This is a genomic window from Streptomyces iakyrus (genome assembly GCF_000717055.1).
Lineage (GTDB): Bacteria > Actinomycetota > Actinomycetes > Streptomycetales > Streptomycetaceae > Streptomyces > Streptomyces iakyrus.
In genome coordinates, this window is the sequence record NZ_JNXI01000030.1 from 114893 (window position 1) to 156538 (window position 41646).

Here is a 41646-nt window from a genome sequence, read left to right on the forward strand (position 1 = left end):
TAAGAGTCCGGAGAATCGCCGGTTTGGCTAACCGGCGTTCGTCGGCTATGTTGCGCCGCCCGCGTCGGGCTGAGCGCTCAGCGCGAACGGCCTGGCGGGCGCGGGGCAGGGGCCTTCGCCACACCGGCCGGGCGGCTGGCGGCGGCTGCCGGGCGGACCGGCGGGAGAGGGCCGGCCTCGCCGGTGAGCCGGTCGTCGCACCACTGCACTGCCTCGTCGACCGTGTCGAAGCCGCCCTCGCGCACGGTGTGCGTCCAGGTGTCGGTGTCGACCTCTTCGACCACAACGCGGAACGGCGACGGGGCGCGTTCGTCCAGGACGCGCAGGGCCACGACGACGACCATGTCGTCCGGGTCGTCGCTGGTGTAGGAGTAGCCCATGGCGTAGTGGTCACCGTCGCCGGCGAGGCGTCGCTCCAGTGCTCGCGTGACCTCGTCAGCCGGCGGCGGGCCCAGCTCGGGGTCGAGGCCGATGGCATCGTGCGGGCAGCCGCGGTGAATGAGCCAGGACTGCGCCATCGCGGGCAGCGGCAGCGGGGCCTCCTCGAAGCTGAACGTCCGCTTCTCGTGGTCCCGTTGCAGATGCACGGCGAGCACCTGGGGCATGCCGGGGTGCCCCCACGTCGCGGTGCGGTCGAACAGGACGTAGTAGCTGTGCGGACCGTCGTGATGTTCGGCGAGGGGGACGAGCATGTCCTCGTGGACGCCGACCTTGCGGCAGAAGTCGAGGTACCTCTCCTCGTCGGCGTCGAGGTCGTCCAGATCGAAGTCGACTTGAGGGATGGACTTCCGGGCCGGCGCCGGTTCGGTGGGAGACAACAAGTGGCCTTTCGGTGGAGTTCAGCGCCGCTGCGCCGGAGTGGACGGCGATGTGCCGGGGCGAGCTGGGACCTTCGGCGTCTGCGTCGTGGGGGCCCGGCGGGCGGTGAACAGCGCGGCTCTTCCGGCGTCGGTGAGCGCGACCGGCTGGCCAGCGTGTACGGGGTGGCCGGTGTCCTGGGCGACCAGGCCGGCGTCCTCCAGCCGCCGTAGCTTGGTGTGGGGCATGCGGGTGCCGGAGGCGGCTGCGACGGACATCCGGCCGGTCAGCAGGTGTTCGTAGAGCTTGGCGCCGCCGGCGATGGCGAGCAGCGCCGCCGGGTCGTCAGTCGAGAGCTGCTGCGCGTCGGGCGCGACGGACGCTGCTGCGGCTTCGATGGGCTCCAGGGCGGCGAGCACATCCCGGGCAGCGGCGTCCCGCGCGTCGGCAGCCTCTTCCAACTGGTCCACGGTGCGGTCGATACGCCTGAACAGAGCGCCGTCGATGTCGAACTCGCGATACGCGCGAACAGAGCGCCGTCGATGTCGAACTCGCCGCTGGACAGGCGGTTGAGGAGGCCAGATGGAAGATGACGCCAGTCTGGGTCTTGGCCAGCTTCCGGTGCCGGCCCACCAGTTGGGCGTGCTGCTCGTCGAGGACGCCGCGGTCGCGGTAGGCCCACGGGGTGTCGATGTCGTGCCCGGTGGCGGCTTCGGGGCGATGGTCGAGAGGGGAGACCGCACGCCGGGAGGGTGTCGGCGCGGGTTCAGGGGGCACAGGCGACGCTCCGTGCGTTCAGCGGGTGGGATGGTGCGCGGGGTTCGGTGCGGGACGGGGCAGACCCGGTGGCGGAGTGGGCGGCGGACCGGGCCGGGGCACGGGCGCGCGGGCGGCCAGTTGCGGGGAACGGGAGCGTGCCGCGTGGGTGCGGGCGCTCAGCGGCCGGCGAGTCATGCCCAGACGGCGGCCGACCTCGTCGTAGACGTCGTTGCCCGCGCGCGGCCGGATCGCGACGACGTGGATCTCCTTGTGGTGGGCGGACTCCGCGGGAGCCGGCCGGACGGCGTAGACGACGCGCCAGTCCTTGCGGGAGTCCACGAACAGCTTTCGACAGCCCTCCAGGTCACCGTCGAGGCGCAGCCCGAAGCGCTGCGCGTTCACGACTTCCTGCAGGTAGGCAAGGGTGAGGTCGCGTATGTCGCTGGGGGCCTGGAGAAGATCGGTCAGCGCGCGCGGATCGAAGCTCAGTCCGAAGGCGGGCTGTCCCTGTCCCGCGGTCATGACGCCAGCTCGTCCTGGTCAGCGGCTTCCGCCGTGGCCGCCGTCTCCGTCCGTACGGACGGCGGCGGACCGGGCAGGAGACGGTGTGCGGGCCGGTCGGGAGAGGTCATGCAGGCCGACAGCGGGCCGCCGGGTGCGCGGATCGCCGCGACGGCGTGGGTGAGGAAGTCTCGGTGCCACACGAACAGGCCGGAGAGCCCGGCTTCGGGGTCCTTGTGCTGCTGGTAGGCGAGCCACAAGGCATGGAGCCAGGCCACGACATCGTCGTGCTCCTGCCACTGGAGGCACCAGGGCGCCGCGGTGGTGACCTCCGCCCCGTAGACCGGGAGGAAGAAGTCGTCGACCCAGTCGGACAGGGCGTCGAGTTCGTCCTCGCGTTCCTCTCCGTCCAGTTCCAGGATCGGGCGGGGCTCCGGTGGAGCGGCGGCCGGCGGGCCGCCGAGTCCCGGCATGCCGAACGCTGCGAACGGTGATCCACTCGGCGACGGGGCGGACGCGAGGTGGTCGAGCTGCTGAGCCTGTTGCGCCGACTGCTCCATGAGCCGCCGCACGCTCGCCTCGATTCCCTCCAGCTGTGGATCCGGAATACGAATCGGCTCCAACTCTCCATCAGTGGCAGGCTTTGCGGATTCGGGCATTGAGAAGTTCGGCCTCCTACGAGACGCGGAATGAGGGAAGTGCGGGGGCGCCCTCGCGCGGCGCCGCCATCGGATTGCACGTTCCTCCGGCGGTATTTCGCCAACGGCTGCGGTGGGAGCTGGTCGCCTTGGCGACGGGCAAGGACGCGGCTCAGCCGGTGAGAACCACGTCGTTCTGCGCGAGGGTTGCGCGGATCGTCTCGGTGAGCCGGTCGGCCGCGATCGACGCGTAGTGCTCGGTCTTCTCCACGCCGATGAAGTCCCGGCCTTCCAACAGGGCGGCCACGCCCGTGGAGCCGGAGCCGGCGCAGAAGTCGAGGACCGTGCCGCCCTCGGGGCTGATCTTGACCAGCTCGCGCATCACCTCGACCGGCTTCTGCGTGATGTGCTGGCGCTTCGCGCCAGAGGGCTGCGAAGCCGAGTACATGCCAGGCAGATAGACGGGGTTGCGGGAGCCGTCGATCGGCCCCTTGCTGGCCCAGACGATGAACTCGCAGTTCTGGGTGAACCGGCCCTTCTGGGGCCTGGCTTGCGGCTTGTGCCAGGCCAGGACACCGCGCCACAGCCATCCGGCCGCCTGGATCGCATCCGTCGTCGTCGGGAGCTGGCGCCAGTCGGTGAACAACAGGGCCGTTCCGCCGGTCTTGGTGAGGCGGTGGGCCTCGGTCATGATCTGCGTCAGCCAGAACGAGTAGGACCTCTGGTCCATGTTCTCGCCGGTGAAGTCGGCGAGGTCGTTCTTGGCGTCGGCCGAGGTGTACTTCTGCTTCGCGGAGCGCGTGGTGCGCTCCTTCGCGGTCCGGCCTCCGCTGTTGTACGGCGGGTCGGTGATGACGGAGTCGACGCAGCCGTCCGGAAGGCCGGAGAGAACGGCCAAAGCGTCGCCCTGGTGAAGGGAAAAAGGCAAAGAGGAACCCCGATTCGGGTTGCGGAAACGCGGAGGGAAATAGCCGCCTCGCTCAGGAGTCCTCGCGGGCCGGAAGTGGGCATGCAGAAGCCCAGGGCCGCAGACCGAGGAGGGCGAGGGGAGTCCAAAAACTGTAGAGGCGAAACCGCCGACGACCAAGAAGTGCCCTGTCGAGGTATCGGATTCCGGCACCTCACGCCGACTTTTTGGTCAACCGCCGATCCGCGCCTACTGTTTTTGAACCGCCCGGCGCACACCGCCGCTGGCCACTCCCCTGCCACACTTCACGGAGGTACCCCTTGCCCCGGTGCACCTAGCTCACGGTCCGGCCACGCGGAGCGAGCGGCAACTCGCCCCGCACCGGCCCGTCCCGATCGCCCACCCCGGCTGCCGCGCCCTTCCGAGACGCCTCGCGCACGCGGTACGCCGGACACCTCACCCCCCAAGGACCCGTTCATGACCTCTCGCTACCCACCCATGCCCGAAACCGCTGACCGGCGAGCGGTCCGCTCGGCTTGAAGGGGCTCGCCGCCGGCATCGGCGTCGTCTTCCTCTCCCCGATCCTGATCGCCGGCACCGGCATGATGCTGGCCTCCTCGGCCGACGCCGTGCAGAGCAGCGGCTCCTTCAGCAGCTGCCTGAGCGACATCGACAGCGACAAGGTCGCCGAACAGGTCACCAAGATCCTCGACGGCGCCTCCGGCAAGGACGTGCACGTCGAGGGCCTGGACCTGCCCGCCGAGCAGGTCCCCAACGCCCAGACGATCGTGGCCGCCGGCCTCTCCCTCGACGTCCCCAAGAAGGGACAGATCATCGCGCTCGCCACGGCGATGCAGGAGAGCCGACTGCGCAACCTCGCCTACGGCGACCGCGACTCCCTCGGCCTCTTCCAGCAGCGCCCTTCCCAGGGCTGGGGCAGCGCCGAGCAGATCCGCGACCCCACCTACGCGAGCGAGCAGTTCTACAAGCACTTGCTCAAAGTGAGCGGGTGGCAGCAGATGACCGTCACACAGGCCGCCCAAGCCGTGCAGAAGTCCGGCCTGCCAGACGCGTACGCGCAGTGGGAAGAGCTCGCCGCCGCGCTGCAGGCCGCCATCGCCAAGACCTTCCCCGGCGGCGGTGACGCGGACGGCAAGGGCACAGACCAGGACAAGAAGCCGTCGACCAGTACGACCGGCTGCGCGCCGGGCGAGGACGGTTCCGGCTTCGGCCGCATCCCCGAGGGGAGCGTCCCGAAGGGCTACTCGATCCCCAAGGACGCCCATCCGAGGGCCCGTAAGGCCATCACGTGGGCGATGCAGCAGCTCGGCACGCTCTACCAGTGGGGCGGCTCCTGTACGAACTCGCACGGCCCCGACCCCATGGGCCGCTGCGACTGCTCCAGCCTGATGCAGCAGGCGTACGCGCATGCCGGCGTCACGCTCACCCGCACCACGTACACGCAGGTCAACGAGGGCAAGGCGGTCTCGCCCTCCCAACTTGAGCCCGGGGACCTGATATTTAGCCGCGGCACCGCCGCACGGCCCGAGCATGTCGGCATGTACATGGGCGAGGGCCTCGTGATCGAGGCGCCGCGCACCACCAAGCCGGTCCGGATCACACCGATCAAGGACTGGACGGTCCTCGCCGCCCGCCGCGTCATCTGATCCCGTCAGCCCGCAGGCCCGCGAGCCGCCGTCACCAGGACCTCGCCGGTGGTCTGCCCGATTAGCTGGGCTCGGTGGCCAATTCCCCATCTCTCTCGATCGCTTCGCCCGACGGCCGCCCTGCAGGACGAGCCGACGGCCCACTCCCTATCCCCAACACCCCGGAGCATCCACGTGACAATCCACTCCCGCGTCCGGCGCGCCCTCGCGGCCAGCTCGATCGGCCTCGCAGTTGCGGCCGGCGGCCTAGCCAGCGCCTCCACAGCCCAGGCGTACGACACCGGCCACACGACGATCTCGTGCAAGGCGGTCAAGGTCCGCAAGGATCCTTCGAAGAAGTCCGCCGTCGTGGGCATTGCCTACCGGCACGACAAGGTCGCCTATGACCAGTTCGCGTACAAGCGCGCAGAGAAGACCTGGTACACCCGCGGCGCGGTGACCCGGAAGTCCGACGGCAAGAAGATCCGCGGATACATGATCTACAACTGCGCCAACCCGTACGAGTCGAACCCGGCGCCGAAGCCGTCGATCCCGAAGTAGCACGCCCCGACAGCCCTCCCTGGCCCCGAGCCGAAAGAGCGGTCTCGAAGCCGCACCCCGGCCCGAGGAGTGGCCTCTCCCCGCCTCTGCCCGAGGTCGGTGCGGGCTGGGCACCGCCGCGGCCACTTCTGCGCTCCGAGCGCACCCCCTCCGCTTCCCCCTTTCCCGCTGGCCCTCGCCTGGCCCGCGTATGCAAGGAGCCCTGCCACACCTATGTCCGTCCCTCTCGCAGACCGCGTCATCCAGCTTGCCTACGACCCAGGAATCTCACCCCAAGGCGGCGGACTGCCCGGGCTGAGTGTGCTGAAGAACGTCGTCAACAGCATCAACATGTTCGGGATCATCGCCGTCGTCGGTGCCCTCGCCGTCTCGCTCGGCGTATGGGCCTGGGGTCACCACACCGGTGGTCACCAGGCCGAGGCCAACGGTAAGAAGGGGGCGGTCGTGGCCGCCGGCGCTGCCCTCGGGTTGGGCGCCGCGAACGGAATCGTGGCCTTCTTCTCCGGCCTGGGGTCGCAGGTCCATTGATGCGGAAACGATCCCCCTCCTTTTCGCTGTCCTCGTACGGCTCGGGCTGGTCGGCCAACCGGCGCATCGCGACCGTCACCTGCATAGTCGCCGTCCTGCTCGCCATCGCCGGGATCGTCGCCCTGCTGACCGGCGGTGGGAACAGCCACCAGGCCCCGGACGAGGCCCGGCCTGCCCCGGCTGACAGCCCGTCCTCCACCGAGGCCGCCCCGAAGCCGTCCTCCGGATCCGGGTCAGTTCCCAAGCCCCCGCAGATCGCCGAACCGGTCGCCTACGCCAAGGCGGCGGCCCGGATGCTGTGGTACTACGACACCCGCGACACCAGCCGCGACCAGCAGCTCGCCGGCATGCGCGCCTGGATGACCACGGAGCCCAAGTACGCCGACTGGGCCTCGGTCTCCGGCCAGGTTCCCGATCCAGTGCTGTGGTCGCGGATGGCCGACCAGGACCAGCGCGCGACCGCCAGCGTCACCGAGGGCCACTACCCGTCCGCCTTCAAGGCGGCCCTGGCCGACGACCCGTCCGCGATCACCGAGGCGTACATCTACGTCGTCACCGTCAACGGCAAGCAGACGCTCAGCTGGAAGAAGGGCGGCGGAGGGGCTGAGGAACGGGCCGTGACCCTCGCCGTCCAGTGCCGCCCGAATCACGACTGCGCCCTGGCCGCCATCGCACCGAGCGTCACGCAGTGACCCGCGCCTGACACAAGAATGGAGGAGTAACTTCCCGTGGGTTTCTGTGATTTCCCCCTGGCAGACAAGCTGTGCGCCGTCGGTGACGCGGTCGACTTCGCCTCGGACCCCGCCAAGGCCATGGGCGACTGGATGGCGAAGTCCGCCGGTGAACTGGCAGCCGCCGCAGCCGACCTGGCGGCCGAGGCAGTCAACACCACCACCAAGGTCGACCTGAACGCCGGGTGGTTCCGGGACAACTACGAGATGTTGCTGCCGCTGGGCCTGGTTCTGCTGGTCGCGACGTTCTGCGCGCAGCTGGTCCGAGCCGCCGTCAGGCGCGACGGACAAGCTCTGACACAAGCGTTCACCGGCACCATGTCGGGCGTCCTGTTCGCCTTCTGCGCCATCTCCCTGACCACGATCGCCGTCGAAGTGGTCGACGCTCTGTCCGCCGGCCTGTTCAAGACAGCGAACCTGAACATCGAGTCGGCTGTGCGTCGCATCGTGAAGGTCGGCCAGATCCCGGGCCTGTCCGCACTGGGCTGGCTCGTGGCGGCAGTCGCCGGTCTCGGCGCCGCCATCGGCGCGTTCCTCTACTGGTGCGTGATGATGGTCCGCAAGGTCGGCATCCTCGTCATGGTCACCCTGGCCGTCTTCGCCTCCGCCGGCGGTGGCTGGGAGGTCGCGCGCCGCTGGCGCAGGGGCTGGATCGAAGCCACCGCCACCCTCGTCGTCTCCAAGCTGCTGATGACCGTGATCTTCGTGCTCGGTATCGCCGCCATGGGCAAGACTGAGGCCGGCGATGGTATCGCCGCTTTGGCCGACGTGATGTCCGGCATCGTGATCATGATTCTGGTGTTGCTGTGCCCGTACGCCGTCTTCAAGTTCGTGCACTGGGCAGCCGAAGGCACCGACGGCGAGTCCATCCACCGGGCCGGTGGCGCTGGGGCCCAGATGGCCAAGGCTCACGCCGAGAAGGCCGCCCGTAAGACCGCCGCCGCTGCGGCCACCGCCGGAACCGGTGGCGCTGCCGCCGGAGCAGGCGCCGCAGCGCTGGGCAGTGAGGCTGCTGCTGGAGGCGGTTTCCCTGGCGACATCGCCGCCGACCCGACCGGCGGAGGCGGAGGGGGCAAGGAGGGATCGCAGAGTGGCGGAACGGGTGCCTCGCCCGGCGGCGACGCGGTCAAGTCAGGCTTGGAGAAGGCCGTCCAGCCCGCGCCGACGAGCGTGTCCGACGACACCAGCGGCCAGGTGGGCGGCAGCCCGGGGCCTGGCGGATCCGGTGCGAGTGCCGCGTCTGGGCAGAGCGGCGGATGGCAGTCCACTCCGCCGACGACGACACCGCCGCCGCAGGGGGCACCGCCGTCCTCCGGCACGCAGAATGCCCCGTCCAGCGGGGCGAGCGGACCCCCGCCGCCTCCGACCGGCCTCTGATTCCCTGACCGATCCCTGGGGGTGGGATGTGCACGCGCCCTCCCGCCCCCGGGTTCCACCCGCGCCTCCAGGACCCGCCCCTTGACTGATCTTTCCGTCGCCCCGGTCACGGTGAAGTTCCCGCACCGGAGCCGCCGCGGCATCCTCCTCGGCCTGTCCCTGCCCCAACTCGTCCTCGTCTCCTGCATGCTGGCCCTGCTGCTGATGACGGTGATCTCCACCGGGCTGCTCGGCGCCGTCGCCCTGGCACCGCTGTGGGCGGCATCCGGGGCACTCGTCGCGATCCGTCGGCACGGCCGCTCCCTGATCGACTGGGCGCCGATCGTCACCCGGTATGCGCACCGTCGCCGCACCGGCCAGACCCTCTGGCTAGCTCGGCCCGTCAGCCGGCCCCGGCAGGACGGCGTCCTCCATCTGCCCGGCACCGCCGCTTCCCTCAAGGTGGTCACCCCCGGCGACTCCGCCAACGGCGCCGCAGCCGTCCACGACCCGCACCAGCAGACCCTGACCGCCATCGCCCGCGTCACCAGCCGCGCCTTCGCCCTGCTCGACCCCGCCACCCAGAACCACAACGTGAGCAGTTGGGGACGCGCGCTCGCGGGCATCGCCCGCACCGGGCACGTCGCCACTGTGCAGGTGCTGGAACGCACCGTCCCCGACTCGGGCGACACCCTCACCCGCCACTGGGTCCACAACGGGCAGCCCCAGACCCCCGTCGCCGGACAGATCTACTCGGAGCTGGTCTCCTCTGCCGGCCCTGCCGCCGCCCCGCACGAGACCTACCTCGCCATCTCCCTCGACCTCAAGGCCGCCCGGCGCCTGATCAACCAGGCCGGCGGAGGGCTGCCCGGGGCGTTCACCGTCATGGGGCAGACCACCGCGTCCATCGCGCAGGCCGCCCGCAACGCAGGTCTCCAGGTCACCGGCTGGCTGAGCGCGCGGGAAATCGCCGCCGTCATTCGCACCGCCTACGACCCGAAGGCCCTCGCCGCGCTCCAGCAGTGGTCCGAGACCGGCCGCGCCGAAGCCGACCCCGCAGCCGCCGGTCCCGTCGTGCAGTTCGAGGAGTACGACCGCCTCGCCACCGACAGCGCACGGCACGCGACGTACTGGGTGGAGAACTGGCCAAGGACCGAGATGGGGGCAGGGTTCCTGCACGGGCTGATGTTCACGGCCGGTGTGCGCCGCAGCCTCTCCCTTATATATGTGCCGCAGGGGCTCGAGTCCGCACTGCGGGACGTCCAGCGCAAGAAGGCCGCGATCATCGCCGACGCCAACGAGCGCGCCCGCCGCGGGCAGGTCGATTCCGAAGAGGACTCCGTCGAGTACGCCGACGTCAAAACCCGCGAACGCCAGCTCATCGCCGGGCACGCGGACGTCGCACTGACCGGCCTGGTCACCGTCACCGCCGAGACCGACGCCCTCCTGGACGCCGCCTGCGCACAGATCGAGACCCACGCCGTCACCTCCGGCGTCGACCTTCGTCGGCTCAACTACCAGCAGCCCGACGCCTTCGCCCTCTCCGCGCTCCCGCTCGCCCGCACCGCCCTGTGAACCAGCCGCGCCCGTGCGCACCCTGACCCACCGCACTCCGGATCACCCGCGACGGGACGCCCCTCACCACCCTGCCTAACGGCAGGAAGGACCACCACCTTTGACCTCTCCTACGCGCCCCGACGACGCGCACCCCTACCTCCGCGCCGCGAGCGCCGGCATCCGCCACCACACACGGACCCTAGCGCCGTCGGACGCGGACCCGCCCAAGCCCGGAGATCGTCTGCACCTTGACGTGCTGCACGCCCACCTCACCACTCTGCTCCAGCTTCTGGACCGGCTCGCCGACCACACCCGGCCCCCGCACCCGGCCGCCGGACGTCACCTGGCCACCGCCCACACCAGGCTCTGGCAGGCCACCACCGAAGTCCACGCCGCCTTCCACCTGCTGCCCGGCACACCCCAGGCCGACGCCGAGACAAGCGCCTGCCATCCAGAGCGGCTCCCCGAGGGCCCGCCCGTGCTGACGATCTGCCAACGCCACCTCACCGCCGGACACGTAGTCCGCCGCAAAACCACCCCCACCGACCTCCGCCCGCACACCACGGCCTGTGTGCGATGAGTACCACCCGCAGAATCGAGGGCCCCCGATGAGCCACCGGCCCGCCCGTCGCGCCCGCCGCGCGTCCGCCAGCCCGCTGTTCACCCCCCACGGCACCGACCGCGCCAGCCGCAAGGCCGCCCGCCGCCAGCTCGCCGAGGCCACCGCCAAAGCTCGCGCCGAAGCCAGCGCCCACCAGAGCGAAAGCACGCCCGCCGAGCACCAGCTGCCCGCCCCGCTCTACCCACCGAGCGGACGCCCCGGGCCCGCCTCCTCTCGTGGGAACCGGCTGAAGCTGCCCGCCCACAGCATGACCACCGCGGTCGCGGCCGGCGCCTATCCCTTCCTCGCCGAAGGCGGACTCGGTGCCGAGGGCATCTACATCGGCCGCGACGTCCACGCCGAAGCATCATTCGTCTTCGACCCGTTCGCTCTGTACGGCAAAGTCGAGGGATTCACCAACCCCAACCTTTTGCTCGCCGGCGTGATCGGCCAGGGCAAGAGCGCCCTCGCCAAGTCCTTCGCGCTGCGATCGGTCGCCTTCGGATACCGCGTCTACGTCCCGTGCGACCCGAAGGGCGAGTGGACTCCGGTGGCGGAAGCCCTCGGCGGCCGGTCCGTCGCCCTCGGTCCCGGACTGCCGGGTCGCCTGAACCCCTTGGACGCGGCCCCGCGCCCGGAGAGCGTGGCCGAGGCCGACTGGGTCAGCGAGATCCGCAAGCGGCGCCTGCTCCTGCTCGGCTCCCTTGCCCGCACCATCCTGGGCCGGGACCTGATGCCCATGGAGCACACCGCCCTGGACGTCGCCCTCGACGCCGTCGTCACCCGCGCCGCCGACACGCACCGCACCCCGCTCCTCGGCGACGTCGCCGCCGCCCTCAACAACCCCCACGAGCTCGACGAGGCCGCCGGGATGATGTCGGGCCAACTCGGCGACGCAGCGCGAGACCTGGCCCACGCCATGCGGCGCCTGGTCCACGGCGACCTGGCCGGCATGTTCGACGCCCCCTCCACCGTCGCATTCGATCCGAACGCGCCGATGCTCACCATCGACCTGTCCCGCCTGGGCGGCTCCGGGGACGACACCGCCCTCGTCCTGGCGATGACCTGCGCGAGCGCCTGGATGGAATCCGCCCTCTCCGATCCCAGCGGCGGCCGGCGCTGGATCGTGTACGACGAGGCATGGCGCCTGATGCGGCACGTCGGCCTGCTCCAGCGGATGCAGGCCCAGTGGAAGCTCTCCCGCGGCCTCGGCATCGCCAACCTCATGGTGATCCACCGGCTGTCCGACCTGCTCACAGCTGGCGACGCCGGATCACAGGGCCGCGCCCTGGCCGAGGGACTCCTCGCCGACTGCAGCACCCGGATCATCTACCGCCAGGAGACCGACCAGCTCCACGCCGCGGCCTCCCTGCTCGGCCTGACCTCCGTCGAGATGGACGCCATCGCGCACCTCAACCGAGGGCGCGGTCTGTGGAAGGTCGCCGGACGATCCTTCATCGTGCAGCACCTCCTGCACAGCCACGAACTGGCGCTCTTCGACACCGACGCCCGTATGCACTGAGGACCAAGAGGCCCGTGAGGCCCGACTTCCAACGCGACTTGATACCGAGCGACGAGGTGCTTCAGCTTATCGGCGCGCTCAATGCGATGAAGGACGAACTGCTCAACGCTGCCCAGCAGTGGGAGCTGCTGGACGAGAACGGACACGTACCGGTCACGCCTTCCTGCACCGTGCTGCTCCAGCACGCCACCGACGCACAGGACCTCTCCCGCGATGTCCTCCGGCTCACTGCTGACTTCGCCCGGAGCCCCCACCACACCACCCGCGCCGGCGGCACCGTTCTGAAGCATCTCGGCACGGCGGCAACCACGTCGAGCCACGCAGCCCCGCACTTCACCAAGTCCGCGGAGTGTGCCCTGGCCCTGCCCCGGTCTCCCAACCCGACCACCCGGCACCACCTCGCGAATCGCATGGTCATCGACCACGCCTCAGCCCGCGCCTTCCTGCGGCGCACCTCGGAACCCCTTCGTGACGCGGCCAAGGAACTCGCCGACCACCTCAGCTTCCAACGCTTCCTCGCGACGCTCACCCGTCAGGAAGGCCCGCCAGCGCCTCCGCCACCCAAGCCGAGCGGTTGCCACCGCTGACCGCGCCTGCCCCCAAGCCCGACCCACCCACATCCCAAGGAATGCCCTGAACCGCCCCGCTCATTTCAGCGACGCCGACCGGGCCGAATACCAGCCGTGCCAGGCCGAGCACGACGACCTCATGGCGCAAGTCGCCGATCGTGAAGCCCAGCTGGAACACGACCTGATCGCCGCCTACGACGAGTAGGAACTCGACTCCAGTCCGGTTCCGAAGCCAGAAGCCGACCTCGCTCGCCGAACGCCTCCGTCACACCGACCGGCGGCCCGCAGGAGAATCCGTGGCCGCTGACGAGGCGAACGCTACGGATGCCCGCGCGGCTCCGATCGCGCCACTTCCCGACCATCGCGACGTGAACATGCCGTGCTGGCAGGAGCTGTGGCGCCGCCACGCGCACATCACCACGCCGCTGCGAGCGCGCGGACTGCCATGCGACATCGAGTTCGGCCTCAGCGCCTACATCGTGCGCGTCTCGCTCCCCGACGACAGCTACCTGATCATCAGTCCGCCGCAGGAACCGTCCTCCGACCACCCGCCCGGAGACCCCGAGGGCTGGATGGCGACCCGCGAGCACCCCGACGACCAGACGCTGTTCGAGGTCCTCTACGACTCCGCCCCCTCCGACAACCCAGGCACTCGCCGGCGGCCCGAAGCCCGCCACGGCGGCAGCGCCCAACCCCTGATCGAGGCGATCGACCTCCGCCTCGCCCAGCTCGGACTGCTACCGCACCCCGCTCTGCCCCACGAAAGCCCCCACGTGCACCCGGCCCAACCGACGCCCCCGCCCCCGCCCCGGGATGCCCCCGGCACACCAGACCGTCGCCCCGCCTACGACTACGGCGACGCGTTGCGCGATCTGACCGACCGGCTCAACGCAGCCGAGTCGCACGCGGATGCCGCTGCCCTTTTGCATCAGATCCTGGAACCCACCGACGGCCTGCTGGCACAGCTCGGCGAGTTCTTCGAAGCAGCCGGCGAGAAAGCCAAGGAAGCCGAGGAGGACGACGGCTTCGACCTGTCCTACGACCTCGCCGACGCCGCTGCCGAGATCCGCAGCCTCGGAGAGGTCCTGCACGTGGCCGAGGACCGGATGCGGGCCCTCACCCCGCTCGCACCCGCACCGCGGCTGCCCTCCACGCCGACTCGTGCACCGTCCCTTCCGCCGCGAGCCCTCCCGTCAGCTCCGCCGCGGCACACGCGCTGACGCCGCACCGCCGCCTCCCTCCCCTTCCCACCGCCTGCGGGGACAGCGGTCGCGCACTTCGCGTCCACGGCGTGGTCCAGCAGCTCACGGCCAAGAGCATCGGTGTGAACCTCCGCCACTCGGCGCCCACGACCAGCACGGCCCTTCCGCCGGCATCGCCGAAGACAGCACCCACGACCAGTCGTGCCCGCTCATCCCCATCCGCCCAGCAGACCCTTGGAGCCCCCTATCCGCACCGCTCGCCGTACCCTGCCGCTGTTCGTCGGCGCCGCCTGCCTCGCCCTGGCCCTCACCGGCTGCGCCGGCGAAGACGGCCCCGCCCATGCCCGGCAGACGCCCCGCGCCAGCACCGCCCCGAAGCCCGTGCCCGCTCTCAGCGCCGCCCAGGCCCGCGACGTCATCACCCGCTATTCGAAGATCAACAACGAGGCCAACACCGACCGCGACCGGCGCCTGCTCGACACGGTCGAGGACGGCCCGCTGTACGCGATGTCCGTCTCGGACTACACCGAGACCGAAGGGCTCCCCGCGGCAGACCGCAAGCCGTACAAGCCGTGGTCCTACGACTCCGCGGACGCCAAGCTGTACATCCCGCGCCTGGGAGCCGGACAGAACCGCTGGTTCGCCGCCGCGCTCTCGGACCAGAAGGGCAAGGCCCCCTCGCGGTTGGCCGTGTTCGCCGAACGTCCCCAGCACAAGCGCTGGGAGATGGTCTCCGTCGTCGACCTCGACAGCCTGGACCTGCCGGACATCGCCCTCGACCACGACGGATACGCAACGGCCGTCACCACCGACGGCAACAAGCACCTCTCTGCCGACGCCAAGCTGCTGCGCACCGCGATCCTCGACAACTTCGCCACCGGAGGCAAGAACACGGGGACGAAGGTCTTGGCCCCGACCAAGGCGAGCAAGCGGCAGATCGAAGTCCACGACAAGACCGGCTCCCGCTTCGGGGCCCAGGGCACCACCGTCTTCGCCGGCGCCGCGAACCGCTACACATACGCCTACGCCCTCAAGACCACCGACGGCGGCGCGCTGATCCTCTTCTCCCACACGCACACCCAGACCGACGCCGTGGCGCATTCCGGCCTGCAGATCAACCCCGGCAAGGACGACCGGGCTTGGCTCCACGACGTGCCCCGCACCTCTATCCGCTACACGTTCGTGTGCAACGACGCCGCCACCGTCCCCGCGAAGGCCGAGCCCTCCCGCCTGATCGGCTACACCTGCGCGCGTACCGACGCCTCCGGACCGCCGGTCCCGTCCTGGTCCGACCGCGCGTAGACGCACCCGCGCGCCACCGTGACGGCCGCCGAACCTCCCCGCACCCCGCTCGCTCCGGAGAATCCCCTGTCCACACGCTCCTTCATCGCCCGCCCCACCCGCGGTACGGGATACACGGGCATCCGCGTCCAGCTCGACGGCGTACGCAGCCACCACCTCCCTTTGCTCCTGGCCGCCTACCAGTACAAGTTCGGACGCGACATCGAGGCCATGTCCCGGCACCTCATCGACGACGTCGCCGTCGGCTGGGACGAACTCGGCACCGATCTCCTCGACGACGCCCCGCCCGCACTCGTGACCGCGCTGACCGGCGGCGAGCACTGGCCCAGCCGAACCCTCGACCACCTGATCACCCCGGACGGCTCACCCCCGGTACGCATGTCGGTCACCGACACGACCGCCGACGAGCAGGACATGCATTGGGGGTACGTCCTGCACAAGGAGGGCGTCGAGGTGATCAGCCTCCTGCACGAGGACATCGGCCCGATCGTGAGCTGGTCCACCGACCCGCGCACTGCCTTCAACGACCACCCGGCGGCCTGGTCCTCCCTCGACTCCCCGCCCGCCATCCGGGCATCGCGCGGCAGGAAGCCCCAGAGCGCTCCTGCCGCAGCCCCACCGAAGGCTGGCACCCCGCGCCCCGCCGCCCGACGCTAGTTCCCCCTCGTCTTCCCGGAGCCTTCACTGCCCGTACACCACGCCCCTGATCACCGTCGTCATCGCAAGCCGCCTGCGCGAAGACCGGCTGGACTACCTGACCGCGATGCACGCCAGCCTCACCCGGCAGTCCGTACCGTGGGAGGCCGTGATCGCGCTCGACGGTGCTTCGCCCGACCGTCTGCCGGCCCAGCTCGCGCAGGACCCGCGCGTTCACACGCTGGCGCTGCCCCGTCCGGTCGGCGCCGCCTGCGCCAGGAACCTGGCCCTCGCTCACGTACGCACCCCGTACACCAACTGGGCCGACGACGATGACCTGTTCCCCGACGATGCGATGGCCGTACGGCTGAACGCCCTGGAGTCGACGAGAGTCGGCTGGTGCGCCGGCTGGAGCGAGGACCAGCACCCCGACGGCTCGACCACCCTGTGGCGCTGCCCCACCCCGCCCGGCCGGCACGAGGCCGGCGACGTGTGGACCTATTGGAAGTCGCCGACGGACACCATCCCCATCGGGCCGACCACGATCCTCGCCCGCACCGACCTCGTGCGCGCCGCGCCGATGGGCGGCCTTGTCCAGGGCGAGGACTACTGCGCGGCCCTCGGCGTAACCGCACTCGCCCCCGGGGTCCTGCTGCCAGTACCCGTGTACAGGTACCGCAAGTGGGACGGGCAGATGACGGCCCAGGCCGGATACGACCGGATGGAGGCGGCTGCCCGGGAGCACGCCTGGGCGTACGGCCGCAGCCTGCGCGCCGTCCTGCGCGGTGGTGAGGACCCGGTCCGTGGCTGAGGCGCAGATCGTCCTGTCGCACAGCCGGGAGTCCGGGATCGTCGCGATCGCCTCGGGCGAGCAGTACCGGTGGGCGCACACCGCCCTCGCGGACAGCGGCTTCCAGCGGGACGACGACGGCGTCTGGCACCTGCCCGCGGACGGCACCCAGACCACCGTGGTCGACCTGGTCACGTGCGCGAAGCGACACCGCACCAGCGTGCACACGAGCAGCCGCCGGTTCATCGGCGACGCCGCCCGCGACCTCGCGCGCCTCCTGCCCGGCCAGTGGCACGCCTCGGTCGAGATCTACTCGCACCCCGCCTGGCAGGAAGACCTGGTCCCCTGGATCTGGGACAGCGGCGAACTCGGCCGCGCCGTCCATAGCGAGCGGATCCCCTACGCCGCACTCCTCACCGACATGGTGCAGGGGACCACGCTGCTGTTCATCGAACGTCCCGGCCGTGAACTCGACTACCTAGTGGGGGCCTTCTCGCCCGAGGGACTCGAAGGGGGCTACGGCGACCCCCACGCGCCGCGCAGCATCGTCCTGCCGCCGTTCCCCGGACGGGCTGCCCAGGCCCTCACCGACCGGTACCTCCCCGCCTACGAGCAGGCCGTTTACGCCCGCAAGACGGCGGCCATCGCAGCCTTGCTTGCAGACATCCGCTCCGAGCACGACACCTGGCAGGCCATGAACGCCTCCGGTCGCTATAGCGACGCCACCCCGCTGAGCGCCGCCGCCCTCGGCGCCGCGACGGAGTTGTTCCTCGACCACGCCTGGCGTCGTTTCCTGACCGTCGTCGACCACGCCCCGGCGCTGCTCGACCGGTGTCGGCCCGCGAGCAGCCCGTGGCCCGACGACGCCGCAGCCCTGTCCCGCCTGGCCGACGCCGTGGTCGATGCCGAAGCCCTGGTCGACGAGATCGTCCACGGCGGTTCCGTGCCGGAGCGGGCGCCGAGCACGCGCGTGGCCAGCCATCGAGACGTGGCTCGCCGACGGCGAAACGTTCTTTCGTCAGGCCCGCATCAGCGCGCCCCATCGTCGCCCGGCCCTGCCCGTCACCGCGCCAGCCCGCCCCCTCACCGCAGCCCGGCCCGCGCACCGCGGCCCGTGACCCTTCCGCCCCACGCCCCGAGGAGAGCCCCGCCCCCTTGCGACCCGGCACCCACTTCGCCTTCGGCGACCACGAGGAACACGGCTTCGTGGCCTCCTTCACCGCCGCCCTGCCTGCGCACCTCGCCCACTGGTACCTGGAGCGCGAGCAGTTCGAGCCCGTTCCCGGAGAACCCGGCCTGTACTGGCTCAGCGAGCCCGAGCGCGACGGAGTCCGCCGCACCCGCCAAGCCGTCCACGACCTGCGCCGCCACGGCTACACCGTGCAGGCCGACATCCGCCTCGACCCGTCCCTCTCGGCCGGCCCGCCGCGCCCTGTCCGGCCCAACGGACTCCAGGAGCGCCGCAGCCGGCTCACCCAGGCCGCCGCCGGCCGGACGACGCAGCGCTCCGCACCGCCCACCACCTCCCCGCCAGCGGCCCGGCCGATCCCGCCGAAGCCCACGTACGCTCCGACCGTCCGTTTGACGGCCGCGACCGGCGGGCGGTCACGATGACACCCGCGAGCAGCCCGGCCCCCGACGGCCCCTTGCCGACAGCTCCCGAACTGGCAAACTGGGCACGCGACTTCCGCTTGCGGATGGCGGTCATCGACAGCGAGACCGAGGCCGCGCTCGACATGACACGCGACCGCTACGGCCGTACCGTCCACGCGGGCGCAGGCGCAGCCGCACGAGCCCACCGTGACAAGGCGGCGGTGGAGGCGTACGCCACCCACCTCGCCCCGCACGCCGAGGCTCTCCTCGATGCCGCCCGACTCGTACTCGACGAGCTGCCACCCTCCCGGCACCTGACCGGGTGGCGGGCCGTCCTGGACGGCCTGGCTGCCTCCGCCGCCGAACTCCGCCGAGCCCTCGACCGGCCGGCTGCGCCCGGCTCCCCCGCCGAACGCACTCAGCACGCGGCCTTGTGGCCACACCTCACCGCTTGGGCGGACCACAGCTGCATCGCCAGCAACCTCGCCGACCAGCGCGCCGGCCAGAACCACAAGGCTCCGCTGACCGACGAAGAGCAGCAGATGTGGACCGAGAGGGCCCAGGCCGCGCAGCGGCGCGGCGAGCTGGAGCTGACCGAGTCGTGGTATGCCGCCGACGGACAGCCGATCACCCTCGCTTACCTGGTCGAGGACAACGACTCGACGGTGGTCGCGCTGCGCGGCGACCCGGGCGTACCGGGCTGGCAGGTGATCGGGCACTACGCCCACGAGCATGAGGCGGGCAAGTCCCTGCCCGCTCCGGTCCCGCCCGGCATCCTGCGCGCGGACGTCTCCCGGTTCAACCGCCCGGCACCGGCCCCGGAGATGTCTCTGCAGGAACTCATCCGCGACGTCGTCGAAGGCCACAGTGCCGGTGACGCCTCGAATGCTCTCCTCGGAGCCGTCCAGCGCGGCTACGCCGCCGGCCCGATGGTCCGCCTGCAGGAACTTGTGGAGACGAGCAGCCAGTTCGCCAGCGCCCTGGAGACCGTGCAGGGCCGCCAGATCGCCGCCCGCCTCTCAGCGTTGGGACGGCAGATCGAGTTCCTCACCCGTGAAGTCGAAGAGGCGGCCGAAGACCTCGGCGCGACCGTCGCCGTCCTGCCCCCGCACCGCACCCCCGTGCTACGTGCCCGCCCGCGCCCGGCCGTGGACACCACCCCGCCCACGCCGCCACCCCGCGCCAGCACGACCGCCCGCCACCGCTAGACCCCGAGAAAGCACCCGTTGTCCCCGACCGCACCCCCGGCCCAGGCACCGCGCATCACCTACGGCACGGTGCTGGGCAGCCCGTACGTCGCCCGCCTCCTCGGCGGCACCCTCACCGGCCGACTCCCCAACGGCATGGCACCCGTCGCCATCCTCCTGTGGGCCACCACGAGCGGCAGCAGCATCGCCTTCGGCGGACTGCTCAGCGCCCTGTACGGGCTGTCCTCCTCGGTGGTGCAACCCGTCAAGGGACGCCTCATGGACCGCCACGGCCAGACGGCGGTGCATCTTCCGGCCGCCGTGCTCAACTCGGCTCTCCTGGTGACCCTTCCGCTGACGGGACCGTACGGCGGACCGGGCCTCGCCACGACCCTCGTCGTCGCCGCCGGCCTGACCACCCCGCCCCTGGAGGCCGGGCTGCGGGCCCTGTGGCCCAGCGTGCTGCCCGACGCCCGCCTTCGACACGCCGCGCTCGCCCTCGACACCGGTACACAGGGCCTCCTGTACATCGTCGGCCCCCTGCTCGTCGCCGCCCTCGCCTCCGCGTACAACCCCAGCGTCGCGCTCACCGTCACCGCCGTCCTCGGCCTGGCCGGCACCACCGTGGTCGCCCTCGCTCCGCCATCGCGGCGCTGGCGATCGACGCCGTCAGTCGGCACCCTGCACTGTCCCGTTAGACGGCTGACCAGCCCCGGTCTGCTGCTCCTGCTCGTCTCGCTCACCGGCATCGGGTTCGCGATCGGGGCCATGAACGTGTGGTCGATCGCCATAGCCGAGCACCACGAACAGGACATGCTCTCGGGCATCATCCCCGCCGCGTTCTCCACCGGCAGCTTCCTGGGCGGCCTCGTCTACGGGCGCCGCACCTGGAGTCGGGCAACCACCGACCAACTGATCATCGCCAGCGCCGCGTTCCTCGCCGGATGGCTCCCGCTCGCAACCCAGCCCGCGCCGTTTGCGGCCACCGCCGCGGTCGCCGTGCCTGGTGCGTTCCTGACCGTCGTGGTCGCCTGCGCCTACGTGACCACCGATGCTCTCGCTCCTGCGGGCCGGACCAGCGAGGCGTATGCGTGGCTGATCCTCTCGATCGGCGTCGGGCAGTCCGCCGGTACCGCCCTGGCCGGACGCCTCACCGAGCAGACGCTCGCCAGCGCGGCGCTCCCCGCCGTCGGCGCGGCCTTCGCCCTCGCCATCCTTCTCGCCGCGCGCCGACAGCTCCGCCCCGCCGGGCACCGGCCGCCCGGCCGACACCGCCGCCCACTCCGAGGCCGGCACAAGACGTCCTGATCAGGGCACGCCCCCACCTTCCAACCCCTTTGAGGAGATCGAATTATGGCCGTGCGTACGCACTGGACCGTGGAGCACGCCTGCTCCCACAGCGTGGATCATGACCTGTCCAATCGTCCTGCCGACAAGCGGGCGGGCTTTGCCCGTTGGCTCGCGTCGAAGGACTGCACCGACTGCTGGAAGGCGGCGCGCGACGCCGACTCCGAGTCCAAGGAGGAGTGGCTCGCGACCAAGCGGGCCGAGGAGCAGGAGGCAGCCGTCGCGTGGGCGAAGCAGTTCTACATGCCGCAGTTGGAGGGCCCGGAGAAGGCCCTGGGCTGGGGCGAGCGCTCCCGCCACCAGCTGATGACGGCCGCGCACACCGCGCTCGTCGTCGAGGGCACTTGGGACGAGGCGGACTGGGCGGAGCTGGAGGAGAAGGCCCGCTCCATCACCCGTGCCGGATGGTGGATCGACCAGCGGGACGCCGAAGGCACTGACCTGCTCGAACTTCTCGACGCGGCCAGTGAGGCGGACCGCGGGACGGAGAACCCGTTCCGCTGACGGCGGGGCAACATAGCCGGGAAACGCCGGTTAGCCAAACCGGCGTTCCTCCGGACTATTGATGCTCCCACCCCGCCAGCCATCGCGTGGAAGGAACTCATGTCCCAGCCCCCGTCCGCCTCGGCGTTCGCACCGACGCCCGACCCGCTCACCCCCGACCGGGACATCACCCACGCCCATTTCCAGGCCGGTGACGCCGTCGTCGTCCTGAAGGGGGTGGCCGGCGGAGAACTGTGGGGCGACGCGATGCGCGTCGTGGCCCCTTCCTGGCACACCCCGACCGACGAGGACGGGTGGCGGCTGCGGGATGCGACCGGCGGCACCCAGTCCTACGTCACCGCCCACCCTCGCTACCTCGTGCACCTCTCACGCCGCTGCCCTGACTGCCTGATCTATCTACGGGCCATGGAGGACTCCCTCCTCGCACGGTTCGCCGACCGCGACGAGCTGATCGACTGCGGCTGGTACACCACCACCGCCCTGGGCCAGCTCGTGCACATCGCCGACATCCGGGGCGGCCGGTGATCCCCCGCCTGCACGAGCGGACCCACCGGCCCCACGACCCGCTCGAAGAGGCGCTGGGGCGGCCGGTCTCACCGAACGAGGGCCTGACGGAGCACACGATCGTCGCCCACTGGCCCGGCCTGGATTACTTCACTCTGGACCACGAGCAGAGGATCTGGACGTCCGTCCAGTGGGCCGAGCACCTCGAAGGCCCCTACCTGGAGCATCCGTTCGCCGCCAGCCCCGACGACGACCGGCGGGCGATCCTCCACCTCGACATCCGCCTTCACCCGGACGACCGGGAACTGACAGGACCGGAGTGGGCCGAGGTCGCTCAACGGCTCGCACGAGCCGTCGGCATCGAGATCCCCGGCAAGGAACATGGCTGCCGGTGGATCGCCGTCCAAGCCCAGCCCGGCCGCCTCGACCTGATCGCCAACCTGATCCACCTCGACGGTGCGTGGCACGCTCTTCCCGCGGACAATCTGCGGCGCCTGGCACAGGAGGCGCGTCGCATCGAACAGGACCTCCACTTGGTCCCTGTCCGATCCGACCCCCCTTCGCGGCCTGCCGTCCGCGCGGCGCTCACGGCGTCGGCCCAGCTCGCGACCATCCTCACGCAGCTCGCCAACGAACAGGCCGGCCCTCTGGCCGCGGTACGCGGACTCGTCGAGCACACCTCGCACCGGATCGCCCGCCAGCCGGGAGCAGCCAGCACCGATACGGCACACCGCCTGGAGCTGATCGCCCGCCGCCTCTACGCCATCCAGCAGGACCTGGACACCACCGCAGACCGCCTGGTCCATCCCCGCGCCGTCCCGGCCCCGGACGCCGTCCGGCACAACGCCCACCGATCGCCGTAGGAGAAACGTCTCCTTGCCCCGCACCGACCGCTTCCTGGACATCCGCCGCGACCCGCACTCCGACGAACTCCTTGCCCGCGGCGGCGACTCCGAGGCACACAGCATCCTCCAGCGCGCGGGCTTCGTCGCCGTCGTCCGCGTCCATGAGACGTACCACCGCGCCCCGACCGGCCTAGCGGAGGACGACGAGTACCGTCTCGCCACCGACGCCGTGGCCCGCCTGCGGGCGGCCGGCTACCACGTCGACTGCGACGCGGACTTCGACACCGACTCGCGTCCGGCCAGCTACCTGCCGCTGGGATCCTCCGTTGCCCACGTCGCCGAGCGCCTTCGCGAGGCCGCCACTACGGGCGAGGCGGCCGATGCGCTGACTGAGCTGACCGCCGCCCACGACGGCGTCCTCGCCGCGCTGGAGGAAGTCCTCACCGCCACCGCCGACTTCCACGACGGGCTCGGCAAGGCGGCCGACCCCTACATCGCGCGGCGGCTTCGCTACCTCGCCGACGAGCACCTTCGCGTCATCCGTACCGACCTCTCCGAGACCCGCAACCAGCTCGCCGACCGGCATGCCCCGCACCCCGGCCGCAGCATCTGCACCGGGGAAGTCCCGTCAACCGAGCAAGAGCGCTCTGCCGTGTGCGCCTGCCCGCCACCGCCGCGCACCCTACCGGCCCCGCCGCCCCCGATGGCCGCCGGACTGCGCCGCTGACTCCCACCTCGCCCAAGGACACCATGCACGACCACCACACCTCCGAGCGCCTCGCCTCCTACGCCGACGTTCTCGCCGGCGAACTCCCCGACAGTTGGACCAGCTCCCACCTGCCGGCCGACGCCAAGGACGACCTCGCCGAACTCGCCGACCGAATCTGGGACCTGGATCTGGTCGCCGCCTCTCTTGCCGAGCACCCCCTGCTGCAGCAGGCAGCCGTCCTGAGCCGACAGGACGGTGCGCAGCTCGTCCTTCTGGACCGGAACGACGAGCGCGACGGCTTCCTCATCGCCGCCGTCGCCCCCCGCGCCCTGCCCGACGAGGCGTTCCGCGGCGTTCCCGAGCCCAACGGCATCGCCCTGGCCGATGACCCGTTCCTGAGCGCCGAGCAGGTCGCCGGCGACCTGCTCCCCCGCTACGACGCCGCCCTCGCCCAGGTCCGGCACAACGCCCTGGGCGGCATCCTGCTCTCCCAGCCGGACCGGGTCGTCCTGACCTGGCAACCGGACGGCAGCGTCGCCGCCGCCCCGGTCGACGACCGCGCCGGCGCGATCCTCCTCGCCCACGGCTTCGTCCAGGACCCGCAGAGTGGTATCTACCGCCTGGGTGGTGACGACACCCAGGCCCAGGCCCGCGCCCTGCGGGAGATCGGTGGGCGCCTCGACGCGCTCGGCATCGGCACCGCTCTGCAGCATCCCGCAGGCCGGACCGCACCCACCGCCGCCCCCGCTTCCGTGCCGCCGGTCCCTACCAGCACCCATACGCCAGCCACCAGGGCTCGATGAAGCAGTCGGAGCCCGACTTCTGGGTGCTGGAGTACGTCACCATCACCAAGGACCCCCGCACCGACCTGGTCGTGGCCATCGGCGGCACCGACAAGGCCGCGGACATCCTCCAGCGAACCGGCGGCTTCCTCTCCGCTCCCGGACCGCGCGGGGACTATCACCGGCTTCCGCACGGCCTGCCCGTCGAGCAGCAGCGCCGGAAGGCGACCGCAGCCTCGCACGCCCTGCTCGCCGCCGGTCACAGCGTCCACCTCGACCCCACGCTGAACATGCTGGTCGCACCGGACGGTGAACGTGAGGCCGCCCTGCGCTACCTGGCGGGGCTCGCTGAGCGAGCCGCAGCCGCCACAACCAGCAGCGAGGTGGCCGAGGTCCTGACCGAGGTCGCTGCCCCCGTCCACGGGCTGCTGCCCCTCGCCAGAGAGGTCGTCGTCCGCGCCTGGATCGCCGCCAGCGACTTCCAAGGGGCCGCGCCCGCCGGGGAACCCGATCCCGTCGCACGGCTCGGAAGCACGGCCACCTCCATGAGCGAGGCCGCGCGCGCCATCCTCCACGCCCGCAACCACGTCGCACGCCCTGCGCAGCGGCCGGCCACTACCTCACCACCGCCGGGCCACGCCCAGCCCGCGAAATCCCGCCGCCGCTGACTTCGGAGAACCACATGGCCAACCTGGCCGACGAATACGGCACGGACGTCGAGATCTACATGAAGGCCCTGACGACCACCATCCACGCCGACACCCCGACCGGCGCCCCCGCCCAGCTCCACGACCTGCTGGAACACCTCGGCCTGGAACGCCACGAGTACCCCGCCGACACGCCCATCTACATCTGGCACACCGTGCCCGAACACCTCGACGCCGGCGAGCAGAAGCGGCTGGCAACCCGCGCCATCCCCGTCCTGCTCCTGGCCGGGTACGAAGTCAACTGCACGCCCGAAGTCTTCGACGAATCCGCCTACCGGCAGGCCGTGCAGGACCTGCGCACCCGAGCGGGCCGCCCTGCCGTGCGGCAACAGGCACCGATCGGCTCCCCCTCGCCTGCAGCTCCAGCCCGCCGCACCCCGTAAGGCGCCTGGGCGGTCCCGGGCACCGCGCCGGGACCGCCCGCCTTTCACCACCCGAGACCCGGAGATACCCGTAGCAATCCGCCCACCCCCACCGATCAGCAACCGGCTTAAGCCCCGACTCGCCACGGCCCTCTTCCGCCGCTATCTGCGCGCCTGTATTCCGACCGGCCCCGACCACACCTCCCCGCTGGCTGGCGGCCGCCCGGAGGCCGCCCTCGCCGAGACACAGCGCGTCGGGCACCGCCACCACCACTGACCGTCCACCGCCCTGGAGGAGCATGTCCCACCCCACCCCCTACCCCGTGAGACTGGCCGACGAGATCACCCGCCAGCTCGGACAGCTCGCCGACCACCTATCTCACCTGCCCCCGCCCCAGGCCGCTCAGGTCATCGCCCGCGTGCTCGACCCGGACACCGGAGTCCTCGGCGGCGTCACCCACCTCGTCGCCACCGGCAGCGTGTTCGCCAAGGACCAGGCAGAGCGAGGCGCGCTCCCCGCGGAGGTGTGGCTCGCCCTGGGCCGTGCCTCGAACGAACTCGGCGACATCACCCTCGACCTGGACGAACACAAAGACGCTCTTCAGCGCGTCGGCGCCCAGCCCGCCGCTACGGCGGCGAAGCCCCCGGCACCCGCACCGCTCGTCGTCCGGCGCCGCCGGTGAAGAAGAAGCAGTGGCAGGGCTGGGGACCCGACGAGCAGGCCGAGCAGCACTACCTCGTCCAGCCGCGCGCCCTGGCCGGCGGCGGCGACGTCCGGCACGTCTCGGAGTTCCTGCGCGCCTCCGGCTGGAGGGACAAGTCCAAGACGGGCGGCCCCCTGCGTATGGAGAGCCCGGACCGCACCGTCCGCATCGCCTACGACCCCTACGTCCTCCCCGGCGGATGGACCATCCACGGCCACGCAGACGGAGCGAACGGCGAGTGGTCTGCCCACCTGGGCCGGCAGACGCCGGCGGAGATCGTCGCCGGCCTGACCGACGCCCTCACCCGCCCCCGCTCCGCCCACGCCCCCAACGTCTGGGCCCCTCTGCAGGAGCAGAACTGGCACACGCGCTTCGAGGGCCAGGACTACATGGCGACGAGCCCCGACGGCACCGCGTGGATGCAGTACCGGCAAAGCCCCGACGGGGCGGCGATGTGGTGGACCGGAGCGCGGGACAAGCAGGGCAACGGCTGGACGGCCAACTTCACGCCGAACACGCCGATGCACCTGGTGCAAGCCTTCTCCGCCGAACTCGCCAGCCCGGACCCCGTGATGCGCCCGCGCGGACGCGTGCCGCACAGCGCGCAGATCCGTACCTGGTCGGTGTCCGTGAAGCCCTCCCAGCTCAGTGCGTGGCAGCAGGCCCGCATCACGGCCGCCCGCGCCGCCACCTGGGCCCGCTACAGCGCCCGAAGCACCAGGCCGCGCACCAGCGCCCATCCCTACACCCCGGCCGGCGGCGCACGCACCCGCCGTTGACCGCAATAGCCCCGCCCCGAGGAGCCCGATGCCCGCACTCACCCCGGACACCATCCGCACCCTGACCGAAACGCTCGCGGACCTCACCGACTACCTGCGCGAGAACCCCGACCCCGCAGAAGCCCTCGCCCTCGTCGAGCCCCTCCTCGACGAGTACACGGGCCTGCCCGTCCAGTTCGCCGACACGCTGCGCGCCCTCGCCCGCGCCGTTCAGAAGAGCCCTGACGCGCCGCGCACGGCGCAGGGCGACCTGCTGATCACCGAGCTGCGTACGGCCGCGTGGGAACTGGCCGACCAGCACACCCTCCACTACGTGCTGGACGATCTCCGTGACCTGTACGACAGTTCGCCGACGAGCGAGCAGGGGTGCTGCTGGTGCCGCTGAGCGAACGGCAGCTCGCCGCCTTCGCCGACAAGCACGCCGTGCAGATCCCGTACGACACCAGCCCCCGCCACCTCGCCGGCCCCGGAGACGCCCGCCACGTCACCCACGGCCTGGCCGCCGCCGGATGGAACGCCGTCTCCGACCCCCTGAGCGCCGAGATCATCCTGGCAAGCCCTGGCCTTCGCCACCGGCTCCAGTTCGACCCGCAGTCCCGCACCTCGGCGTGGTGGCGGCTACGGGCGGAGCCCGTCGGCACCGAGCCCGGCTGGTACGCCGAGTTCGGCGAACTCGTGCCCGCCGAGGTCCTCGCCGCCTTCACCGACGCCCTCACCACCCCGCCGCCGCAGCAGCCGGACCCGTGGCAGCGGGTGACCTCGGCAGGATGGCGCCACGAGCCAGACGGCGCGCGCTCGCCGGACTCCATGTGCCACATCGAACTGCGGCCGTTGAGCGAATTCCACGACCGGTCGTCCTGGCACATCGAGACCCGCGAGCCCGGCCACGGGGAGTTTCCCGGCCCGCGCATCTGGCACGCCTACCTCGACGAGCACACCCCCGCTCACCTGGTCAGCGCGTTCCTCACCGCGCTGACCGACCGCAGCCCGCTCCAGCGCGGCATGTTCGAACGCACCGGCCACTACAGCGCCGTACAGAAGCCCAGCCCGCTGCGCCCGCAGCAGGTGGTCGACGCCCACGCCACGCGCATCAAGCATCTGCGCGCCCAGGCACGCTCAGCCCGCCGCCAGCAGACGAAACCCGCGACGATCCCGGCGCACGCAAGTACCGCGCAGCCGGCCGCTCGCCGCTGACCTGAAAGGACCCCTCCCCATCTCCCGAGACCACCACGCACACCGCGACTTCCTGCGCCACCTCGACCACTACGTGCGGGACAGCCAGAAGATCCTCGACGCCTGGGACGCCTACTCCGACGAGCACACCGGCCTCGACGGCTGGCCCTACGACGACCACGCCTACGGCATGCGCAAGAGCCAGCGCGATGCCGACACCGCCGAGGCGTTCGAGCCGCTCCGCTACGGCGCCCGGCACCTGCTGGCGACCGCCGAGACACAGCTGGCCCAGCTGCCGGAGAACACGGTGCAGAGCCGCTGGGTATACCAGCTGGGCGTCCTGCACACGGCCCTCGACCGTCTCGACGAACTGCACGAGCAATGGCTGCTCACCCGCGACGCCCTGCCCGCCACCGCCAAGCCCGGCACCGCCGAATTCGACGATGCCCTCGCCGAACATCACGCCGAATCCTGGAGTTACCTCGACGACTGGGCCACCCACGGCAAAGCGCTCCGGGAGATCAACACAGCAGCCCGCAAGGCCCCTTCATCCCTGGTTCCCACTCCTGCCCTCGCACCCCTGCGACGAACCGCGACACGGAAGTGACTAGGGCCCCGACTCCCGAGACCGTCGAGGTTGACTTCATCACCCCGCCCCACCTCGCCGGCGGCGGTGACCTCGCCTGGATCACCCTTTCCCTCGTGCCTGCGGATGGAGCCACGGCAACGACCCCCTGATGCCACGCGTCCTGCCTCCCGCCCCGACCAGAAGGCCCTCCTGCGCCTGGAGCCCGACCCCTACGACCAGTGGAGACCCTGCACCACGTCGCCGAGCCGGACCGGCCGCCTGGTACGCCAGCTTCGGCGCCCGCACGCCCATCGAGCTGATCGCCGCCTTCACCGACCCGGCCCCAGCCGCTGACGCGCCGTGCGACCCGTACGGAGCGCTCCGGCAGGCCGGCTGGTCACCGTACGGTGACCAGCCGGCCTTGCTTTCCCGACAAGACGGCGTACGTCGAGCGGCTGGGAGCACCGGCTGATCCGGAAGCCTGGTTCGCCACGGTCACCCTCGGCATGCACCAGAAGGTGTGGCACGCCCGCTTCGGTGCGCACACTCCGCCACACCTTGTCGCCGCGTTCACCGCCGCGCTCGGCGATCCGAAGCCCGTGCGCCGCACCGACAGCGGGCGCAGTCTGCCGATCCTCGACCCAAATGTCGTCATCCGCCGGACGACCGACGGGCTCGTCGTGTACGTCGCCGGCGCGCTGGAAGACCGCGTTCACTCCCTGGCTGCCCGGCACACCACCACGCCGACGGCCTCGATCCCCTGACGGCCAGCGCCGCCCAGGCACGGCCGCAGCCGCTAACCCTCCCTCCCCGCCCGGAAGCACGTAGCCCTTGCCCCCTTCCTCCTCCAGCAGCAACACCGACGGATACGAGCTCGTCCTGCGCCTCCTCCTCGGGGTGCTCGCCGTCGTCTTCCCCCTGTCCCACCTGGCCTGGCTGTCCGGCAACATCACCGCCTACCTCACCGGCACCAGCTGGGCCTCCTACCAGCCGACCAACGCCCTGCTCCGCCCCGAGCAGGTCTGGCCCGACGCAGCAGAAACTTCCCTGCTGATCGGTGCCCGCATCGTCCCCGTTCTCCTCCTCCTCGCTCTCGGGGCAGGGGCTGGCGTCCTGTGGGCCCGGCACAACAACCGAAGCGGCGGCCGGAAGAAGATCACCGACATGGCCAAGGCCCGGGACATCGAGCCGCTGATGGCCAAGGCGATCACCGACAAAGCCCGCTCCCTGCGCCCCAGCCTGAAGAACAGCAAGCACATCGACGCGAAGGACACCGGCATCCTTCTCGGCAACCTGCAGGGCAGCCGCCACGAGGTACGGATGGGGTTCGAGGACGTCGCCGTCGCGATCATGGCGCCCCGTTCCGGCAAGACCACCTCGCTCGCCATCCCGTCCATGCTCGGCGCACCCGGCCCGGTCCTGCTGACATCGAACAAGGCCGCTGGCGACGCCTTCACCACCGCCTACGAGGCACGGGCCCGGGCGGGGGCGGTGTGGACCATGGATCCACAGCAGATCGCGCATGCCGCCCGCGAGATGTGGTGGAACCCTCTCGCCAGCGCGACCACCTTGGACGGGGCGAACCGTCTGGCCGGACACTTCCTCGCCGCCTCGGTGGACGCCTCCCAGCAGGGCGACTTCTGGACGAAGGCCGGCAGCAACATCTTGTCCCAGCTGCTCCTGGCAGCAGCGCTCGACGAGCGGCCCATCACCGACATCATGCAGTGGCTCGCCTTCCCCGCCGACCGCACCCCGCTGGACATCCTGCGCGACCACGACTTCGCCGCCGTCGCCGCTCAGCTCAAGGGCACCGTCGAAGGCCCCCCGGAAACGAGGGACGGCATCTACGAGACCGCCCGGCAGTACGCCTCCGCGCTCCTGAACGCGGAAATCGCCGCATGGGTGACGCCGCAGAAAGACGTCCCGGAATTCCGGCCGGAGAAGTTCGTCACGTCCACCGACACGCTGTTCCTGCTCAGCAAGGACGGCGGCGGCGGAGCCTCGGCGCTGATCGCCGCGTGCGCGGACTCGGTGATGCGGGCCGCTACCGCGCAGGCCGAACGTGCCGGCGGGCGCCTGGATCCGCCCATGCTGGCGATCCTCGACGAGGCCGCCAACGTGTGCAAGATCAGCGACTTGCCAGACCTGTACTCCCACCTCGGCAGCCGCGGGATCATCCCGATCACGATCCTGCAGTCCTACCGCCAGGGCCAGAAGGTCTGGGGAGACGCGGGCATGGACGCCATGTGGTCCGCCTCGACTGTCAAGGTGATCGGCAGCGGTATTGACGACCCGGACTTCGCGGACAAGCTCAGCCGCCTGATCGGTGACCACGACGTGGAGACCACGTCCACCTCGCACTCAGAGTCCGGAAAGAGCACGTCAGTGTCGATGCGGCAGGAGCGGATCTTGCCCGCCGACGCGATCCGAGCCCTGCCCAAGGGAACCGCGCTCTGCTTCGCCACCGGCATGCGCGCCGCCATGCTCGACCTCCGACCGTGGTACCGGGAGCCCGGCGCGGAGGAGCTGTCCGCGGCGTCCGCCCGCGCGTCGCAGGCGATCACCGCCCGCGCCGTGGCGAAGCACGCGCCGACACAGTCCGACTTCGGGCCGGCCACGTGATACTCGACCTCTTCGCGGGGCCAGGCGGCTGGAGCAGGGCACTGCACGTCCTCGGCGTGCGCGACATCGGGCTGGAATGGGACGAGTGGGCGTGCAAGACCCGGGCCGCGGCGGGGCAGTTGACGATCCGCACCGACGTGGCAATGTATCCGACCTGGCCCTTCATCGGCCGCACCCACGGAATGATCGCTTCCCCTCCGTGCCAGGCGTGGAGCATGGCCGGCAAACGCCTCGGCCTGCTCGACCAGCCGCTGGTGCACGCGGCAGTCGAGGACCTGGCCGCCGGACGCGACTCCCGCGAACGCCTCCTCGCCGCATGCCGTGACGAGCGCTCCCTGCTCGCAGCCGAGCCGATGCGCTATCTGTACGCCCTGAACACGGTCGGCGAGCCCGACTGGGTCGCCATGGAGGAAGTGCCGCACGTCCTGCCCTTGTGGAAGCAGTACGCGGCCATCCTGCGCGGGTGGGGGGTTCTCCGTCTGGTACGGGACCCTCAACGCGGCCGACTTCGGCGTCCCGCAGACCAGGAAGCGGGCGATACTCCTGGCCTCCCGCGTCCGTACGGCGCAGCCTCCTACCCCCACGCACTCCCAATTCGCCGAACCAGAGTCGCTGTTCGGTCCCGGCCGCGCCCGCTGGGTCAGCATGGCCGAGGCCCTGGGATGGGGCGCAACCGACCGCCCCGTCCCCACCGTCTGCGCGGGCGGTGGACCCGGCGGCGGACCCGAACCGTTCCCGTCGGGCTCCCGCAAGACGCTGTCCGACGCCCGTGAGCGCGGCACCTGGATGCCCCGGCCGGACGGAGTGGTCCAGCAGCCCCGTCGTGAAGGCGCCGGATGGGCGGCCCGGCACGGCACCCACGAGAACCGGGCCACCGACGCTCCGACGCCGACGTTCACCGCTGAGGCCCACCGCTGGTCCTGGTCCCTGCGCAGCAACAACCAGGCAAACGCCACCGTCCGTCCACTGTCCGAGCCGGCTGGCACACTGTTCTTCGGGCACCGCGCGAACGAGTGCACTTGGATCGCCGAGCCCGCCTCGCCGGCCATGGATGTCGACGCGCCATCGGTTCCCGAGCCGATCCGGATCACCGCCCGCGAGGCAGGCATCCTGCAGACCTTCCCCGCCGACTACCCCTGGGCCGGCAACAAGGGCCAGCAGTTCTCCCAGATCGGCAACGCCGTGCCCCCGCTGCTCGCCGGCCACCTCCTCGCCCCACACCTCGGCGTCACCCTCGACCCCGACGACTTCACCCTCGCCGCCTGATGCCCCACGCCCCCGAACCCGACAAAGACGACCTCGACGCCATCGCACCGCCCCAGCCGGTGTTCCACGTCGAGCAGGCCCTCCTCGGCGCCCTCCTCCTCGATCCGCACCGCCTCAGCAACGTGACCGGCATCGCCCCCGACTCGTTCTCCACCGCCGCGCACGCCGCCTTGTACACCGCGATCACCACCCTGCCGCCGCCCGACCCCGCCGAGCACGCGAAGAACACCAAGTGGCTCGACCGCGTGCTCGCCACAGGCCGGGAGCAGGCGCGCGGACTCACCGCCTCCTACCTGCACACCCTCGTCCAGGTCTGCCCCTGGCCCAGCCACGCCCCCGCCTACGCCCGGATGGTCGAGGCGGAGCACGCCCGCCGCCGCCTGCTGACGGCCGCCGAACGCCTCGTCCACACCGTCCACGACGTCTCCCTTCCGCACCCCGTCCAGACGGTTCTCGCCGAGGCCGATGCGCTCGCCGCGGTAGTGGACGACATCGCCAACCACTTCCCGCCACGCGCAGGCGTGCTGCCCCGCACCACGGCACCGCCGCCGCCCGCCGCGCCCGACCCCGCAGAGGCCGTCGAGGAGGAGCAGATGCTGCTCGCCACCGCAACGGCCTACCCCTCCGACATCGAAGCCGTCCGGTGGCTGCTCCCCGACGACCTCACCCTGCCGCTGCACGCCGGCCTGTGGCAGTGCCTGACCGGCCTTGCCCGCCGCCAAGAGCCCGTCGACCCCGTCACCGTCCTGTGGGAAGCCCAGCAGCGCGGCCTGCTGGACGACGGCAGTGAACCAGGCGCGGTCCTCCGCATGCTGGCCGAACCGGCCGGATCCGTCGAGCACTGGGGCGAGCGCGCCCTGCAGCGCTCCCTCCTAGCCACGGCCGAGCACACCGGCCGACGCATCGAGGCATACGCCGGCGACCCGGCGAACACCCCCTTCCAACTCGTCGTCGGCGCCCGCCGCGCCCTCGCCGACATCGCCGCCGCCCGCACCCGCTGGCAGCACGCCACCGGAGCCACCCCGCCACAGCAGCGGCGACCGGCGCCCACCACCCGCGCCGGCCCGCCGACCACCACGGCTGCACACGCCGCCCGGTCCACACGGGCAACCCGATAGCCCCCCGCGTACACCGGTGGCCGGACCCCAAGGACCGGCCACCGGCACAAGAGACGAGACCCCCACGTGACTCCCGCCATCGACGCCCACGTCCGCCTCGACACCCACCCCACCCACCCAAGCGCCGTGCAGGCCCACCTCACCGGCAGCCAGGCCCACGTCGCTCTCATGGCTCTGGAGGCTGCCGACTGGAGCGCCGCCGCCACCAACGTCCTGGTCCTGGCCCGCATCGATCACGAGGAGTCTCAATGAGTGAGTCAAGCCTCGGTGTGTGACATTTGTCGGCGGTTTCCGGAAGCACTTAGCGATCACTGGGGTCGGAAATGTCGATGAGAAGTGACAACGCCGGAGGCCGCAACTGATCCATGCCGTGCGCCCGGGTGAGTTTGGTCCTGGCGATCGTGGTCCGATGCGGGTATCCGCTGGACGCGTTAGTCGGGAGGTGTCTGGGGGCGACGATGCGGGCGGTGCTTGAAGGGCCGGATGGCGGTGGGGAGCCGGCAGTGAAGGGGTATGGCTCAAACTCGCAGACGTCGCGCTTGCAGGTCGCCGAGCACACGTTGTTCTTCTCGACCTTGATCGGCCTACCAGGTGACTGGAAGTTCACGCACGCCGTAGACCGTCATGGCCGACCGCAGTGGCACTTCCTCGGGTGGGGCAGTGAGACGTAGTGCCGGGAAGCGGCGAAGCAGTGCGGGGAGGGCGATGCGCATTTCGGCGCGGGCCAGTCGCTGCCCGAGGCACCGGTGGAGGCCGTGACCGAACGCGAGGTGTCCGGCCGTAGAGCGGGTGAGGTCAAGTGCGTCCGGGTCGGCGAAATGGTCAGCGTCCCGGTTCGCCGCGGAAAGTGCGACGGTGACGGACTCGCCGGCCTTGATCAGGCAGCCGTGGAGCTCGATGTCCTCGAGCGCGACGCGGACCACGTGATGGATGATCGTGAGGTATCGCAGCAGCTCCTCGACCACTGCAGGGGCGTCTTCCTCCTTGTCGCGGACCTCGGCTAACTGTGCGGGGTTGGCCAGTAGAGCGAAAGTGCCCAGCGCAAGCATGTTCGTCGTCGTCTCATGCCCGGCGATCAGGAGCAGGAGCGCCAGTCCGGCCCTCTCGTCCGCAGTAAGTCCCTCGTGCGCAGCGAGCCCGCTGAGCACATCTTCCTCTGGCCAGGAACGCTTGTGGCGCAGCAGGTCCCGTAGATATGCCATGAGCTCCCTGACCGCCTCATGCCGGCGTTCCGGTGTGAGGTCGACGTTCAAGAGCGTGGCGGCGTTCCGCTGGAACCCCTGCCTGTCGGAGTAGGGCACCCCGAGCAGTTCGCCGATCACTTGTGACGGGATCGGCAGCGCGAATGCCGTGAACAGGTCGGCCGGGCCCCCGGCGAGCTCCATCGCGTTCAACTGGTCATTGACGATTGCCTCGATCTCCGGTTCGAGGAGCTTTATCCGGCGCACCGTGAAGTCACCGGTGAGCAACCGCCGATAGTGGTCGTGCTCGGGCGGGTCCATGCGGAGGAAGAATCCCGGCGGCACGGGCGCCGTTGTCGGCTGGGCAATCGGTAAGCGCATGTGGTCCGGGCGGACGCTGAATCGGGGGTCGGCCAGGATCGCCCGCGCTGCGGCGTAGCCGGTCACCAACCACCCCTGACCACCGTCGACGTAGGTCATCCGATGGATTGGGCCGAGCCCCTGCCGGCGGCGCAGTTCCTCGGGCGGATCGAACGGGTTCTGGCGGTCCGTGGGCATGACTCCTGCCGGGGACGTGCTCTCCATGGGCCGCTCCTCGGTCGGTACGTACCTCTCAATAAAGCAGCACTCAATGCAAAACGTCAATGAATGCAAAATTACATCGCATGCGGTAAGGTGCTGTCGTGACCAGCGACCCCGGGCTGCGCCAGCGGAAGAAGATGCGCACGAGGCAAGCGCTCATCGAAGGCGCCCTGCGATTGTTCGCCGAGAAGGGTTACGAGCAGACAACCGTGGCGGAGATCGCGGCCTCCGCAGACATCGCGACACGGACCTTCTTCAGCTACTTCGACAGCAAGGACGACATCGTCTTCTTCGACGACAGGTCGCGGCTGGAGCGCGCGGTCGAGACGTCGCCGCATGCCAAAAGCGGGGCAACCGGCCGGAGCAGACCTACAAAGCCGTTCAAAGGGCCACCGACATCGCGATCGACGGCCTCAACGCGCTCCCCCGCCCGGCTTAGCGTGTTCAGCGCACGCGCACTCGGTCGTGGCACGGATAGCGGTGAGCGTAGTCTGGCCGGTTTTTGAGGCTCTCTCACCGACAGGCTCGGACGGGTCAGCCTGAGGCTGCGCTCTGCGCCCGGCCAGACCGACTCCGCACTCACGCATCGCGGAATCCGACTCCGTACTCACGCATCAAAGCCCGGTACGACATCCCTGCCCGGGCATCACGACGGATCGCCGCGTACAAGTCGACCTTAGATTTCGGTGGCGCCATCGCTGCCTCATCCCCCAGAGCACGTCAATGCTTCCACCGCAAGCCCCCGGGTGTTGTCAGAACCCAGAGACATCGCCCCCCGGCGAAACCGGGTGTTCCTCGCTCTGTGCAACAAGTGGTGTCAGCTCCAACGTACAAAACCAGCCTGGGCGTCCTCATTCTGCTGCTCGGGCCCGTGTCCGGTGCGCACTTCAACCCGGCCGTCACGGTCGCCGCTTGGTTCACCGGCCGTCGTGATCGGGATGGCCTGACCCTGCGGGACGTCGCCGCCTACGTGCCCGCCCAGATCACGGGCGCGATCGGCGGGGCGGTCCTGGCCGACGCGATGTTTGCCAAGCCGCTGGTCAAGTTCTCCACCCACGACCGGTTGGCCGGGCACCTGCTGCTGAGCGAGGTCGTCGCGACGGCCGGGCTGATCCTGCTGATCTTCGGCCTCGGCCGGATCAGCCGCGCCGCGCTCGCCCCGGCCGCGGTGGCCTCCTACATCGGGGCCGCGTAGTAGTTCGCCTCCTCCACGTCCTTCGCGAATCCCGCCGTGACCATCGGCCGGACGTTCACCGACACCTTCGCTGGCATCGCCCCGCCCTCCGTCGCCCCGTTCATCGCGGCCCAACTGCTGGGAGCCGTACTCGGGCTGGCGGCCGTCGGTGTGGTCTACGGCCCCCCTGCTCGCGTCCCGAATGAGGTCGTCGTCCCGCACGGCGAGCCCGAGCCCACGGTCTCCTGACCGATCCGTTCTCCAGAGAAAGCCCCTGCTCATGAGCTCTTCTGTCAGGCCGCGTCCGTCGGTGCTGTTCGTCTGCGTCCACAACGCCGGCCGCTCCCAGATGGCCGCCGCCTTCCTCACTCACCTCGCCGGTGACCGCGTGGAGGTCGCTCCGCAGGCTCGGCTCCCGCTGACACCGTCAACCCGGCCGTGGTGGAGGCAATGACGGGGGTCGGCATCGACGTCTCCGCCGAGAGCCCGAAGATCCTCACGGTGGAGGCCGTCCAGGCATCCGACGTCGTGATCACCATGGGGTGCGGCGACACGTGCCCGGTCTTCCCTGGCAAGCGGTACCTCGACTGGCAGCTGGACGACCCGGCCGGGTAGGGTGTTGAGGCTGTACGCCCCATCCGCGACGCGATCCAGACCCGCGTTCGGGCGCTGATCTCGGAAGTGGCGCCCGGCTGACGCACTGGCCACCTGCGCTCAATCACAACTCCGGTCAAGTCGCGTGCGTAACCGGTGGAGCAGGGGTGAATGCTCGGTTGTCACGCAAGAGCGCCCACAACACACTCGCGCGTCGGCGGGCGAGTGCGATAACAGCCTGGACGTGCTTGCAGCCCTCGCCACGCTTCTTGAGGTAGAAGTCCCTATTCGGGCCTTCGCGGATGATGCTGGTCTGCGCGGATAGGTAGAACACCCTGCGCAGGCGCCGACTGTAGCGCGTGGGACGATGCAGGTTGCCGGTGCGACGGCCCGAGTCCCTCGGCACGGGCACCAGCCCGGCCGCGGAGGACAGATGGCCGGCGTCCGCGTAGGCCGACAGATCACCGGCGGCCACGACGAACTCGGCCCCGAGTTTCGGGCCCATGCCGGGCAACGATTCGATGATCTCCGCCTGCGGGTGAGTCCGGAATATCTCCCGAATCTGCCGGTCGAGGCGCTTGAGTCGGTCGTCCAGAGCGAGGATCTCGACGGCCAGGTCAACGACGATCTGCGCAGCGACATCCTCGCCGGGCAGTGAGGTGTACTGAGCCTGAGCAGCCTCCAGAGCGGTGGCAGCGACCTTGTCGGCTCCGCGGACGCCGCGTTTGGCGAGCCAAGTCGTCAGCCTGGCCCGGCCGCGGCGGCGAATGTCGGCGGGAATCTGGTATCCGGTCAGCAAGATGAGGGCACCCTTGTGGTCCGAGTAATCGAATGCCCGCTCCAGTGCAGGGAAGATGCCACTGAGGACATCACGCAACCGATTGATCATCCGCACCCGGTCCGCAACCAGATCCGATCGGTGCGCGGTCAGCAGGGCAAGGTCGGCGCCGAGCTGAGCAGGTACCCCGATGGACGCGAAGTCCTGGCGGTGGCGAGCTGTTTCAGCGATTACATAGGCATCGCGGGCATCGGTCTTGGCTTCGCCCCGGTAGGCGCCAGCCATGCGGTTGACGGTACGACCCGGCACGTAGACGGCGTGTTGACCGTGTGCGGCGAGCAGTGCCAGCAGCAAGGCAGAAGCCGTGCCAGAGATATCCACCGCCCAGCGAACTTCATCCGCCAGGTCCAGGATCTCGCCAAGTGCAGCGAGGATTGCTGATTCATCGTTGTCGATCTTCTTCGACCACAGGGTCGCGCCTGTGTCATCGACCACTGCCGCCCAGTGATGGCCCTTGCCCGCGTCGATCCCACACCAGGCTTGGTCAAGCCGCTTGCTCACTCGCCCGCTCCTCGTTCCACACACAGTGCCGTTGGCCCGAGGAACACCCCGCTGTCCGCTCCGTAAACAGCGACCGCACAAGGCGCGCACATCTCAATCAGCAGTCAGGGCGTCCCAGAGAACCGGACGGCCACTCCTCGCGAGCCACTGCAGGGCAGGCCCTACTCAGCCACATCCGGTCCTCCGGGCCGCCTAACAACTTACGGAGCCCTACTGGGCCAAGGGCGCAGCCAAGCACCTGTCCGCTGACGGCATCACCGTGGAGATCACCCCTCGGCTCCAGGAGGCCATGGCGGAGGAATGGACCTGGGCGAACCGTCCGATGCCGTGGTGCACCCGCAGCGAAATCCGCGAGGTCTCGAATCAGGCGCAGAAGATCCACGACGACATCCGCCACGGCCAGCTCCTCATCCACGCCCACGACGGCCACACCACCGTCGCGGTCGGCACCTACCTCCACCGCAACGGCAAGTCCGTCTACCTCCACGGCGAGGACCACCTGCGCCAGGTCACCAACACCTTCGACTCACCCGCTGGGGCCCTGCTCGCCTTCGAGAAGGTCCACGGCGCCGAGATGCGCCCCGGCCCCGGCACCCCTGACCGACACCGAACGCGCCGCTACCGAGGCCCGCGCCCCGCTCCCCCTCACCGTGGTCAAGGCCGAACCGGCCCGTCCGGAGCCGGAGACCGTCCCGGCCTACCTGGCCGATGCCGGTGACCACGACTCGCTCCTCGACGCCTTCATCGACTCCCACTGCGAATAGGAGAAGTGGCAAACTTGGTCGGACGAGACGACCCACGCCATCCACGAGTCCCAGACCCTGCGCGTCGAGCGCGTCCACGAAACGCCCGCTCACGAAACAGCGTGGACCGTGGCCGCCTACGAGACACCCGTGTCCGACCGCATGTGGGTCCTCACCGCGACAGGCGCCACCCCCGCCCCGATGTTGGAGGAGCTGCTGAATCACCTCGCCGAAGGCGATGGCTGGGACGCGGCTATCAGCGCCCCGGTGGACGAGAAGATGGTCACCGTGGCCACGCAGCCCCTCTCCGACGCCGGATGGAAGCACACCGTGGAGGGGCGATGGATCCGCTGGAAGTCCCCCACCGGGGACGCGGGCGTCCAGTTCGACGCCTTCACCGCCCAGCACCCGAGCCACAACCTCGCCACTTGGACCATCTGGGCCGGTCCCGGCCCTGACCGGCCCACCTGGGCCGTCACCGCGTCCCCACACACCCCGAGTTCGCTGCTGACCGATCTCTCCGAGGCCCTCGCCCACAAAACCGGCACTCGCCACCCACAGTCCGGATCCTCCGAACGCAGAACGAGCCTCCTCACCAGCCCGCCGGTCACCCCCGCGGTCGCGGCCACCCCCGCTGCCAGCCGTACACGCTGATCGTCAGCGCGCAAGAGCGGGGCAACATAGCGCGGGATCGCCGGTTAGCCCAACCGGCGATCCCGCACATCATTGGTAGTCCACCGCCACGCCCTACTCGCACGTCGAAGGGGGCCGCCCCACGGCCACAGAGCAGCTATGGGCCGCAGACGATCACGCCGCCGCGTAGCTGGCCCGGAACAAATTCTGTGCCCGCTTCACGTATCGCGGCGTACGCAGCTGCACCTCCAGATCACCCGTCAGGTGGTGACCGAGACCGGACACGTCACGGGTGAAACCCGGAACGAGGTCGACGTCCTGCGGATCTGCCTTCAGGCAGACCAGCAGCTTGCTGCGCTGCGGCGGGCAGAGGCAGGCGAAGTTCCGCAGCCGCTGATAGGCCCGGTAGGTCCTGCGCTCGACGCGGTTCACACCGTCCCCGAGCCCGAGCAGTACCTCGTCGACAGCGTTCGCCAGCTCCACCATCGACGCGCCCCCGGCGCCGGCCGCCGCCCTGGCAACCGCCTGGCGGCGCGGCCAGCCTGCTACCTGCATGCCGCCGCTCAGGACGCCACGGTCTCAAGGCTGAGCAGGTCGCTGCCGAAGAGTCGGTAGCGCACCAGATCGATCGACCTCCGGTGCTCGCGCACGGCATGCACGTCGTAGCGCGTGAAGTCGCCGGCGATACAGATCAGGCGCGGTCCGCTCCACAGGACCTGGGACGCGGCCGTCACCCCGAGCCGGTCTCGGACCAGCTGCTCGAACTCGGCGCGATGGTCCATCAGCCACGCCAGGTAGAACAGGCCCTGGTTGATGACGCCGGCGTCGACACCGCGCTTGTACTCGACGATGACCGGCGATCCGTTCTCGTCCAGCCCGAGCGAATCGATGCGGCCCCCGTGAACCGGCCCCGTGCCATACTCGCTCGCCAGGCACTGGACACCCAGCAACGTCTCCATGTGCGCCTCGACGAGACCTTGCACACCTGCCTCGGCCTCAGCAAGACGCGGCGTGACCTCGGTCATGCCGCTATTCGTCGTGTCCGTGCGAAACAGCTTCAGGTCCGACACCTTCCTCCCCTCGACTCGGAGATCACCAACGCCGGTGAGGTGCGGAATGTTTCCGCGAGAGGCTGCGGAGGCGTGAAGATAATACGAGACCTTGCGTGCGGCCCAGCCGGAGAGCGGTCGCCTCTCTCGGTCACCGGGAATCTACGCTCCCCCATGCGTCCCCCGCGCCCCAGGGAACAGCATTAGGAAGCTCTGGGGCATGGCGCCGCGAGGGCTGGCCGCGGCAACGCTATGGGGCTGCGTGGGAGCGATACGGTCCCGTCCGCTGGAGTGGTGTATTGACGGCCACGCGGTGATCTCAGTTTTGAGGCGATGCGGTGAGTTCGGTCGGGAGGACGGTCTCGTCGGTTTGTGACTCGATCGGGTGGAGGCGGGCCTTGGCGAGCAGGTCGAGGCCCATGTAGCGGCGGGCTTCTGTCCATTCGTCGTTCTGCTCGGCCAGGACCGCGCCGACCAGGCGGTTCAGGGCGGTGCGGTCGGGGAAGATCCCGACCACGTCGGTGCGACGCCTGATCTCCTTGTTCAGCTTGCTCCTGCGGGTTGTTGGACCAGATGTGCCGCCAGATCTCGCGGGGGAAGGCGGTGAACGCCAGGACGTCGCCCTGTGCGGCGTCCAAGTGGGCTGCGGCTTTGGGAAATTGGGCTTTCAGGGCATCGAAGGACGTGGCGCATCTGGGCCTGGGCGGCGTCGGTGTCGGGCTGTTCGAAGACGGTCCGCAACAAGGTGGCCACCCAGGGCTGGGCCGACTTGGGCACCTGGCTCAGCAGTGCACGGGCTTAGTGGGTGCGACAGCGCTGCCAGCTGGCGCCGGGCGGGGTGGCGCCGATCGCGTTGACCAGGCCCATGTGGGCGTCTGACTGGCTGTTCTCTATCCGTTCGCATGGTCGGCCCGATTCGAACGGAGTGCTGGATCGGGTGAGTTGGCCGGTGCGGAGGCATGACAGAAGGGCCTCTT

The 41646-nt window shown here is 70.5% G+C and carries 44 protein-coding genes and 5 pseudogenes; 39 read left to right on the forward strand and 10 right to left on the reverse strand.

The window, feature by feature from the left end; genetic code table 11:
- Window positions 1-77 precede the first annotated feature (77 nt).
- The 5 genes from OO68_RS36540 to OO68_RS36560 all read right to left on the reverse strand — a co-directional run bounded on the left by OO68_RS36540 (window position 78) and on the right by OO68_RS36560 (window position 3624).
- Window positions 78-821 carry a hypothetical protein gene (locus OO68_RS36540; protein WP_033313680.1) on the reverse strand — a complete coding sequence of 248 codons (744 nt, stop codon included), beginning with the start codon at window positions 819-821 and terminating at the stop codon, window positions 78-80.
- A gap of 18 nt (window positions 822-839) precedes the next feature.
- Window positions 840-1268 carry a helix-turn-helix domain-containing protein gene (locus OO68_RS48015; protein ID WP_245237337.1) on the reverse strand — a complete coding sequence of 143 codons (429 nt, stop codon included), beginning with the start codon at window positions 1266-1268 and terminating at the stop codon, window positions 840-842.
- A gap of 325 nt (window positions 1269-1593) precedes the next feature.
- Window positions 1594-2079 (reverse strand): hypothetical protein, encoded by a 486-nt coding sequence (locus OO68_RS36550; protein ID WP_033313682.1) that lies wholly within the window; start codon window positions 2077-2079, stop codon window positions 1594-1596.
- Window positions 2076-2618 (reverse strand): DUF4913 domain-containing protein, encoded by a 543-nt coding sequence (locus OO68_RS36555; protein ID WP_033313753.1) that lies wholly within the window; start codon window positions 2616-2618, stop codon window positions 2076-2078. Before OO68_RS36555 ends, OO68_RS36550 begins: the two co-directional genes overlap by 4 nt.
- 250 nt (window positions 2619-2868) lie before the next feature.
- A complete protein-coding gene (locus OO68_RS36560; RefSeq protein WP_033313684.1) occupies window positions 2869-3624 on the reverse strand; it encodes a DNA-methyltransferase in 756 nt (251 codons plus the stop codon).
- Window positions 3625-4139: 515 nt separating this feature from the next.
- Between OO68_RS36560 and OO68_RS36565 the strand changes: the two genes are divergently transcribed.
- The 13 genes from OO68_RS36565 (at window position 4140) to OO68_RS36625 (ending at window position 16625) form a co-directional block, all read left to right on the forward strand.
- Window positions 4140-5270, forward strand: coding sequence for a C40 family peptidase (locus OO68_RS36565; protein WP_033313686.1), 1131 nt, complete (start codon window positions 4140-4142; stop codon window positions 5268-5270).
- Between the two features lie 174 nt (window positions 5271-5444).
- The gene (locus OO68_RS36570; RefSeq protein WP_033313687.1) at window positions 5445-5810 is read left to right on the forward strand and encodes a hypothetical protein; all 366 of its coding nucleotides are present in this window, start codon (window positions 5445-5447) and stop codon (window positions 5808-5810) included.
- 213 nt (window positions 5811-6023) lie between these two features.
- On the forward strand, window positions 6024-6338 hold the full coding sequence (locus OO68_RS36575) for a DUF6112 family protein (RefSeq protein ID WP_033313688.1): 315 nt from the start codon (window positions 6024-6026) through the stop codon (window positions 6336-6338).
- Window positions 6338-7030 (forward strand): flagellar basal body-associated FliL family protein, encoded by a 693-nt coding sequence (locus OO68_RS36580; protein WP_033313689.1) that lies wholly within the window; start codon window positions 6338-6340, stop codon window positions 7028-7030. Before OO68_RS36575 ends, OO68_RS36580 begins: the two co-directional genes overlap by 1 nt.
- Before the next feature lie 36 nt (window positions 7031-7066).
- Window positions 7067-8446 carry an SCO6881 family protein gene (locus tag OO68_RS36585; protein WP_033313690.1) on the forward strand — a complete coding sequence of 460 codons (1380 nt, stop codon included), beginning with the start codon at window positions 7067-7069 and terminating at the stop codon, window positions 8444-8446.
- Between the two features lie 81 nt (window positions 8447-8527).
- The gene (locus OO68_RS36590) at window positions 8528-10000 is read left to right on the forward strand and encodes an SCO6880 family protein (protein ID WP_033313691.1); all 1473 of its coding nucleotides are present in this window, start codon (window positions 8528-8530) and stop codon (window positions 9998-10000) included.
- Window positions 10001-10100: 100 nt separating this feature from the next.
- Window positions 10101-10562 carry a DUF6238 family protein gene (locus OO68_RS36595; protein ID WP_033313692.1) on the forward strand — a complete coding sequence of 154 codons (462 nt, stop codon included), beginning with the start codon at window positions 10101-10103 and terminating at the stop codon, window positions 10560-10562.
- 28 nt (window positions 10563-10590) lie between these two features.
- Window positions 10591-12105: a VirB4 family type IV secretion system protein gene (locus OO68_RS36600; protein WP_033313693.1), complete on the forward strand. Its 1515-nt coding sequence runs from the start codon at window positions 10591-10593 to the stop codon at window positions 12103-12105.
- An 86-nt stretch (window positions 12106-12191) separates the two neighbouring features.
- Window positions 12192-12692, forward strand: coding sequence for a hypothetical protein (locus OO68_RS36605; protein WP_033313694.1), 501 nt, complete (start codon window positions 12192-12194; stop codon window positions 12690-12692).
- Between the two features lie 278 nt (window positions 12693-12970).
- Entirely contained in the window at window positions 12971-13894 is a 924-nt protein-coding gene (locus OO68_RS36610; RefSeq protein WP_033313696.1) for a hypothetical protein, read from the forward strand.
- A gap of 216 nt (window positions 13895-14110) precedes the next feature.
- Entirely contained in the window at window positions 14111-15178 is a 1068-nt protein-coding gene (locus OO68_RS36615) for a DUF8094 domain-containing protein (protein WP_033313698.1), read from the forward strand.
- Window positions 15179-15298: 120 nt separating this feature from the next.
- Window positions 15299-15835, forward strand: coding sequence for a hypothetical protein (locus tag OO68_RS36620; protein ID WP_245237355.1), 537 nt, complete (start codon window positions 15299-15301; stop codon window positions 15833-15835).
- A gap of 46 nt (window positions 15836-15881) precedes the next feature.
- Window positions 15882-16625 carry a glycosyltransferase family 2 protein gene (locus OO68_RS36625; protein ID WP_033313700.1) on the forward strand — a complete coding sequence of 248 codons (744 nt, stop codon included), beginning with the start codon at window positions 15882-15884 and terminating at the stop codon, window positions 16623-16625.
- A gap of 457 nt (window positions 16626-17082) precedes the next feature.
- On the opposite strand, the gene OO68_RS48020 is transcribed toward OO68_RS36625, so the two are convergent.
- Window positions 17083-17538, reverse strand: coding sequence for a hypothetical protein (locus OO68_RS48020; RefSeq protein WP_245237338.1), 456 nt, complete (start codon window positions 17536-17538; stop codon window positions 17083-17085).
- Between the two features lie 221 nt (window positions 17539-17759).
- Here OO68_RS48020 and OO68_RS36630 point away from each other — a divergent pair, with 221 nt between their 5' ends.
- The 21 genes and pseudogenes from OO68_RS36630 to OO68_RS36725 all read left to right on the forward strand — a co-directional run bounded on the left by OO68_RS36630 (window position 17760) and on the right by OO68_RS36725 (window position 33626).
- Window positions 17760-18218 carry a hypothetical protein gene (locus OO68_RS36630; protein WP_033313701.1) on the forward strand — a complete coding sequence of 153 codons (459 nt, stop codon included), beginning with the start codon at window positions 17760-17762 and terminating at the stop codon, window positions 18216-18218.
- On the forward strand, window positions 18215-19405 hold the full coding sequence (locus tag OO68_RS36635; RefSeq protein WP_106974513.1) for a hypothetical protein: 1191 nt from the start codon (window positions 18215-18217) through the stop codon (window positions 19403-19405). Before OO68_RS36630 ends, OO68_RS36635 begins: the two co-directional genes overlap by 4 nt.
- An 18-nt stretch (window positions 19406-19423) precedes the next feature.
- Window positions 19424-20692, forward strand: a complete 1269-nt coding sequence (locus tag OO68_RS36640; RefSeq protein ID WP_051814936.1) for an MFS transporter — start codon at window positions 19424-19426, stop codon at window positions 20690-20692.
- Window positions 20693-20737: 45 nt separating this feature from the next.
- Window positions 20738-21235 carry a hypothetical protein gene (locus OO68_RS36645; protein WP_020271146.1) on the forward strand — a complete coding sequence of 166 codons (498 nt, stop codon included), beginning with the start codon at window positions 20738-20740 and terminating at the stop codon, window positions 21233-21235.
- Window positions 21236-21334: 99 nt separating this feature from the next.
- Complete coding sequence (locus OO68_RS36650) at window positions 21335-21760, forward strand: hypothetical protein (protein WP_033313703.1); 426 nt, start codon at window positions 21335-21337, stop codon at window positions 21758-21760.
- Window positions 21757-22602, forward strand: a complete 846-nt coding sequence (locus tag OO68_RS36655; protein ID WP_033313704.1) for a hypothetical protein — start codon at window positions 21757-21759, stop codon at window positions 22600-22602. Before OO68_RS36650 ends, OO68_RS36655 begins: the two co-directional genes overlap by 4 nt.
- Window positions 22603-22615: 13 nt before the next feature.
- Window positions 22616-23311 carry a hypothetical protein gene (locus OO68_RS36660; protein WP_033313705.1) on the forward strand — a complete coding sequence of 232 codons (696 nt, stop codon included), beginning with the start codon at window positions 22616-22618 and terminating at the stop codon, window positions 23309-23311.
- 23 nt (window positions 23312-23334) lie between these two features.
- On the forward strand, window positions 23335-24096 hold the full coding sequence (locus OO68_RS36665; protein WP_033313757.1) for a hypothetical protein: 762 nt from the start codon (window positions 23335-23337) through the stop codon (window positions 24094-24096).
- Window positions 24093-24743 (forward strand): hypothetical protein, encoded by a 651-nt coding sequence (locus OO68_RS36670; protein ID WP_033313706.1) that lies wholly within the window; start codon window positions 24093-24095, stop codon window positions 24741-24743. Before OO68_RS36665 ends, OO68_RS36670 begins: the two co-directional genes overlap by 4 nt.
- A gap of 14 nt (window positions 24744-24757) precedes the next feature.
- A complete protein-coding gene (locus tag OO68_RS36675) occupies window positions 24758-25165 on the forward strand; it encodes a hypothetical protein (protein WP_033313707.1) in 408 nt (135 codons plus the stop codon).
- A gap of 278 nt (window positions 25166-25443) precedes the next feature.
- On the forward strand, window positions 25444-25827 hold the full coding sequence (locus OO68_RS36680; protein WP_033313708.1) for a hypothetical protein: 384 nt from the start codon (window positions 25444-25446) through the stop codon (window positions 25825-25827).
- Window positions 25824-26627 (forward strand): SPDY domain-containing protein, encoded by an 804-nt coding sequence (locus OO68_RS36685; RefSeq protein WP_033313709.1) that lies wholly within the window; start codon window positions 25824-25826, stop codon window positions 26625-26627. Before OO68_RS36680 ends, OO68_RS36685 begins: the two co-directional genes overlap by 4 nt.
- A gap of 28 nt (window positions 26628-26655) precedes the next feature.
- Window positions 26656-27012: a hypothetical protein gene (locus tag OO68_RS36690; RefSeq protein WP_033313710.1), complete on the forward strand. Its 357-nt coding sequence runs from the start codon at window positions 26656-26658 to the stop codon at window positions 27010-27012.
- Window positions 27003-27821 (forward strand): SPDY domain-containing protein, encoded by an 819-nt coding sequence (locus tag OO68_RS36695; protein ID WP_033313760.1) that lies wholly within the window; start codon window positions 27003-27005, stop codon window positions 27819-27821. Before OO68_RS36690 ends, OO68_RS36695 begins: the two co-directional genes overlap by 10 nt.
- A 73-nt stretch (window positions 27822-27894) precedes the next feature.
- Complete coding sequence (locus OO68_RS36700; protein WP_209442657.1) at window positions 27895-28407, forward strand: hypothetical protein; 513 nt, start codon at window positions 27895-27897, stop codon at window positions 28405-28407.
- A 130-nt stretch (window positions 28408-28537) separates the two neighbouring features.
- On the forward strand, window positions 28538-28840 hold the full coding sequence (locus tag OO68_RS48025) for a DUF317 domain-containing protein (RefSeq protein ID WP_245237340.1): 303 nt from the start codon (window positions 28538-28540) through the stop codon (window positions 28838-28840).
- On the forward strand, window positions 28776-29132 hold the full coding sequence (locus OO68_RS48030) for an SPDY domain-containing protein (protein ID WP_245237342.1): 357 nt from the start codon (window positions 28776-28778) through the stop codon (window positions 29130-29132). Before OO68_RS48025 ends, OO68_RS48030 begins: the two co-directional genes overlap by 65 nt.
- Window positions 29133-29199: 67 nt before the next feature.
- Window positions 29200-30990 (forward strand): type IV secretory system conjugative DNA transfer family protein, encoded by a 1791-nt coding sequence (locus OO68_RS36710; RefSeq protein ID WP_033313712.1) that lies wholly within the window; start codon window positions 29200-29202, stop codon window positions 30988-30990.
- Window positions 30987-32256 (forward strand): annotated as a pseudogene (locus tag OO68_RS42725) (DNA cytosine methyltransferase). Before OO68_RS36710 ends, OO68_RS42725 begins: the two are co-directional and overlap by 4 nt.
- Window positions 32256-33374: a DnaB-like helicase N-terminal domain-containing protein gene (locus tag OO68_RS36720; protein WP_078625682.1), complete on the forward strand. Its 1119-nt coding sequence runs from the start codon at window positions 32256-32258 to the stop codon at window positions 33372-33374. The pseudogene OO68_RS42725 and the gene OO68_RS36720 overlap by 1 nt, the downstream one beginning before the upstream one ends.
- A gap of 66 nt (window positions 33375-33440) precedes the next feature.
- Window positions 33441-33626 carry a hypothetical protein gene (locus OO68_RS36725; RefSeq protein WP_033313713.1) on the forward strand — a complete coding sequence of 62 codons (186 nt, stop codon included), beginning with the start codon at window positions 33441-33443 and terminating at the stop codon, window positions 33624-33626.
- Window positions 33627-33958: 332 nt separating this feature from the next.
- Here the strand turns inward: OO68_RS36725 and OO68_RS36730 are convergent, their stop codons facing one another.
- Window positions 33959-35140 (reverse strand): cytochrome P450, encoded by a 1182-nt coding sequence (locus OO68_RS36730; protein WP_033313714.1) that lies wholly within the window; start codon window positions 35138-35140, stop codon window positions 33959-33961.
- A gap of 98 nt (window positions 35141-35238) precedes the next feature.
- Between OO68_RS36730 and OO68_RS43265 the strand changes: the two genes are divergently transcribed.
- From OO68_RS43265 to OO68_RS42735, 3 genes and pseudogenes are all read left to right on the forward strand, one after another.
- On the forward strand, window positions 35239-35643 hold the full coding sequence (locus OO68_RS43265) for a TetR/AcrR family transcriptional regulator (protein WP_051814937.1): 405 nt from the start codon (window positions 35239-35241) through the stop codon (window positions 35641-35643).
- A 296-nt stretch (window positions 35644-35939) separates the two neighbouring features.
- A pseudogene (locus OO68_RS42730) lies at window positions 35940-36560 on the forward strand (aquaporin); the annotation flags it as partial.
- 31 nt (window positions 36561-36591) lie between these two features.
- Window positions 36592-37007: pseudogene (locus OO68_RS42735) on the forward strand (arsenate reductase ArsC).
- Window positions 37008-37041: 34 nt separating this feature from the next.
- Here OO68_RS42735 and OO68_RS36750 read toward each other — a convergent pair.
- Window positions 37042-38244: an IS110 family RNA-guided transposase gene (locus OO68_RS36750; protein ID WP_033313716.1), complete on the reverse strand. Its 1203-nt coding sequence runs from the start codon at window positions 38242-38244 to the stop codon at window positions 37042-37044.
- A gap of 259 nt (window positions 38245-38503) precedes the next feature.
- Here OO68_RS36750 and OO68_RS48035 point away from each other — a divergent pair, with 259 nt between their 5' ends.
- Window positions 38504-38962, forward strand: a complete 459-nt coding sequence (locus tag OO68_RS48035) for a hypothetical protein (RefSeq protein WP_245237344.1) — start codon at window positions 38504-38506, stop codon at window positions 38960-38962.
- A gap of 154 nt (window positions 38963-39116) precedes the next feature.
- The gene (locus tag OO68_RS48040) at window positions 39117-39641 is read left to right on the forward strand and encodes an SPDY domain-containing protein (protein WP_245237346.1); all 525 of its coding nucleotides are present in this window, start codon (window positions 39117-39119) and stop codon (window positions 39639-39641) included.
- Window positions 39642-39794: 153 nt separating this feature from the next.
- On the opposite strand, the pseudogene OO68_RS42745 reads toward OO68_RS48040, so the two are convergent.
- Window positions 39795-40690, reverse strand: a pseudogene (locus OO68_RS42745) (DUF5655 domain-containing protein).
- Between the two features lie 298 nt (window positions 40691-40988).
- Window positions 40989-41548, reverse strand: a pseudogene (locus OO68_RS47245) (transposase); the annotation flags it as partial.
- Window positions 41549-41646: the final 98 nt, after the last annotated feature.

Coding starts and splice junctions, on each gene's coding strand:
- OO68_RS36690 (WP_033313710.1), top strand. CDS start 26,656: ATGCCCGCACTCACCCCGGACACCATCCGCACCCTGACCGAAACGCTC.
- OO68_RS36550 (WP_033313682.1), bottom strand. CDS start 2,079: ATGACCGCGGGACAGGGACAGCCCGCCTTCGGACTGAGCTTCGATCCG.
- OO68_RS36720 (WP_078625682.1), top strand. CDS start 32,256: ATGCCCCACGCCCCCGAACCCGACAAAGACGACCTCGACGCCATCGCA.
- OO68_RS36650 (WP_033313703.1), top strand. CDS start 21,335: ATGTCCCAGCCCCCGTCCGCCTCGGCGTTCGCACCGACGCCCGACCCG.
- OO68_RS36670 (WP_033313706.1), top strand. CDS start 24,093: ATGAAGCAGTCGGAGCCCGACTTCTGGGTGCTGGAGTACGTCACCATC.
- OO68_RS36645 (WP_020271146.1), top strand. CDS start 20,738: ATGGCCGTGCGTACGCACTGGACCGTGGAGCACGCCTGCTCCCACAGC.
- OO68_RS36575 (WP_033313688.1), top strand. CDS start 6,024: ATGTCCGTCCCTCTCGCAGACCGCGTCATCCAGCTTGCCTACGACCCA.
- OO68_RS36730 (WP_033313714.1), bottom strand. CDS start 35,140: ATGGAGAGCACGTCCCCGGCAGGAGTCATGCCCACGGACCGCCAGAAC.
- OO68_RS36635 (WP_106974513.1), top strand. CDS start 18,215: ATGACACCCGCGAGCAGCCCGGCCCCCGACGGCCCCTTGCCGACAGCT.
- OO68_RS36600 (WP_033313693.1), top strand. CDS start 10,591: ATGAGCCACCGGCCCGCCCGTCGCGCCCGCCGCGCGTCCGCCAGCCCG.
- OO68_RS36555 (WP_033313753.1), bottom strand. CDS start 2,618: ATGGAGCAGTCGGCGCAACAGGCTCAGCAGCTCGACCACCTCGCGTCC.
- OO68_RS36580 (WP_033313689.1), top strand. CDS start 6,338: ATGCGGAAACGATCCCCCTCCTTTTCGCTGTCCTCGTACGGCTCGGGC.
- OO68_RS36665 (WP_033313757.1), top strand. CDS start 23,335: ATGCACGACCACCACACCTCCGAGCGCCTCGCCTCCTACGCCGACGTT.
- OO68_RS48025 (WP_245237340.1), top strand. CDS start 28,538: ATGCCACGCGTCCTGCCTCCCGCCCCGACCAGAAGGCCCTCCTGCGCC.
- OO68_RS36675 (WP_033313707.1), top strand. CDS start 24,758: ATGGCCAACCTGGCCGACGAATACGGCACGGACGTCGAGATCTACATG.
- OO68_RS36605 (WP_033313694.1), top strand. CDS start 12,192: ATGAAGGACGAACTGCTCAACGCTGCCCAGCAGTGGGAGCTGCTGGAC.
- OO68_RS36680 (WP_033313708.1), top strand. CDS start 25,444: ATGTCCCACCCCACCCCCTACCCCGTGAGACTGGCCGACGAGATCACC.